This is a genomic window from Agrobacterium sp. LR_9 (assembly GCF_041954855.1).
In the GTDB taxonomy this organism is placed as follows: domain Bacteria; phylum Pseudomonadota; class Alphaproteobacteria; order Rhizobiales; family Rhizobiaceae; genus Agrobacterium; species Agrobacterium leguminum.
Window position 1 is genome coordinate 57,672 of the sequence record NZ_JAVAYA010000015.1, and the last position, 55,928, is coordinate 113,599.

General features: G+C 57.9%; 56 protein-coding genes and 4 pseudogenes (2 of these 60 cut by a window edge). 35 read left to right on the forward strand and 25 right to left on the reverse strand.

What is annotated here, in order from left to right; genetic code table 11:
* Together RAC79_RS17350 and RAC79_RS17355 are read right to left on the reverse strand one after the other, a co-directional pair.
* On the reverse strand, positions 1-645 hold the 5' portion of the coding sequence (locus RAC79_RS17350; RefSeq protein ID WP_374997413.1) for an SMP-30/gluconolactonase/LRE family protein. The gene continues 276 nt to the left of window position 1, outside the view; the window shows 645 of its 921 coding nt (coding positions 1-645); its start codon is at positions 643-645; its stop codon lies beyond the left edge, outside the window.
* Entirely contained in the window at positions 642-1,691 is a 1,050-nt protein-coding gene (locus tag RAC79_RS17355; RefSeq protein WP_374997349.1) for an amidohydrolase family protein, read from the reverse strand. Before RAC79_RS17355 ends, RAC79_RS17350 begins: the two co-directional genes overlap by 4 nt.
* 126 nt (positions 1,692-1,817) lie before the next feature.
* On the opposite strand from RAC79_RS17355, the gene RAC79_RS17360 reads away from it, so the two are divergent.
* The 5 genes from RAC79_RS17360 to RAC79_RS17380 all read left to right on the forward strand — a co-directional run bounded on the left by RAC79_RS17360 (position 1,818) and on the right by RAC79_RS17380 (position 7,306).
* Positions 1,818-2,828 (forward strand): ABC transporter substrate-binding protein, encoded by a 1,011-nt coding sequence (locus RAC79_RS17360; RefSeq protein WP_374997350.1) that lies wholly within the window; start codon positions 1,818-1,820, stop codon positions 2,826-2,828.
* 233 nt (positions 2,829-3,061) lie between these two features.
* A complete protein-coding gene (locus RAC79_RS17365; protein WP_374997351.1) occupies positions 3,062-4,024 on the forward strand; it encodes a tripartite tricarboxylate transporter substrate binding protein in 963 nt (320 codons plus the stop codon).
* Complete coding sequence (locus RAC79_RS17370; protein WP_374997352.1) at positions 4,021-4,482, forward strand: tripartite tricarboxylate transporter TctB family protein; 462 nt, start codon at positions 4,021-4,023, stop codon at positions 4,480-4,482. Before RAC79_RS17365 ends, RAC79_RS17370 begins: the two co-directional genes overlap by 4 nt.
* A 30-nt stretch (positions 4,483-4,512) precedes the next feature.
* Positions 4,513-6,021 (forward strand): tripartite tricarboxylate transporter permease, encoded by a 1,509-nt coding sequence (locus RAC79_RS17375; RefSeq protein ID WP_374997353.1) that lies wholly within the window; start codon positions 4,513-4,515, stop codon positions 6,019-6,021.
* A gap of 82 nt (positions 6,022-6,103) precedes the next feature.
* The gene (locus tag RAC79_RS17380; protein WP_374997354.1) at positions 6,104-7,306 is read left to right on the forward strand and encodes an alpha-hydroxy acid oxidase; all 1,203 of its coding nucleotides are present in this window, start codon (positions 6,104-6,106) and stop codon (positions 7,304-7,306) included.
* Between the two features lie 314 nt (positions 7,307-7,620).
* Here the strand turns inward: RAC79_RS17380 and RAC79_RS17385 are convergent, their stop codons facing one another.
* A complete protein-coding gene (locus tag RAC79_RS17385) occupies positions 7,621-8,415 on the reverse strand; it encodes an alpha/beta fold hydrolase (RefSeq protein ID WP_374997355.1) in 795 nt (264 codons plus the stop codon).
* 143 nt (positions 8,416-8,558) lie between these two features.
* Here RAC79_RS17385 and RAC79_RS17390 point away from each other — a divergent pair, with 143 nt between their 5' ends.
* Positions 8,559-9,020: a MarR family winged helix-turn-helix transcriptional regulator gene (locus tag RAC79_RS17390; RefSeq protein WP_374997356.1), complete on the forward strand. Its 462-nt coding sequence runs from the start codon at positions 8,559-8,561 to the stop codon at positions 9,018-9,020.
* 50 nt (positions 9,021-9,070) lie between these two features.
* On the opposite strand, the gene RAC79_RS17395 is transcribed toward RAC79_RS17390, so the two are convergent.
* Positions 9,071-9,850, reverse strand: a complete 780-nt coding sequence (locus RAC79_RS17395) for an SDR family oxidoreductase (RefSeq protein WP_374997357.1) — start codon at positions 9,848-9,850, stop codon at positions 9,071-9,073.
* The gene (locus RAC79_RS17400; RefSeq protein WP_374997358.1) at positions 9,847-10,176 is read right to left on the reverse strand and encodes a nuclear transport factor 2 family protein; all 330 of its coding nucleotides are present in this window, start codon (positions 10,174-10,176) and stop codon (positions 9,847-9,849) included. The genes RAC79_RS17395 and RAC79_RS17400 overlap by 4 nt, the downstream gene beginning before the upstream one ends.
* Positions 10,177-10,327: 151 nt before the next feature.
* On the opposite strand from RAC79_RS17400, the gene RAC79_RS17405 reads away from it, so the two are divergent.
* Positions 10,328-11,227 carry a LysR family transcriptional regulator gene (locus RAC79_RS17405; protein ID WP_374997359.1) on the forward strand — a complete coding sequence of 300 codons (900 nt, stop codon included), beginning with the start codon at positions 10,328-10,330 and terminating at the stop codon, positions 11,225-11,227.
* Between the two features lie 642 nt (positions 11,228-11,869).
* Positions 11,870-12,667, forward strand: a complete 798-nt coding sequence (locus tag RAC79_RS17410) for a creatininase family protein (RefSeq protein WP_374997360.1) — start codon at positions 11,870-11,872, stop codon at positions 12,665-12,667.
* Here RAC79_RS17410 and RAC79_RS17415 read toward each other — a convergent pair.
* Positions 12,655-13,626, reverse strand: a complete 972-nt coding sequence (locus RAC79_RS17415) for a LysR family transcriptional regulator (RefSeq protein ID WP_374997414.1) — start codon at positions 13,624-13,626, stop codon at positions 12,655-12,657. The two genes, RAC79_RS17410 and RAC79_RS17415, sit on opposite strands and share 13 nt — an antisense overlap.
* A 184-nt stretch (positions 13,627-13,810) precedes the next feature.
* Between RAC79_RS17415 and RAC79_RS17420 the strand changes: the two genes are divergently transcribed.
* The 6 genes from RAC79_RS17420 to RAC79_RS17445 all read left to right on the forward strand — a co-directional run bounded on the left by RAC79_RS17420 (position 13,811) and on the right by RAC79_RS17445 (position 19,860).
* Complete coding sequence (locus tag RAC79_RS17420) at positions 13,811-14,827, forward strand: ABC transporter substrate-binding protein (protein WP_374997361.1); 1,017 nt, start codon at positions 13,811-13,813, stop codon at positions 14,825-14,827.
* Between the two features lie 98 nt (positions 14,828-14,925).
* Entirely contained in the window at positions 14,926-15,753 is an 828-nt protein-coding gene (locus RAC79_RS17425; protein WP_374997415.1) for an ABC transporter ATP-binding protein, read from the forward strand.
* Positions 15,750-16,544, forward strand: coding sequence for an ABC transporter permease (locus RAC79_RS17430; RefSeq protein WP_374997362.1), 795 nt, complete (start codon positions 15,750-15,752; stop codon positions 16,542-16,544). Before RAC79_RS17425 ends, RAC79_RS17430 begins: the two co-directional genes overlap by 4 nt.
* Positions 16,544-17,860 carry a cytosine deaminase gene (locus RAC79_RS17435; protein ID WP_374997363.1) on the forward strand — a complete coding sequence of 439 codons (1,317 nt, stop codon included), beginning with the start codon at positions 16,544-16,546 and terminating at the stop codon, positions 17,858-17,860. Before RAC79_RS17430 ends, RAC79_RS17435 begins: the two co-directional genes overlap by 1 nt.
* 3 nt (positions 17,861-17,863) lie before the next feature.
* The gene (locus RAC79_RS17440; RefSeq protein ID WP_374997364.1) at positions 17,864-19,270 is read left to right on the forward strand and encodes an FAD-binding oxidoreductase; all 1,407 of its coding nucleotides are present in this window, start codon (positions 17,864-17,866) and stop codon (positions 19,268-19,270) included.
* A complete protein-coding gene (locus RAC79_RS17445) occupies positions 19,270-19,860 on the forward strand; it encodes an NAD(P)H-dependent oxidoreductase (RefSeq protein WP_374997365.1) in 591 nt (196 codons plus the stop codon). The genes RAC79_RS17440 and RAC79_RS17445 overlap by 1 nt, the downstream gene beginning before the upstream one ends.
* Before the next feature lie 36 nt (positions 19,861-19,896).
* On the opposite strand, the gene RAC79_RS17450 is transcribed toward RAC79_RS17445, so the two are convergent.
* Entirely contained in the window at positions 19,897-20,283 is a 387-nt protein-coding gene (locus RAC79_RS17450; protein ID WP_060726621.1) for a RidA family protein, read from the reverse strand.
* A gap of 469 nt (positions 20,284-20,752) precedes the next feature.
* Here RAC79_RS17450 and RAC79_RS17455 point away from each other — a divergent pair, with 469 nt between their 5' ends.
* The 5 genes from RAC79_RS17455 to RAC79_RS17475 all read left to right on the forward strand — a co-directional run bounded on the left by RAC79_RS17455 (position 20,753) and on the right by RAC79_RS17475 (position 23,136).
* Positions 20,753-21,226, forward strand: coding sequence for a nucleotidyl transferase AbiEii/AbiGii toxin family protein (locus tag RAC79_RS17455; RefSeq protein WP_374997416.1), 474 nt, complete (start codon positions 20,753-20,755; stop codon positions 21,224-21,226).
* Between the two features lie 29 nt (positions 21,227-21,255).
* On the forward strand, positions 21,256-21,414 hold the full coding sequence (locus RAC79_RS17460) for a hypothetical protein (protein ID WP_374997366.1): 159 nt from the start codon (positions 21,256-21,258) through the stop codon (positions 21,412-21,414).
* Positions 21,415-21,607: 193 nt separating this feature from the next.
* Positions 21,608-22,087, forward strand: a complete 480-nt coding sequence (locus RAC79_RS17465; protein WP_374997367.1) for a hypothetical protein — start codon at positions 21,608-21,610, stop codon at positions 22,085-22,087.
* Between the two features lie 48 nt (positions 22,088-22,135).
* Positions 22,136-22,654, forward strand: a complete 519-nt coding sequence (locus tag RAC79_RS17470; RefSeq protein WP_374997368.1) for a MarR family winged helix-turn-helix transcriptional regulator — start codon at positions 22,136-22,138, stop codon at positions 22,652-22,654.
* Positions 22,655-22,788: 134 nt separating this feature from the next.
* On the forward strand, positions 22,789-23,136 hold the full coding sequence (locus tag RAC79_RS17475; protein WP_374997417.1) for a c-type cytochrome: 348 nt from the start codon (positions 22,789-22,791) through the stop codon (positions 23,134-23,136).
* Between the two features lie 119 nt (positions 23,137-23,255).
* Here the strand turns inward: RAC79_RS17475 and RAC79_RS17480 are convergent, their stop codons facing one another.
* Both RAC79_RS17480 and RAC79_RS17485 read right to left on the reverse strand, forming a co-directional pair.
* Positions 23,256-24,281 carry an alpha/beta fold hydrolase gene (locus tag RAC79_RS17480; RefSeq protein ID WP_374997369.1) on the reverse strand — a complete coding sequence of 342 codons (1,026 nt, stop codon included), beginning with the start codon at positions 24,279-24,281 and terminating at the stop codon, positions 23,256-23,258.
* Between the two features lie 132 nt (positions 24,282-24,413).
* Positions 24,414-25,043: a GNAT family N-acetyltransferase gene (locus tag RAC79_RS17485; RefSeq protein ID WP_374997370.1), complete on the reverse strand. Its 630-nt coding sequence runs from the start codon at positions 25,041-25,043 to the stop codon at positions 24,414-24,416.
* Between the two features lie 46 nt (positions 25,044-25,089).
* On the opposite strand from RAC79_RS17485, the gene RAC79_RS17490 reads away from it, so the two are divergent.
* On the forward strand, positions 25,090-26,295 hold the full coding sequence (locus RAC79_RS17490; protein ID WP_374997371.1) for an MFS transporter: 1,206 nt from the start codon (positions 25,090-25,092) through the stop codon (positions 26,293-26,295).
* Positions 26,296-26,422: 127 nt separating this feature from the next.
* Entirely contained in the window at positions 26,423-27,682 is a 1,260-nt protein-coding gene (locus RAC79_RS17495; RefSeq protein ID WP_374997372.1) for an MFS transporter, read from the forward strand.
* Positions 27,683-27,762: 80 nt separating this feature from the next.
* On the opposite strand, the gene ftrA is transcribed toward RAC79_RS17495, so the two are convergent.
* Positions 27,763-28,749 carry a transcriptional regulator FtrA gene (gene ftrA, locus RAC79_RS17500; protein ID WP_374997373.1) on the reverse strand — a complete coding sequence of 329 codons (987 nt, stop codon included), beginning with the start codon at positions 28,747-28,749 and terminating at the stop codon, positions 27,763-27,765.
* 93 nt (positions 28,750-28,842) lie between these two features.
* Here ftrA and RAC79_RS17505 point away from each other — a divergent pair, with 93 nt between their 5' ends.
* Together RAC79_RS17505 and RAC79_RS17510 are read left to right on the forward strand one after the other, a co-directional pair.
* Positions 28,843-29,226 (forward strand): nuclear transport factor 2 family protein, encoded by a 384-nt coding sequence (locus RAC79_RS17505; protein ID WP_374997374.1) that lies wholly within the window; start codon positions 28,843-28,845, stop codon positions 29,224-29,226.
* 28 nt (positions 29,227-29,254) lie between these two features.
* Positions 29,255-29,854, forward strand: a complete 600-nt coding sequence (locus RAC79_RS17510; protein WP_374997375.1) for a gamma carbonic anhydrase family protein — start codon at positions 29,255-29,257, stop codon at positions 29,852-29,854.
* 348 nt (positions 29,855-30,202) lie between these two features.
* Here the strand turns inward: RAC79_RS17510 and gstA are convergent, their stop codons facing one another.
* Entirely contained in the window at positions 30,203-30,835 is a 633-nt protein-coding gene (gstA, locus tag RAC79_RS17515) for a glutathione transferase GstA (RefSeq protein ID WP_374997376.1), read from the reverse strand.
* Between the two features lie 99 nt (positions 30,836-30,934).
* Between gstA and RAC79_RS17520 the strand changes: the two genes are divergently transcribed.
* Entirely contained in the window at positions 30,935-31,792 is an 858-nt protein-coding gene (locus tag RAC79_RS17520) for a LysR family transcriptional regulator (RefSeq protein WP_374997377.1), read from the forward strand.
* A gap of 206 nt (positions 31,793-31,998) precedes the next feature.
* On the opposite strand, the pseudogene RAC79_RS17525 reads toward RAC79_RS17520, so the two are convergent.
* The 3 genes and pseudogenes from RAC79_RS17525 to RAC79_RS17535 all read right to left on the reverse strand — a co-directional run.
* Positions 31,999-32,221, reverse strand: a pseudogene (locus RAC79_RS17525) (type II toxin-antitoxin system RelE/ParE family toxin); the annotation flags it as partial.
* A gap of 225 nt (positions 32,222-32,446) precedes the next feature.
* The gene (locus RAC79_RS17530) at positions 32,447-34,390 is read right to left on the reverse strand and encodes a methyl-accepting chemotaxis protein (protein WP_374997378.1); all 1,944 of its coding nucleotides are present in this window, start codon (positions 34,388-34,390) and stop codon (positions 32,447-32,449) included.
* 495 nt (positions 34,391-34,885) lie between these two features.
* The gene (locus RAC79_RS17535) at positions 34,886-35,341 is read right to left on the reverse strand and encodes a ParB N-terminal domain-containing protein (protein WP_374997379.1); all 456 of its coding nucleotides are present in this window, start codon (positions 35,339-35,341) and stop codon (positions 34,886-34,888) included.
* A 924-nt stretch (positions 35,342-36,265) separates the two neighbouring features.
* On the opposite strand from RAC79_RS17535, the gene RAC79_RS17540 reads away from it, so the two are divergent.
* The 9 genes from RAC79_RS17540 to arsH all read left to right on the forward strand — a co-directional run bounded on the left by RAC79_RS17540 (position 36,266) and on the right by arsH (position 41,090).
* Positions 36,266-36,526 (forward strand): hypothetical protein, encoded by a 261-nt coding sequence (locus tag RAC79_RS17540; protein WP_374997380.1) that lies wholly within the window; start codon positions 36,266-36,268, stop codon positions 36,524-36,526.
* Between the two features lie 220 nt (positions 36,527-36,746).
* On the forward strand, positions 36,747-36,905 hold the full coding sequence (locus tag RAC79_RS17545) for a hypothetical protein (RefSeq protein WP_374997381.1): 159 nt from the start codon (positions 36,747-36,749) through the stop codon (positions 36,903-36,905).
* Between the two features lie 146 nt (positions 36,906-37,051).
* On the forward strand, positions 37,052-37,330 hold the full coding sequence (locus RAC79_RS17550) for a hypothetical protein (protein WP_374997382.1): 279 nt from the start codon (positions 37,052-37,054) through the stop codon (positions 37,328-37,330).
* A 241-nt stretch (positions 37,331-37,571) separates the two neighbouring features.
* Positions 37,572-37,925, forward strand: a complete 354-nt coding sequence (locus RAC79_RS17555; RefSeq protein WP_374997383.1) for an ArsR/SmtB family transcription factor — start codon at positions 37,572-37,574, stop codon at positions 37,923-37,925.
* On the forward strand, positions 37,919-38,356 hold the full coding sequence (arsN2, locus tag RAC79_RS17560) for an arsenic resistance N-acetyltransferase ArsN2 (protein WP_374997384.1): 438 nt from the start codon (positions 37,919-37,921) through the stop codon (positions 38,354-38,356). The genes RAC79_RS17555 and arsN2 overlap by 7 nt, the downstream gene beginning before the upstream one ends.
* Before the next feature lie 15 nt (positions 38,357-38,371).
* Positions 38,372-38,899 carry an arsenate reductase ArsC gene (locus tag RAC79_RS17565; protein ID WP_374997385.1) on the forward strand — a complete coding sequence of 176 codons (528 nt, stop codon included), beginning with the start codon at positions 38,372-38,374 and terminating at the stop codon, positions 38,897-38,899.
* 1 nt (position 38,900) lies between these two features.
* A complete protein-coding gene (arsB, locus tag RAC79_RS17570) occupies positions 38,901-39,959 on the forward strand; it encodes an ACR3 family arsenite efflux transporter (RefSeq protein ID WP_374997386.1) in 1,059 nt (352 codons plus the stop codon).
* A 2-nt stretch (positions 39,960-39,961) separates the two neighbouring features.
* On the forward strand, positions 39,962-40,387 hold the full coding sequence (gene arsC, locus RAC79_RS17575) for an arsenate reductase (glutaredoxin) (RefSeq protein WP_374997387.1): 426 nt from the start codon (positions 39,962-39,964) through the stop codon (positions 40,385-40,387).
* Positions 40,314-41,090 carry an arsenical resistance protein ArsH gene (gene arsH / locus RAC79_RS17580; protein WP_374997388.1) on the forward strand — a complete coding sequence of 259 codons (777 nt, stop codon included), beginning with the start codon at positions 40,314-40,316 and terminating at the stop codon, positions 41,088-41,090. The genes arsC and arsH overlap by 74 nt, the downstream gene beginning before the upstream one ends.
* A 4-nt stretch (positions 41,091-41,094) precedes the next feature.
* On the opposite strand, the gene arsK is transcribed toward arsH, so the two are convergent.
* The 9 genes and pseudogenes from arsK to RAC79_RS17625 all read right to left on the reverse strand — a co-directional run bounded on the left by arsK (position 41,095) and on the right by RAC79_RS17625 (position 50,149).
* A complete protein-coding gene (gene arsK, locus RAC79_RS17585) occupies positions 41,095-42,303 on the reverse strand; it encodes an arsenite efflux MFS transporter ArsK (protein WP_374997389.1) in 1,209 nt (402 codons plus the stop codon).
* Positions 42,296-42,652 (reverse strand): ArsR/SmtB family transcription factor, encoded by a 357-nt coding sequence (locus RAC79_RS17590; RefSeq protein WP_374997390.1) that lies wholly within the window; start codon positions 42,650-42,652, stop codon positions 42,296-42,298. Before RAC79_RS17590 ends, arsK begins: the two co-directional genes overlap by 8 nt.
* Before the next feature lie 516 nt (positions 42,653-43,168).
* Positions 43,169-44,239, reverse strand: coding sequence for an LLM class flavin-dependent oxidoreductase (locus RAC79_RS17595; protein ID WP_374997418.1), 1,071 nt, complete (start codon positions 44,237-44,239; stop codon positions 43,169-43,171).
* A gap of 71 nt (positions 44,240-44,310) precedes the next feature.
* Positions 44,311-44,706, reverse strand: coding sequence for a DUF1622 domain-containing protein (locus tag RAC79_RS17600; RefSeq protein ID WP_374997391.1), 396 nt, complete (start codon positions 44,704-44,706; stop codon positions 44,311-44,313).
* Positions 44,707-44,728: 22 nt separating this feature from the next.
* A complete protein-coding gene (locus RAC79_RS17605; protein ID WP_374997392.1) occupies positions 44,729-45,409 on the reverse strand; it encodes a YoaK family protein in 681 nt (226 codons plus the stop codon).
* Positions 45,410-45,599: 190 nt separating this feature from the next.
* A pseudogene (locus tag RAC79_RS17610) lies at positions 45,600-45,860 on the reverse strand (MFS transporter); the annotation flags it as partial.
* Positions 45,861-46,107: 247 nt separating this feature from the next.
* Positions 46,108-46,341 (reverse strand): annotated as a pseudogene (locus RAC79_RS17615) (hypothetical protein).
* A 606-nt stretch (positions 46,342-46,947) separates the two neighbouring features.
* Positions 46,948-49,089 carry a putative bifunctional diguanylate cyclase/phosphodiesterase gene (locus RAC79_RS17620; protein WP_374997393.1) on the reverse strand — a complete coding sequence of 714 codons (2,142 nt, stop codon included), beginning with the start codon at positions 49,087-49,089 and terminating at the stop codon, positions 46,948-46,950.
* A 754-nt stretch (positions 49,090-49,843) separates the two neighbouring features.
* Positions 49,844-50,149, reverse strand: a complete 306-nt coding sequence (locus RAC79_RS17625) for a hypothetical protein (RefSeq protein ID WP_374997394.1) — start codon at positions 50,147-50,149, stop codon at positions 49,844-49,846.
* 716 nt (positions 50,150-50,865) lie between these two features.
* On the opposite strand from RAC79_RS17625, the pseudogene RAC79_RS17630 reads away from it, so the two are divergent.
* Together RAC79_RS17630 and RAC79_RS17635 are read left to right on the forward strand one after the other, a co-directional pair.
* Positions 50,866-51,638: pseudogene (locus tag RAC79_RS17630) on the forward strand (IS5 family transposase).
* Between the two features lie 179 nt (positions 51,639-51,817).
* On the forward strand, positions 51,818-52,276 hold the full coding sequence (locus RAC79_RS17635; protein ID WP_374997395.1) for a hypothetical protein: 459 nt from the start codon (positions 51,818-51,820) through the stop codon (positions 52,274-52,276).
* 787 nt (positions 52,277-53,063) lie between these two features.
* Here the strand turns inward: RAC79_RS17635 and paoC are convergent.
* Together paoC and RAC79_RS17645 are read right to left on the reverse strand one after the other, a co-directional pair.
* Positions 53,064-55,268: an aldehyde oxidoreductase molybdenum-binding subunit PaoC gene (gene paoC, locus RAC79_RS17640; protein ID WP_374997396.1), complete on the reverse strand. Its 2,205-nt coding sequence runs from the start codon at positions 55,266-55,268 to the stop codon at positions 53,064-53,066.
* Between the two features lie 5 nt (positions 55,269-55,273).
* On the reverse strand, positions 55,274-55,928 hold the 3' portion of the coding sequence (locus RAC79_RS17645) for an FAD binding domain-containing protein (protein WP_374997397.1). 296 nt of this gene lie beyond the right edge of the window; 655 of the gene's 951 nt are visible here — the last part of the coding sequence; the start codon falls outside the window, past its right edge; the stop codon is at positions 55,274-55,276.

Genomic DNA, 55,928 nt, shown 5'->3' on the forward strand with positions numbered 1-55,928 from the left:
CAGAAAAACGCCCACCTTGGTTGCGATGCCGTCATGCAGAGGAGCGCGCCAGATCTGCTGTGCACGCGTGACTGCAACGAGCAGATAACCCATGTCTCTGGCGATGACGATTCCGTTCGGACTGGGGATACCGGACAGGACGCAGTCCAGCTTCCCCGCCGAAGACCAGCGGAAAACCCGACCGGTTGGCGAATGCAGGCCACTCTGCCCCTGATCGGTGAAATAGAGATCACCATTGGCAGCAAAGACCAGATCGTTGACGCCCTTGAAGCCCTCTGAAAAATACTCTTCAATGACTGGTGATACTCCACCTGTTGCGACGTCGAGCTGAAGAATTCCGCGTTTGTAATCTGTGATATAGATCGTGTTTTCACTATGAAACTTCATGCCGTTCGGCCAACCATCGTATTCGCTGACCAGATCCCACTCTCCGTCGGGCGCGATCCGGAATATCCGCCCAAACGGAATGTCGGTGACGTACAGATTGCCTTCGCTATCGAAACATGGCCCCTCGAGGAATGAATCAATCGCCATGCCGGAACGGTTGACGTCAGCCCAGCGCGTCTCGCGCGGTTGCCGGAAGCGATCCGGCATTCGTGAAAAGATTTCCGTATTAATGGTTGGAGGGGGTGCAAAGAACATCAGAACTCTCCTTCCGGTTCGATGGCAAGATCGTAGACCCGGGCAGCCGTCGAAAAGAAGAGATCCTGCTTTTCGGACGCGCTAAAATCTTGGGACAAGCGCTTGAAGGCGTTCCACAGCGACCGGCAGGAAACCATGCCCTTGTCTACCGGGAAATTGCTCTCGAACATGCAGCGTTTTGTGCCGAAGCGTTCGATCGCGAAGGAAATATACGGGTCCCAAGCCGCCACGAGCAGTTCGGAGGACGGCGGCCGCTCGGAAAGATGGAAGTCGAATCCGCCAGCTCCCATTGCCAGGCCGCCCAGCTTGACGCAAACGTTCGGCAGATCCGCGATCCTCTCCATGGAAGCGCACCAGTCGGCCAGCACTTCGGCGCGCTGTCCTTTGTAGGGTCCCGCACCGAGCGGCCCGCCAAGGTGGTCGAGGATGATCGTCGTATCCGGGCAGGAGCGCGCCAGATTCTCGAATTCTGCGAGCTGGGTATGATAGGCCCAGACATCCAATGTCAGACCCCGCACTCCAAGACGTCGAGCGCCGTCGCGAAAAGCCGGGTCCAAAAGAAGGCCTTTCACCGGTGGAACAGGATTAGTCGCAATCGCCGGATCCCCGTGCCAGGCCGTCTGATTGCGGATGCCTCGAAAACGCTTTCCGGCAACAGCCGTCATGCGATCAAGAACCGCCTCGATCCGGTCACCGGCCATCAGATCGCACGACCCGACGATCCCCGCGCAAGCCCTGAATGATCCATAGAGACCCGAAGCGGACCGCGCGGCCACGCCGTTGGCAAACTCGACTTCGCCCACAGGTTTCAGAAGATCATCCTTTTGGTCGACATTGTACATGGACCTGCTCTGAACAAAAACCGTTGCCTGGATGCGATGGCCCTGCCGGGCATCGGCAAGCAGTTCGTCAAACAGATATCGCTGACCGGGCCTGTCCCAAAGATGATGATGCGGATCGACGATCGGCATCTCCGGGAAAAGAACTTCTTCCTGTTCCAGTGAGAGCCAGTCCTCACGCACGGCAATGTGGGGTGAATGTCCAGCCATCGTTCCTCCTCGAATTCAATAGCGGCTGCTGCAATCGTTAGTGATGTGAAAAAGCGGTTGACAGCGCAGTCGAGATGACTTCATTATTTTTGCAACGCCGTTTCAAAAAGCACTTCGGGAGGAAGTATGCAACAGAAACTTCATCGGCGAGCAGCTCTGGCTGCCATCGCCGCGTTGTCGATCTTCACAGTTTTACCCAATGTCTCGAGAGCCGCGGAAGAAAAACCGATCTCGATTGCGATCCAGTATGGCTACGCCTATTTGCCTGTTGTCGTCGCGGATCAAAAGGGCTTCTTCTCGAAGCAGTTGGCTGCCAAAGGCATCAACACAAGCGTGCAAATCAAAAAAATCAGCGGGGCGCCGGCGATCAATGACGCGTTGATCAGCGGCACCATCGACATCGGCGCCTACGGTCTGCCCGGCATGCTGATCGCTGCTGAAAAGACCAAGACGTCAATCAAGATTCGCGGACTTGCAGCTCTCGTCGCAGGTGACAACGGCTTTTACACCAACAAGTCCGAAATCAAGGATCTGAAGGATCTCGGGGCCAATGACCGGATCGCCGTCACATCGACGACCGGCCAGCAGGGTCTGCTCGTGCGAATGGCAGCAAAGAAGGCATTCGGGGACGCAAAGCACTTCGATACGATGATGGTGCAGTTGCCACATCCGGATGCAACCAGCGGCCTTCTCGCCGGTGGAACCATCAGCGCCTATGTTGCCCCACATCCTTATAGCGATGCCCTTGAAGCCCACTCCAGGATCCACAAGCTTTTCAACTTCTCCGACTATCTCGGGCAGAAGGTTACGAGCGGATTGCTCGCAACCACAGGCAAGTTCATCGACGAGCGCAAGGATGCATCACTCGCCATCGTCGCAGCGATCGAAGAGGCCGACAACTTCATCCGCGAGAACCCGAAGGAAGCAGCCGACATATTTCTCGGTTCGGAAAAATCGCCTCTGAATGCCGATCAGATCCAAAAAATGCTGGAGACGGTAAAAGACGAGTGGGGTGTCCACCCTAAAGGTGTGATGATTTTCGCAGACTTCATGACTGAAACAGGCCTGTTGAAGTCGAAACTGGCTCGGTGGCAAGACGTGTTCTTTGAACCTGTCGCAACGGGCCAGGGCACGTGAGATTGGACCAGCGACAACGCATAACGCGAAGTCTCGGCACATAGCTTCAACTGATCGACGCGACGTCTGAGAAACTCTCAAAAATATCGGCGCCGGATGTACGTGCTCACGCGCAAGGCGCCCGTTCCTTTGTTCAACCACTACCAAAGCAGCTCTTGACCGGTCGCCAGGCGCCCGCAGGCGAAACACGCCTTCGCACCAATTGGCGGCCACCATCCAAAGGAGGACTGGATATGAAACGAAACCTGTTCGCTGTCTCGCTCGCCGTTGCGGCGCTTAGCGCCTCGGTCCAACTCGCCCACGCCGAATGGCCCAAGGATCGTCCAATCCAGATGATCGTGGCCTTCGCACCCGGCGGCAGCACCGATGTCATGGCGCGCGCGATGCAGCCGTTCCTCGAAAAGGAACTTGGCGCCGATATCGTCATTGAAAACCGTCCGGGTGCATCTGGTGAAATCGCATATACGGCGCTCGCGAAGGCAAAGCCTGACGGGTACACCTTCTCCTACATCAATACGCCCGGCTTCCTTTCCATGCAGGTACAGAGAAAGCTCGGCTATGACCCAAAGACGATCAAGCCCGTCGCGCGTATCGTTGACGATCCGGCAGCAATCGTCGTGCCGGCAGCCTCCGAAATCAAAACGCTTGCTGATTACATAGCTGCTGCCAGGGCAAAGCCCGGCGCTGTATCCTATGGCTCCTCCGGTATCGGTACCGACGACCACCTGGCGATAATCCTTCTTGGCGCGGAGTCCGGCACAACGGTCACACATGTTCCGTTCAATGGAGCTGGCGAAACGCGCACGGCGATCCTCGGATCTCAAGTGACTGGCGGCGGCCTGAACGTCAGCGAGTTTGCTGGCAACGACACGTCGGGCCTGCGCATGACCAACACTTTCGGCAAAGAACGTTCGCCGCAGCTTCCTGACGTGCCGACGGCCATCGAATCCGGCCTCAACGTTGAGATGACATCCGAACGCGGCATTGCTGCACCCCGCGAGGTTCCGGCTGAAATCGCCGATCGCTTTGCTGCGGCGGTCAAGGCAACTCTCGACAATCCCGAGTTCCAGAAGCAGGCCAAGCAAATGGCACTGCCGTTGGCTTACCTGAGCGGCCCGGAGTGGGAAAAGGAAATGCCAAACCGCCTCGCCCGCTTCCAGGAAATCTGGAACAAGACCCCATGGGTGCAGCAATGAGCATGAAGCCTGCAACCAATAGCCGGGACTTTCCCGATATTCTTGCCGGTTGTGTGATGATGTTTCTGGGAGCGCTTGGCCTTTGGGCCGGGCGTGACCTGTCATACGGCACACCGGCGATGATGGGGCCGGGCTTTCTGCCAAGGTCGCTCTGCATCATAATCGCACTGATCGGGACGATTGTTCTCATCAAGGCTTTGATGAAGCCCCACGAAGCGCTCGACGCCGTCAACCCCAAGCCGCTCATCATTCTGGTCGTGGGCATCGCGGGATTTGCTTTCGCTGCTGAAGTCCTTGGCTTCGTCGTCGCAACCGTCTGGCTTCTTGTCGTCGGAAGTCTTGCTGACCCTGAATCACGATGGCGGGAAATCTTTGTCTCGACCGCGATCCTGACCACGCTCGGCGCGCTTCTCTTCATCTACGGACTTGGCGTTCAGATGCCTATCTGGCCTCTGTGATCGCCGTCCTGTTCTGATCGGATTAATTCGATGGCATTTCTCGACGTCTTGATGCTCGGCTTTTCCGAAGCACTGACACCTACAAATTTGATGTTTTGCTTCATCGGGACGCTTCTTGGCACCCTGATCGGCGTGTTGCCTGGCATTGGCCCGACGGCCACCGTCGCGATTCTTCTGCCCGTCACATTCTTCCTGCCGCCACTTGGCGCGCTGATCATGCTGGCTGGTATCTTTTATGGTGCGCAGTATGGTGGCTCGACAACAGCGATCCTCGTCAACCTTCCCGGCGAAGCCTCGGCTGTCGTCACCGCGATCGATGGATACCAGATGGCCCGAAAAGGCAGGGCTGGTGCGGCACTGGCGATTGCGGCATTAGGTTCGTTCTTTGCGGGAACTGTCTCGACGATTGCGCTGGCCGTTGCGGGTCCTACACTCTCATCCTTTGCTCTGTCGTTCGGGCCTGCGGAATATGTAGCGCTGTGTATCTTCGGCCTGCTTGCGGCAACGATTCTCGCGCATGGCTCCGTTGTCAAGGCGATTGGCATGGTCTGCCTTGGCCTCGTGCTTGGCATGGTCGGTATAGACGTCAATAGTGGCTCGCCCCGCATGACGTTCGGATCGACGGATCTTTACGACGGTATTGAATTCGTGGTCATTGCCGTCGGTCTCTTCGGCATTGCGGAGATCGCAACCAATCTCGAATCGAAAGAGGTTCGGGGCGTTCTCCAAAGCAAGATCGGTCGCCTTTGGCCGACGCGTGAGGAGTTCAGGGAGAGCTGGGGCACCGTTCTTCGCGGGACGGGCGTCGGCACCATCCTTGGCGTACTGCCGGGCGGCGGCGCAACACTGAGCGCGTTCAGTGCCTATTCGGTCGAAAAACGCATGTCCAAAACGCCGGAGAAGTTTGGTCACGGTGCAATTGCCGGTGTTGCAGGACCCGAGGCGGCGAACAATGCTGGTGCGCAGTCTTCGTTCATACCTCTTCTTACACTGGGAATTCCCTCCAACTCCATCATGGCCATGATGCTCGGTGCGATGACGATACACGGTATCACACCCGGACCGTCCGTTATTCAGAACCAGCCGGGACTGTTTTGGGGTCTGGTTGCCTCGATGTGGATCGGCAATGCGATGCTTCTCATTATCAACCTGCCACTGATTGGTGTATGGGTGAAGCTGCTGCAAATCCCATACCGCATTATGTATCCAGCCATCCTGCTGTTCTGCTGCGTTGGTGTCTACAGCGTCAGCAACCGCGGCTTCGATGTTGCGCTGGTCATCCTGTTCGGGATCTTGGGTTACGTCTTGCGCAAGGCCAAGTGCGAACCGGGGCCTCTCCTCCTGGGATTTGTTCTTGGGCCTTTGCTTGAGACGAATCTACGCCGCGCCATGCTGCTTTCGCAGGGCGATTGGCTGGTATTCTTCGAACGTCCGATCAGCGCCGTGCTTCTGGCAGTCACAGTCCTTATGTTGTTGACCCTGATTTTGCCAACGATCCGTAAAAACAGAAAAGCCGCTTTCGAGGCAAGCGAAGACTAAAGCAGGGGCGCCGTGAGGCGCCCTTGTCCTTTCAGAAAAGTCTGAGGAGCACCTGCTTCTCTAAAATCCTGGGATACGGCAAATGGCATACCCGATGTTTCCGACACTTTCCGCTCGTCGGCTCAAAGGCGTCCTTTGCCTTGATGATTTTGAAGCTCTGGCGAAGCGCCACCTTCCAAAGCCGTTGTTCGGCTATATCGCGGGTGCCAGTGAAAGAAATGCCTCGCTTCAAATGAACGCAGATTCATTCAAAGCGATGGGCTTTAGGCCTCGCGTTCTCAGAAACGTCGCAGCCCGTACAACTGCAACCACCCTGTTTGGAGAAGAGTGGAAAGCGCCATTCGGTATTGCGCCGATGGGAATCAGCGCTTTGATGGCCTATCGCGGTGACCTGATTCTTGCAGAAGCGGCGAAGGAAGCCGACATTCCGATGATCATGAGCGGCTCTTCGCTTATCCCTTTGGAAGATGTGGCGGCCGCCGCTCCCCACTCCTGGTTCCAGGCCTATCTGCCGGGCGAACAGGGCAAAATCGATCCACTCATCCAGCGCGTTGCCAAGGCAGGGTTCAAAACACTGGTCCTGACTGTGGACACCGCCGTATTGGCTAATCGCGAAAACAATGTCAGGGCGGGGTTCTCGACGCCGCTACGCCCGAGCCTTAATCTCGCCTGGGAAGGAATAAGCCACCCGACATGGATGATCGGGACCTTTATGCGAACCATCCTCATGCATGGCATTCCGCATTTCGAGAATTCTTATGCGACGCGCGGCGCGCCTATCATTGCCTCGAACGTCATGCGTGATTTCGGCAAGAAGGAACATCTTGACTGGGAGCATGTGAAGCGAATTCGCGCGACATGGGGAGGAAACCTCGTCGTAAAGGGTATCCTGCATCCGGAAGACGCAAAAATAGCGGTCGAGCAAGCGGTGGATGGCATTATTGTCTCCAACCATGGTGGACGCCAGTTGGATGGCGCCATAGCACCGCTTGTGGCCTTGCCCGATATCGTCGAGGCAGTGCAAGGCGCCGTGCCAGTGATGTTGGACGGCGGAGTGAGACGGGGAACCGATATAGTCAAAGCGCTAGCCTTGGGCGCGAAGTTCGTTTTCGTCGGACGGCCGTTCCTCTACGCAGCCGCCGTGGATGGTAAGGCGGGCGTGGCAAAAGCGGTCGCGATCTTGCAGGATGAACTTCGACGCGACATGGGCTTGCTTGGGATGACCTCAATCCAAGGAATTGTCGATGAACAACCTATAAGGCATCTTTTCTCCGCGGTCGGATAACTTCACGTCTAATCCTATAGCCAATGAGTTCACAATGCTTGAGGACCTTTAGCGAAGGTCTTGCAGAGAACCCAACGCTGTCGGGCCGTTCGGCTTTCGTTTCTATGCCGGCGCTCCGGTTCACGATCCGCACGGCTTCATGCTCGGTTCCATGTTATCGACGTGAAGCCGCGAACATTGAACGAGGCAGAGCGCGAGGCGATGACGACCATCGCTGATGCCACATCAAATTTAGTACGTATCAGAAGCCTTGGACGACAGTAGTAAGACACCTTGGCAGGACCGGATGTTTCCTGCCAAGGCTCCTGATTGGCTCATTTCGTTTCGGCAGAGACGGCTTTTGCTGCCTGATCGATGGTATCGGCAATGACCGCCGGCTGCGTCATAAACAGGGCATGGCTTGCCGACACCTTGGTGATCCTGGCGTTGATCCGCTCGGCCATATGGATCAACATGGACTGGTCGAAAGCCTTGTCTTCGGTTGCGATGACAGCCCAACTGGGCTTGGTGCGCCAGGCTGCATGTTCGAGCTTCGTACCGAACGCCGACATGTTGATCGGAACCTGGGTATCCCGCATGAATGCCACATCCGCATCACTGACGTCGTGCGCAAAGCCAGCCTTGAACTTTTCCGGGCTGACATAGCCGAAACCATCCTTCGTGATCTCGATAACGAACTCCGACGCGGGCGCAAATCCCTCGTATTGCTGAGCGGTCGTCTCGCCAGCATCGGGAGAAAGCGCCGAGACATAGACGAGGCCCGCAACCTTGGGATCGATGCCGGCTTCCGTGATTACGGTTCCGCCCCAGGAATGCCCGACGAGAATGGCCGGACCGTCTTGCCGCTCGAGCGCACGCTTTGTAGCGGCAACATCGTCTGCCAGCGACGTCAGGGGGTTCTGCACGATCGTAACGCGATAACCGCGCTTTGTGAGGTTGTCGTAAACACCCTTCCAGCCGGACCCGTCCGCAAATGCGCCATGAACCAGAACGACGTTTCTGACGGTTTGGTCCTGTGGCAGCGCGTCAACGGCGATTGCGGGCAAGGCGGCGGACAGGGAGGCTGCAGCTGCGATCGCGGTAATGGTTATGGTTTTTTTGCCTGTCATGGCACACTCCTTTAATTTTCGCGGAAATAATTATTGCGATAACATTAAGCTTCCATATTTACCGGTGCTCGTCAACGTTTTTATTATCGCGATATTGGTTTTTGCAATAATCTAACTTATAAGGGTCCTCACAGGAGTTCGAAATGTCCCACAATGATCCCCCGCCCCTGCGCGACCAGCTGTGCTACGCGATTTACACAGCGGGCATTGCAATCCAGCGCGCCTACAAGCCGCTCCTCGACGAGCTTGGGTTGACATACCCGCAATATCTCGTCTTGAACGTCCTTTGGGCGCAAGACGATCAGACGGTCGTGTCGATCGCCGACCGGCTTGCTCTGGACTCCAGCACCTTGACGCCTCTTTTGAAGCGTCTCGAAGCCGCTGGGCTTGTGCGCCGGACCCGCAATCCGAGCAACGAACGTCAGGTTCTGGTGGCATTGACAGACCAGGGTCGGGCCTTGCGGCACAAGGCGGGCTGCCTCAGCGATACCTTGCTTGCAGCCTCGACCCAAACGCCCCCGCAACTCGCTGCCTTGAACCACGACGTACGGTCTCTGCGCGACGCGATCTATTCGCAGATCGGCGGGTGGGAACCACCCGCCTGATCCGCAATGGTCTACTTCAGCGAGACCACCGTCCAGAACACCGCATCCCCTTACGCTGTCGGGACAGTGCCGCCGTCGATCACATGCTCGGTTCCCGTAATCGATGACGCTCGGTCCGAGGCCAGGAAGGCGATCAGGTCAGCGACTTCCCCAGGCCTGGCCGGTCGTCCGAGCGGTATGCCGCCCAGCGAGTTCATGATCGTCTGCACAGCGTCGTCATAGCTGATGCCGGCTTCCTCCGCGATCCGTAGTGCGAGACCGTTGGAGCCCGAATCGGCGATCCAGCCGGGAGAAACCCTCACCACCCGCACGCCCTTGGGAGAAACCTCTTTGGAAAGGCTCTTGCTGTAGGTGTTGAGCGCGCCCTTGGCTGATGCATAGCCGGTAGTCGCCTGGTGCAGCGGAAGAACCCGCTGGATCGACGTCACGTGAATGACGACCCCACTTCCCTGCGCGATCATGCCGGGGACGAGAGCACGATCGAGTCGGACAGCCGGGAAGAAGTTGAGGTTGAATTCCTTCTCCCATTCCTCTTCGGTCAATGCCGCAAAGCCGCCGGAAGGTGCCGAAGAGCCGCCTAGCACGTTCACGAGGATATCGAGCCCGCCAAGCTCCTGGTGAACAGCATCGACGACTGTCTGCACACCATCCACGGTGGTCAGGTCGGCTTCGACGAACGCCGCGCCGGAGAAGTCTGCCGGTTTCTTGCGAGCGGTCGCAAGTACGCGCGCGCCAAACTCCTTGAACAGCGCCACGGTTGCTGCGCCAGCACCCGCGGTGCCGCCAGTGACGAGAGTACGACGGCTCTCCAAATTAAGAAACGCGCTCATACGGTGATCTCCAGTTCAGCAACCTTGTCGCCCGCGAGGGCGAAGATAAAACGCAAGTCGATCGGGCTGCCCGGGAAGTCGCCAGCAGTGTGCGCCGTGACCTGGGTCTTGCCGTTCTCCGTGGTGATCAGGAAAGGCTCGACCGTGTAGCTGTACTGCTGGGCCTCATCAGCCATCCATTCACGGATGGCGTCGCGTCCGCGGTGCGTCTTGCCCTTGTCCTTCACGATACCGTTCTCGGTAAAGGTGGCAGCAATCGTATCCGGACTGCCTGTCCGGTCTGCCTCGAAATAGGCTTCGATGGCCTTCGGTAGTTTGATCATCATTCGATTCTCCAGTCCTTTTCGCGGCCTCATTGGCGACCGTTCGACCTCCGCCTGAGATCGACTGAGTGAAAGGTAGACCATCATCATTGACAGGATAATCCGGATAAATGAGGATGAGGAATTACGAAAAGAGGGACAATGGCGTGACACCATGACCAGATCCGTTCTTGCTGACCTTGATGCCGTTCTTAGTATCGCCCGCCTCGGATCGTTTCGGGCGGCCGCGCTCGATCTCGGCATCTCCACAACGGCCTTGAGCAATGCCATCGCCAAGCTCGAACAGCGTCTCGGCATCCGCCTGTTCAACCGGACGACACGGAGCGTCTCGCTCACCGATGCGGGAAAAACCTTCGTCGAACGGGTCGGTCCGGCGGTAACGGACATCCACGATGCGATGCTGGCCGCTCAATCTCTTCAGGAGGTCCCGACCGGCACGCTACGCATCAACGCCTTTGCCACGGCAGCGCGCGAGGTGATGGAGCCGCTCATCCTTTCGTTCATACAGCGCTATCCCCAGGTCCATATCGACCTGGTCACCGAGGGACGGATCGTCGATATCGTCGCAGCCGGCTTCGACCTCGGCCTCAGGCCGGCCGATCTCGTCCCGGCCGATATGATCGCCGTACCTCTGGGCTTGACGCGCAGCAATGCGGTCGTCGCATCGCCGGAATTCCTGCAAACGCATGGAAGGCCGGCTGTTCCGGCTGACCTCTACCGGTTTCGATGCATCCGCGCGCGCCTTCCAAATAACGCGCTGTTCCGATGGAAATTCGAGAGGGATGGGAAAGCCGTCCAAATTGACGTGCAGGGCTCGATCACCCTTGACGAGTCGAGTTTGGTCAGGATCGCGGCGCAGAACGGCGTAGGTCTCGGATACGTCATGGAGGCGGACGTGCGTGAAGATATTGCAGCCGGGCGGCTGGTCCGGGTTCTGGAGGACTGGACACCCGCGTTGGCCCCGCTGGCGCTGTATTACCCGGGCAGAAAAAACCCGCCGGCCGCCTTCACCTCGTTCATCCAAGCTGCTCGCGAATTCGCAAAGGGCTTCTAGTTCGGCAGATCGCGTTATCTATCGGCTGCTCGAGTTCTTGAACAGATATGTACCCAAGAACCGTAATTAGAGATTGGCGCTCGCTAAAAATTCCCAGGCATCAGCTTCTCGCTGGAGTTGCCGCTGTGCCAACTTAATGAGTTCATCATGATCGCCTCCCGGCATGGCAGCTGGGCCAAACTTCCCATATCGGTAGACACTGCCGCTGGATGGCGTCGTTTGCTTCCACCCGGCCTGGATTCCTGAATGGCTCCTGATGGCCTGTACGTTATCTGCAGGCAAAATGAGCATTCCAGGCGACATAAAAAAGCACCCCAGGTCGCGTGCAAACGCGTAGTGGGTGGCTAACCCGCCTACTGCCACACCGAGATTGGGGTGTCAGTTTTTGCTGCTGAGCTCCCTTGGGGGAGACGAGGCCCAACTATCCAAGCTGAAAGATGCGTGGCTGCAGGAGCGGGGCGCCAAGAAGAAATACGCGAAACTACTTTTATCACGCCGGTCGAAAACCGAAACCTCCAGATTTCCGACAGGTCAGAGTATCTGCGCACACAAAAAGGCATCAGGGCAGACTGAAATTAATGCTTTTCGAGCCTCCGTGCATCTCTTACGCCTGTGTCGGAAAAGACGAAAGCAGGGACGAGAATGGCAAAGCCGTTTTACTGGAATGAACTGAATACGCTCGATTTTGCGAGCCTGTCCGAAGACCGAACGATCGCGGTATTGCCAATCGCCTCGACCGAGCAACACGGCCCTCATCTGCCAGTGGCCACCGATGTTGCAATCGCCAACGGCATGTTGGCGGAACTGAAGGCTCTACGACCGGATGATATCGATTTCCTTGTCTTGCCGACGCAGGAAATCGGCAAGGCCAACGAGCATGTCTATGGTCCCGGCACACTGTCTCTAGGCCCAGAAATCCTCATTCAGGCCTGGACGGCGATTGGTACGAAAGTTGCTGAGGCGGGTGTTCGCAAGATGGTGATCGTCAATTCCCATGGCGGCAATGTCGATGTCATGAGCATTGTTGCCCGCGAATTGCGTGTTAAACATCGCATGGCGGTCGTTAGCACTCAGTGGGGCCGCTTCGGCAATCCCGAAGGCATGATCTCTGAGCATGAGCAGAAATTCGGCATTCACGGTGGAGATGTCGAGACATCGTTGATGCTTCATTTTCGACCTGATCTCGTGCGGATGGAACACTCCCAGAATTTCACGTCGAAGGCCGAATGGATGAAAGAACAGTCGCGGCTGCTGCAGCCACTACCGCCCCATTCCCTGGCGTGGATCGCGCATGATCTCAATCCGCACGGCGTAGTCGGAAATGCGGCAGCAGGCACCGCAGCCAAGGGCGCGGCCATCTGCCGCCATCAGGTCACAGGTTTCATCGAATTGTTGCGCGACCTGTCCGACTATCCGCTGGACAACCTCTATGTGATGTGACTGCCCTCGGCTTTGTCCGGTTGGCGCTGTGGCGGCACGTGACCCCTGGCTTCAAGTTCCGCCACAAGTTCTACCAGTCGCGACAATATAAACTCCACAAAAAGACTTGTAACCGTGTCGAGCGAAGTGCGAGAGCGTGCGAAGAGTTTCATCGGTTGATGCCGGGAATGGGAGCCGGCCAATGGCCGGAAAACAAGTTCCCCGCGCTCGCACTCTGCCTGAACATCGAGCGGATTAAGCAGCGTCAGCCCACTTCCGAGCTTGACCAGCCGCTTGAGCATATCGGACGCGTTGCTTTCCACGACGGGCTGGACAGCGACGGAAAGCGGGGCGAATGCGAGATTGATGACGTTACGAAGACTCGTGCCCGATTGTGCAAGAACTAAAGGCTCCTGGGCGACATCGGCAAGATCGATCGGCCCCTCTCCGGCAAGGCGGTGCCCTGGCGGCATAACGACTCCAATCGGTATATCGAAATTGGCGAGCGTACGAATACCGGGAGTAGCAGGAATGTTGAAGCCGAGGCCGATATCTACTTCACCAGCCAATACCGGTGAAATCGTGGTCGACGGGCCGTCATTACGCAGATGGACATGCACCCGCGGATGTTGCGCGATAAAACTCGCGATGATCTCCGGAAGCGGCCCAGCCGAAAGTCCAACCGTCGCAACCATCGAGACCTTGCCAGCTTGCGGTGTCTTGAGTCCGCGAATGCGTGCTTCCATCCGCTCATAGGTTTTGAGCACTTCGCGGATATGCTCGATGCACAATTCTCCCGCTGCTGTTAGCCTCAATCCTCGCGGCATGCGTTCGAAGATGGGCGCGCCCAACTCCTCCTCCAACGCCAGAATTTGCCGGTTTATGGCGGATGACGCGACGTTCAATCTGGCAGCGGCCTTGCGGATCGACCCGCATCTGGCGATCTCATCAATGTAACGCAGTTTTCTCGAATGAAGCACGTCGACCGTCCTTTGCTCAATTCTAAGGCGCGCTGCCATTTTCAGCGGCCCAATTGGCGAGCGATGCCGTAAAGGCATCAATGTGCACGAATTTTGATGCTTTTCAAAGATCATGGCAACCGCTCAAATGAAAGAAAGAGAGCTGGCACGCCTACAATGCCGGTTAACAGGGGAACGGATCGAAATGTTCAGATTCACAGATACAAAGAGCTATCTGGTCGCATTGGGCCTGGGTGCTGCAATTTTATACGCACAGCCGGCATCGGCGCTTGACGAAGTCAGCTACGGTACCAATTGGCTGGCGCAGGCTGAACATGGCGGCTTCTATCAGGCGGTTGCCGATGGCACCTATGAACGGCATGGTCTCAAGGTGACGATTGTGCAAGGTGGCCCCAACGCCGCCAATCGCGCTCTACTGTTCGCCGGAAAGGTCGATTTCTACATGAGCGGCCAATTGGGCGATATGGATGCACGAAAGGAAGGCATTCCCGTCGTTAGTGTCGCCTCCCTCTTCCAGAAGGACCCACAAGTCCTGATGGCTCACCCCGATACTGGCGTGGAGACGTTCGGGGATATGAGCAAGCTCACCACTGTGTTCATGGGCAAGGAAGGGTTTGCCACCTATTTCGAGTGGATGAAGAAGAATTACCCGGGATTCAAAGAAGAGCAGTACAAGCCCTACACCTTCAATCCCGCGCCGTTCATTGCCGACAAGCAATCCGCGCAGCAGGGTTACCTGACATCGGAGCCCTATGAAATCGAAAAGCAGACGGGCTGGAAGCCCAAGGTCTTTCTGCTCGCCGACTCGGGATATGCACCTTATTCGACAATGATCACTGCGATGCAAAAGACGGTCGATGAAAAACCCGACATGGTCCAGCGCTTTGTCGATGCCACGCTGGAGGGCTGGTACAACTACCTCTATGGTGACAACAAGGCCGCCAATGATCTAATCAAAAAAGACAATCCGGAGATGACGGACGGCCAGATCGCATACTCTATCGCAAAGATGAAAGAATACGGCATCCTCGAGTCCGGCGAAGCAGCCACGAAGGGTATCGGCTGCATGACGGACGAACGATACAAGGCGTTCTTTGATCAGATGGTGGCGATTGGCGTCGAACCGGCCGACCTCGACTACAAGCAGGCCTATACGACGAAGTTCGTGTGCAAGGGCGTTGGGATGGCTCTCAAGAAATGACATGAAGCCATTGGATCACGTGTCTCACCCATTTGGGTGAGCCGTGGTCATCCTGTTTGTCCGTAATTCGAGACGCCCCTGTTTGCCAAGGCCATGCAATGACATTACCGCCAGTTTCGAAAATGCCCGCCAGTAAAGAAGGCCGCAAGCGGCCGCTGGTCAGCATGCAGGACGTATCAAAACAATTTTCGAACGGAACGCTGGCGCTGTCAGGCGTGTCAATGACCATTGAGAATGGCGAGTTCGTCAGCCTGCTTGGACCTTCCGGCTGTGGAAAGTCTACGGCCTTGCGGATCATCGCAGGTCTCGGAAGCGCCACATCAGGCACGATCGATTGGCCGAGTTCGCGCATCAATTCCAAAGGCCTGCCGGATGGCGACATCTCATTCGTCTTCCAGGAACCGACACTGATGCCTTGGCAGACGGTGTTCGGCAACGTCCATCTGCCATTGAAGTTGAAAGGCATTTCCAAAAATGCTGCCAAGGACGACGTAGCCAAAGCGCTTGAAACCGTTGGGCTGAGCGATTTTGCAGATGCTTACCCACGCGAATTGTCCGGCGGCATGAAGATGCGTACTTCGATCGCGCGCGCGCTCGTCACGAAACCAAAATTGTTGCTGATGGACGAACCATTCGCCGCGCTTGATGAGATCACGCGGCAAAAGCTGAATGACGACGTGCTACGCCTGTGGAAGCAGACCGGGATAGCCGTCGTCTTCGTTACCCATTCGGTTTTTGAAAGCGCTTACCTTTCCAATCGGATCGTAATCATGCGGCCAAGACCGGGCCGCGTTCATGCGGACTTTCCACTCGTCACAAGTCTGGAAAGAGACGCCCATTATCGCACCTCGGAAGAGTATCGGCAGGCTTGCGAAAAGGTGTCCAACATGCTGATCGAAGCCATGGACGGTGGAGGACACTCATGATTATCAACCGCGATATGGCTTTACGTCTCACAATACCCGTCGCCGTGGTAATCGTGATGATCCTGATATGGCAAGCCATCATCAGCGCCTATGCAATTCCGCAATACATTCTGCCCGGCCCGATTGCTGTGGGAAAATCGCTTTATAACGACTGGGGAACTCTGTCCCCCGCCTTGCTGGTGACTACCAAGATTACTCTTCAGGCGCTGGCACTGGCACTGATCGGCGGCGTGGGAATCGCGATCATTCTCGTGCAGTCGAAATGGATCGAGATCGCGCTTTATCCGATCACGGTCATTCTTCAGGTCACACCCGTCGTGGCCATCGCACCCCTGATCCTCATTTACACGCCGACGACCCAGATCGCTCTGCTGATCTGCGCCTTTCTCGTCGCGTTCTTTCCGATCCTGTCGAACATGGCGCAGGGTCTGAAAAGTGTTGATCATAATCTCTTGAACCTGTTCGACCTCTACGGCGCCTCACGCTGGCAAACGTTGATCCACCTCAAACTGCCGTCAGCGCTGCCCTACTTCATGACCGGTCTGCGAATTGGCGGCGGCCTTGCGCTGATCGCAGCTGTCGTCGCCGAATTCGCAGCGGGTTCGGCAGGCGCCGGGTCTGGCCTCGCGTTCCGCCTTCTGGAGGCGCAATATCGGCTGAACATTCCAAGACTGTTCGCTGCACTGGTGCTGTTATCGCTGCTCGGCGTCGTCATCTTCTGCATAACCTCTTCTATTTCCTGGTTTTTCCTGCACCGGTGGCACGAGAGCAGCCTGAAAAGAGAAAATTGATGACAAATGCATTTATGGCGCTGCCGCAAGCGGATCGTTTTGCACTCAGGAATGCCACATTACCTTCGGTGACGGTCGAAGGGTTTCAAGGTAAGGCGAAGGATGGCCTTGTTTGCGCAGACATCGTGATCGCCGACGGCAAGATCGAGGTAGTTTTACCGGCGGGCGACACTCCCTCTGACATGCCGCAGGCCGACCTTCGCGGCGGCATGGTCTTCCCGTGTTTTGTCGACATGCACACCCATTTGGACAAGGGACATGTTTGGGATCGCAGGCCAAACCCCGATGGTACGTTCATGGGCGCCCTCGACAATGTGCGCGCCGACCGCGTGGTTCACTGGTCGCACGACGATATTCGTGCGCGCATGGAGTTTTCACTGAAGGCAGCTTACTCGCACGGCACGAAGCTGATCCGAACGCATCTGGACAGCATTCCCCCGCAGACGGATATCTCCTTTCCCCTGTTCGCTGAGGTTCGACAGGAATGGAAAGATCGCATCGCCCTGCAGGCAGTCGCCTTGTTGCCACTGGAGAGCGTGCTAGACAAACCGGTTTTCGACGGCGTCGTCGCCACCACCAGAAAATACGGTGGTCTGCTGGGCGGCGCGACGCGCCTCCTGCCGGATTTCGATAAAATCCTCGACATCCTGTTTCGCAGTGCTGCCGATAATGGCCTCGATATCGATCTGCATGTCGATGAGACAGAGGATCGCGAGGTCCTGACGCTGGAGGGCATTGCCGACGCTAAACTTCGTCTCGGCTTTGAGGGTTCCGTCGTCGTCGGTCATTGCTGCTCGCTGGCGCGCCAAGATGATGACACGGTAAAGCGTGTCATCGACAAGGTCGCCAAGGCGAACATCTCGGTCGTGTCATTGCCCATGTGCAATATGTATCTCCAGGACCGCCATGCGGGCCGCACCCCGCGCTGGCGTGGCACGACTTTGTTCAAAGAACTCGCAAGCGCCGGCGTGGCCATTGCCGTCGCCTCCGATAACACTCGCGATCCATTCTATGCCTATGGCGACCTCGACTGCGTCGAGGTGCTGCGAGAAGCGGTGCGCATTCTCCATCTCGACCATCCGATCGATGGCGTTGCGCGCGTCGTGACCACGACACCTGCCGACATCCTGGGTCGACGGGATGTTGGCCGCATTGGTGCTGGCCTTCCCGCCGATCTGGTCCTGTTTACGGCTCGCCGTTGGAGCGAATTTCTATCCCGTCCGCAGGGAGACCGCATCGTGATGCGCAATGGCAAGAGCATCGACAGCCGCCTACCGGACTACCGAGACCTAGATCCCATTCTTATGAAAGAGTGACATATGGCCGACTATGCGCAGATCAAGAAAGAACTCGAAGGCATTGCAACGGAAGACAATCCTGCCCTCGTACGCCAGAAAAGTCGGGATTTTTACTGGTATTCCCCCGTTCTGAAACGGCAGCTCGACAATGTTACCGCCGACCTGATCGTTTCACCGAAATCGGTCGAGGAGATCATCCAGACCCTCAAGGTTGCCTACGCCCATTCCGTACCCGTGACGCCGCGCGGCGCCGGTACCGGCAATTACGGCCAGGCCATGCCGCTTTCAGGTGGTATCGTCCTCAATCTCATTAATATGAATGCGATCAAGGAAATCCATCGCGGCCGCGTCATCGCAGAACCTGGCATTGTCATCGCTGAGCTGGATCGCCAGACAAGAGCGCATTCCAATCAGGAACTGCGCTTCCACCCGTCCACTGCCCAATCAGCGACGATCGGTGGCTTTATCGCTGGAGGTTCCGGCGGTGTCGGCTCCATCCATTGGGGTGGGTTACGTGACCTGGGTAACATCCTTCGCTTGCGCGTCGTCACCATGGAAGCCGAGCCCCGCGTACTTGATCTTACGGCTTGGGACCTCCAAAAAGTGACCCATGCCTATGGCACAAACGGGATTATCGTCGAAGTGGAGATGCCGTTGGCCCCGGCCTATGACTGGGTGGACGTTCTCGTCGGCTACGACGACTACATGGACGCGGTTCGGCTTGGCGATGCTGTTGCCCATAAAAACGGTATTCTGGTCAAGGAAATTGCGCCGATTGCGGCACCCATCCCCTATGATTATTTTCCGCGACACAAACCATTCATTCGCCATCGGGGCCAGTCGATTTGCGTGTTCATGGTCGCACCCCAATCCATGGATGCCTTTGCCGCTTTCACCGAACGGCAACGCGGCGAAATACTGTTCCGTTCCGACAAGGTTGAAAGCATGAAAGGCATCCCTCATGCCTATGAACTCGCTTGGAACCACACAACGCTGCGCGCTCTGAAGGTTGACCCGAGCTTCACTTATCTTCAGGTGCAATATCCGGGTCCCGATCACGTTGCCAAAGTTCAAAAGATGACCGGGATTTTCGGCGATGAAGTTCCGGGGCACCTGGAGTTCCTCAAATTCGACGGTCGCATCCAATGCTCCGGCCTACCGCTCGTGCGCTTCACCACGGAGGAGCGGCTGGAGGAGATAATAAGGATCCATCAGGACAATGGCTGCCCGATTTTCAATCCACACCGCTACACGCTGGAGGAAGGCGGGATGAAGCAGACGGACACGGTTCAGCTCGCCTTCAAAAAGGAAACCGATCCTAACGGCCTGCTCAACCCTGGCAAGATGATCGCTTGGGAAAATCCCGACTTCGACTTCAAAAGCGGCAAGAACTATCTCTTCCCCGGTTTGGCAGAAGCGGGTGGTTGATGAAGATTTTGCTGCTCCACTCTCACCCGGTTGAATCAAGCTTCGGCTCGGCCTTGCATGTCGAGGCCCTTCACACTCTGCGCCAAGCGGGACATGAGGTGGACGATTGTGATCTTTACGCGGAAAACTTTGACCCCGTGCTGACACGCGATGAGCGCCTTGGCTACCACACGGTGCCAACGAATATCGAGCCGGTGCGCTCATATGTCGAACGGTTGCGCGCCGCCGATGCGCTGGTGATTGTGACACCCGTCTGGAACTTCGGATGGCCAGCTATTCTCAAAGGCTATTTTGATCGCGTCTGGCTGCCGGGTGTCACCTTCGATATGGATGAAGGCGACCGGGGTAAACTCACCCGCAAGCTGACCAACATCAAGAAAATCGTTGTGGTGACGACCTATGGGGGAAATCGCTGGCGTGCTTTACTTGCTGGCGACCCGCCTCGCAAGATGGCGACGCGCGTGCTGCGCGCGGTCGCCAGACCGGCAAGGGGCGTCACCTATCTCGCGCATTATGACATGAATAACTGCACTGTTCAGAGCCGCACCAGATTTTTGGCAAAAGTCCGTGCGGAAATGCGGCGTCTCTAGAAAATGCGTTAAAAATTATGACCTTTTGAACATCCCCTAAACCTTGGCGGCAGTAACCTCTACCTCAACAAGGAATTCCTCGCGGGTGAAACCGCCTACCACAAGCAAGGTCGAAACCGGCTTAGGATCAAGGGTAAAACGATCACGAACAGCCATATAGGCTGGAAAGTCCTCGCGCTTGGTAACGAAACCGGAGATGCGTATAACATCCGCATATGTCATGCCCGCCTCCTCCAAAATGGCGCCAATCGCCTTGAAGCACAGTTCTGCTTGTGAAGAGACGTCTGGTGGGACCCTTTCATCCGGGCCAATCCCCAGTTGCCCGGATGTGACAAGCAGACTCGCACCGGGCTCCACCAGCAATCCGTGATTATAAGCGCCGAATGGTTGGCGCACGCAGGGAGGATTGAAAACACGCTTCATGTTGCACTTCTTTTGATGATGGTGAGACAAAGCCAGCTCGGCTTATCCCATACTTCAATCCACGTCAGTCGGACGGAAGCTATAATACTCAATTGGTCGAGTTTGCTATCGAACTGCGGTCGATCGCTTGCGAAAAACAAATATGCATGGCGGATCGTCTTGGCAACATCATATCGACCGACGAGGTAATTTAAGGCGCACGCTCTTGATAAGATCAGAACCACCGACCCTATCGTTAATCTGCCACGGTTGGCAGGCCTATTTGAATGACCATTTCTAATCGCCGGCCGCCGGAGATCGACGAATGATCCCGCAGGACTACATCACCGCCTGGAATGATGTGGTGCCGTGGGCGAGTTAACGGCAAGTCGAGCAGGATCTCATTATCAGCCGTGCGATTGTCCCCATCTTCTCCGATCCGTTCCTGCGGGACGAACTGCGCCTCCGTGGCGGCACTGCGCTCAACAAGCTGCACTTCCCCAAGCCACTGCGCTATTCGGAAGACATTGACCTTGTGAGGACGACTGCCGGTCCTATCCGCCCGTTACTGGAGCATCTGCAGGACGTTCTCGATCCGTGGCTGGGCAAGCCGCGTTTCGATCAAAGCCCGGTTGCGCCCAAACTTAAATACGCTGTCGAAGCCGAAGACAAGGCTTCTCCCGGTCCGATAAAAGTCAAGATCGAAATCAACACGCGCGTGCGTGAAGCTTACGATCCACCTATCGAGATTCCTTTTGGTGTCGAAAATCCATGGTTCACCGGAAAGGCCGCAATCCCGACCTTCTCTCGGGAAGAAATGCTGGCGACCAAGCTGCGTGCCTTGCTTCAACGCAACAGGGGCCGCGATCTGTTCGACCTCGACTACGCGCTCAGAGTGTTCGAGGGGCTGAACTCGGCCAGGATCGTCGAGTGTTTTCTGCTCTACCTTGAAAAGGAGAGGTAGCGATTTCCAGAGCCGAAGCGCAACAGCGCATGTTCCAGAAACTCGTCAATCCGGGCTTCTTCACCGACATGGGCCCGCTGCTTCCGACAGATCTCGCCAAGGCTCTGACCGAAGAAACGCTTAAGGCCGCATTGTCCAGGCAAGCGCCAGCCGCAAATTCGGCGCGATGGCAACGACGGCAATTGTGAGAAGCACTCTGGAAGTAAAGGTCGGGTGTCAGGTTTCGCGCAGCACACCTTGAAGCCGGAGCACCCTATAATTCACTTTCTGAAAAGATTCTTGACATCAAGATATATGCATGATTGAAGGCATCGAAAGTTTTCTGAAGGGCAACATCAAAAAAGAGCGTTGGCCGAGTATGAACCAACGGACCAAATCAGCATGCTTTTGAAGACCCTTGCATATTGCGTCCCTGCGACCCTGTGTGTCGTCACTGGAGTAACCGCTACCGAACTGCCAAAGCGGCAATCGGGCCTGTGGGCGTTCGAATCTCCGGACAATCCGTTCATCAACGGTTCTCTTTGCGTTGACGATACAAACACCCACTTTATAGACACCGATTTCTGGAAGGGATTTGAGCAGGAGTGCAAAACAACCGACAGCGAAACGGACCGCGCAGCCGGGGAATTGCGAGCGACCTGCCACTCCCCCGCGACGGGCGAAACAAAGCTCACCGTGATGTATGACGGTGATTTTCAGAAACACTACCGGTACGCATTCGTTGTTTTGTTCACGGGACTTGATGGTAAAGAGGACAGCTTTTCCTCAATTGTCGAAGCAACGTTCCTGGGGCAATGCCCTCACGACATGAAGCCGGGCTCACGAAAGCCGGGCTTGCGACCCGCGCGAGCACAACGTTAATACATGCTACTCTCTTTCCAACAGGCTTCTTGAATTCGAGATACGTTAATGAGTCATACCATCAACAATCTGGACGCTGCCTCCGCAGCAGCCGAGCAATGGCGGAAAGAGCGTCCGGATATTGATCCCTTTCCGATGGAATTACTCGGGCGCCTGGGCGAAATCACGCTGCTCATCATGCGTGATCGCCTCACTCCGTTTTTTATGGAGCATGGCTTGCAAAGCGGCGAGTTTGACGTTCTGGCAACGCTGCGTCGCTCAGGTGCGCCGTACGAACTTACCCCTACCCGGCTTTATGAATCCGCCATGCTGTCCTCCGGAGGGATGACGGCTCGCATTGACCGACTCGAGCGGGAAGGTCTGGTGGAGCGGCGACGCCATCCGACCGATCGACGCGGCGTACTGGTGGCGCTGACGCCGAAAGGCATCTCGTTGATCGATACCATGCTTGCAAAACATGTCGAAAACGAGCGTCTCGCTTTGGTGGGGTTAACGGTGGCGGAGCAGCAGCAACTCAATGCCCTGTCGATCAAGCTGCTTGCGGGCTTGAGGTTGAAAACATCGTAGTCACTTCATCCGGCCACCGCGCCCAAGTCATACACGCTGCTCCTGACGGGAATCACACGAAGCAAGGACAGTCCACATTGTCTGCATTTAACCGATCCCGCTTTCTCGAATTATATGTCGCTTCGGGAGTTGCCTTGACACTCTTCCTTTACGGGGGATCATCCGCTTCTGCCGACGGTGGAAACGGTAAGCGGCTCTATTCTGAAAGATGCGCCATATGCCACGGAACAGATGCCAAAGGTACGGGACCGCTGGCAGACAAAAGTGTTCCACCTACGCCAGACCTCACCACTGCCACGTTCAGGAAGCGCCTGTTCGACTACCCGGGTGTCATTGTATCATCGGTAATCCTCCGCCCGAACGGAGATCTGATTCCTGACACCCTGCGAGCCAACGGTATAAAACTACCGTCCCATGCGTGGACGGTTAACGATTTTCGGGACCTGAACGAGTATCTGACCAGGGTGATCTTCGAGCACTGATTTCTTTCATCGATAGATTCCCATGCCGCCAGCAGTGCAAAAACCGGAAGATGTTTAACTGACATGCTGTCCTCGCCCTTTCGTCTGAAAAGGTGAGCCCCCAACAGGACAACTGACCATCAACGCAGATCGTCCACACGGATGTTTTCCAGCCGCACGATGTTCACGACATCGAGAATGGCGGCAACCACCACATCGGGCCGAGCGAACTGGATGTAGTGTCCGGAATCCGCCAGCAGCTGGTGCCGGCTGCGCGTTGACCAGGAAGACTCGTCTTCATGCAGCTTCCTCCAAACTGCACGACGACGTGTGTCGTCATGCCGCGACATGTTCCCTGCTTTTAGAGCGTCATTGCTGAGCGGCGCCATTGCCGTGAGCACGACCAACGGACGATCACCCAGCGTGCGGAGACTGCCGGCCTCCTCCAGACTCCGATCGACATTCAAATTCTCGGACACCACGGCCGCCAGCGATGTACTGATAAAGGCCTTCGCCTTCTCCGCAACGTGTGCCGGCACATCCTGTGCTTCGTCAGCCGTCGCCATGAGGCGGATGATCCCGGTCCATGCGAGGCCCGCTGCGACCTGCATGGCTCTGCCGGTGGAGTCCAGTGCGGCGTTTGCGTCTTCAGGGAATCGGGCGACCTGATCCGGATGCGAGGCGTCGACAAACACCAGGCCCGCCACTTGATCGCCGAATTTCCGGGTGTAGGCCATGCTGTAAGGTCCACCGATCGAATGACCGACCAGAATGAAAGGTCCCTTTTCCCCGGCCTTAACCAGAACGGCCTGAAGATCATCTGCCACGGCATCGGCATGTTGCGGCGAGGACTTCGGCTCGCTCCACATAATTCCGGCGCGATCATAGGCACAAGCGCGGGTTACGCGGGCGACGCTGTCGTGTACCTTTGCCCACGAAAGCGTCCCATAACTGTCCAGTCCCGCCTCGAAAATGACGGCTGGCGACCCCTGTCCACGGCAATCGAGATGGACATTGCGTCCTCCGACGTCAATCAGTCTGCCCGGGGGCGGGTATTTTGCCTCGGCCCAATGCCGCGACACGACCTCGTAGGTGCTGCCCACCGCGACCGGCAAAACCACCAGCGCAACCAGGCCCAAGGAAAAGAGCTTGAGCGAGAGCTTCATACAGACCGGCGGAATGGTCGAGCGAGTTTCAGTGCCATGATACGGCTCCGTGACAGAGGACATAATATTGCGAAGAAGTTCAGAGCTCAGGTCTCGGAACACGGTGGCATCGGCATAGGCTGGAATGGGAGCTTATAGGGGTTTGACCATGCGAATAGATTCGGCCACGAAACCCTCACGCTCGTAAAAGTGGATAGCGCGCTTATTGTCGGCAAATACATCCAGGCTGAGAAACCTGTATCCCTGCCGGCGCGCCCACATCTGTGCTTCATTGATCAGTCGACAAGCTGCACCTGTTCCCTCGGCTTCCTCAACAACGCCGATGATGGCGACGTGGCCGCAGGCTTCGTCGGTTACCCCATCGCGGCCTGGGATTAGATGGACGTATCCAAGTGCTCGATCCTCAGTGGTTACAGCAAGGAGGGTCAGAGAGCCCGGAGCGGCCTCCTCCAAGGTCGAGGCCATAAATCTTTCCTGGAAGTCTTTCATTGTGTCGAGCGTGTGCCAGGAGGGACGTGGCACGCTATAGAGACGAGGCGCAAGACCAAACAGAAATGCTCTATCGCCTGCGGTCGCTTGTCTGATTGTGACGGTGTGGAACAACTCCGGATCCTCACTTACTTTCGGGCAAGCTGGTGAGGGCTGGACGTTTCCCGGGCGCCCCAGCAACTCCATCGGAAACGGGTCGATATCGGGACGCTCCCGTCTCCACTGCGATGCCGCGGAGGCTGCCCGATCCAAGTCCTTGAAATCTTCTGCCATATGAGATATCTCGATATTAAGATTCTTTCTGTTGAGATAATATCATATGCACAATTCAGACATCGATCAACCACACATCGCTCAGCGGGTTTTCACCTCGAACACCCTTGCAATTATCGCCGTTGTCGCCGTCGCCCTGAACTTGCGGCCAGCTCTCGCCGCATTGGGTCCAGTCCTTGACCGGATTGAAGCAGCATCGGGCCTTACATCGACCGGCGCGGGCGCGCTAACGACCCTTCCGGTTTTTCTGATGGGCTTGGGCGCACTCGCCGGCTCTTCCCTGCAGCGATGGGTAGGAGAAGGACGCGGCATTGCTTTCGGGGTGGCGATCATCGCGCTTGCCTGCGTAGCCCGGCTCTTCTGGTTTTCCAGCGCCGGGCTTCTTGCCAGTGCGGCGGCAAGCGGTCTGGGCATTGCTGCCGTTCAAGCGTTGATGCCTGGGTTCATCAAGCGGGTCTTCCCGCTCGATGCAGGCCGCATCATGGGATTGTACTCAACCGGCATCATGGGGGGCGCAACCCTGGCAGCCGCGACAGCCGCCGGGTTGTCCCGTTTCGTGGGCTGGGAAGCAATGCTGGGACTGTGGGGACTGCCTGCGCTCCTTGCCCTTGTTCTGTGGCAAGGGACATCGTCTTCGTATACCTCCGTGCGACGGACGGTATTCCGTCAAGCCGTTGGTCGACCACCGTCACGAAGCGGCAGAGCCTGGCTTCTGCTCGTTTTTTTTGGTGTAGGCACGGGCGCCTATACGCTTGTCCTGGCATGGCTGCCACCCTTCTATGTTCAACTGGGGCGCAGCGAAGATGTCGCCGGCTATGTGCTCGCGGGTCTTACGCTGATGGAGGTTATAGCCGGTCTTGCTGTATCGGCATTCATCAACCGCTTTCCTGATCGGCGGGGACCGCTGGCCGCCGCTCTCTGCTCCATCCTCGGGGGCCTGATCTGCCTTATCATCATGCCACTGACTTTGGCCCTTCCGGCGATGATCCTGCTTGGGCTGGGGATCGGCGCGCTGTTTCCTCTGTCGTTGATCGTGACACTCGACCACGCCGACGAACCGGCAAGTGCCGGTCGGCTCTCGGCCTTCGTCCAGGGAGGCGGCTACATGATCGCAAGCATCATGCCCTTTGCAGCCGGTTGGTTGCGCGGTCGTTCAGATGATTTGTCACAAGCCTGGGTCATGATGGCTGTCGGGGTCGGTCTGCTCATCCTGCTCGCGACCCGATTCTCTCCCGAGGAGCGCATTATTTGACCGCATTCGCGACAAACCAGACCACAACGCTTTGCGTTGCAAAAGTCCCCCTTTCATTTGATCCAAGAGACCGGAAGTTTCAAGAATGCGGTTATGCCGCCCCGACAACAATATTGATGAGGGTGCAATGAAGCAGGAGAAACAACGACTGAACTACGTCCTGTTTCTGGTTGCAGGATCAGGACTGGTGACCATTGCACGCGCAATGACGCTCTCGTTCCTGGCCATCAAACTGCAACAGTCGTTCGGGCTCGGTCCTGCCGTTATCGGTGCACTGCTTGGTATTGGTCCGCTGTTGGGGGCTGTCGCGGCTCCTTTCGCTGGTTCCCTGTCGGACAGGGTCGGTCGCAGGACTATGCTGACGCTCACCCTTTTTTCGATGGCGTTTGCGCTGATCGGTATGGGATTGGCTGAAACCGTCGTCGCCTTTTGCTTGGCCCAGGTCGTTGCCGCAGTCGCGCTCGCGATCTATGAGCCGATATCGCGCGCGCTGATGAGCGACGTGTGCCCGCAGCCGCTGCGCCTCAAATATTTCTCATGGCGCTACACCGCGACGAATGCCGGCTGGGCCATCGGCCCGCTGATCGGCATTGCCGCGGGTGCGGCCTCCACCACTCTTTTCATCATAGCAGGCGCAGTCTATGTCGCTTTCGCCGTCGCCTTGCACCTGTTGCACGTACCGATCTATCAACGTGATGACGTTCCTCAGGCAACCGCACCCGTCCCATTGCTGGAGAGCCTGAGGGCTGCGATCCGCGATCCACGGCTGGCCTTCTTTGTCGGTGGAGGCACCCTGCTAATGGCGGTTTATGGCCAATGGTCAGCGACGCTCGCTCCATACTTAACCAGCCATGTCGCTGGAGGCATGGAGATTTATGCCTTTCTCGTTTCGATCAATGGCACAGTAGTCCTGATCGGGAATCCATTTGCCCGCAGGTTCATCGAACGCGCAGGCGCTCTCGACGGCCTCGTGATCGGCTGCATCTTGTTTGCCTTGGGTGAAATCGGCTTCATGAGCACCGCCGGGTTTTGGGGGCTGGCGATCTCGATGGTTGTCTTCACAATTGGAGAGATTCTGGTTGTGCCCTGCGAATACATGCTGGTCGACGGAATTGCGGACAACCGAAACAGAGGCAGCTATTTTGGTGCTCATTCGTTCTCGACCGTCGGCAACTTCATCGGACCGACCCTCGGCGGCGCCATGATTGGCACCTTTGGCGGAGCTGGCATGTTCCTGCTGTTTGCCGGTTTTGCGGGGCTCAGCGCCATCTTGTTTGCCGTTGGCACCCACATGCCACCGCCGAAAGTGGCAGCACGGCAATCCCCGCCGGGTTCGCCGGGCGCTACCGCCGAACCACATGTTCGCACCACGTTTCTTGTCGCATGAATTGTGCGGTCGCGGGGATGGTATTCACTTCAATCAAGCTGGAGAAATTTGATTGGCACGCTTGTGGCGCGTCTGCTCACTTACCGGCGTTGGGCAAAACGATTACGGTAAATCACGGGGCTGACCCCATAATATCGACCAAACTGAAGTCTCAGGTTTTCGGCGCTTCCAAGTCCGGTCACCCTGGCAAGCTCATCGGGTGCGGTAGCGCCGGTTTCAAGCAGGATGCGGGCTTGCTCGAGCCGCTCCCTAAGGATCCACTTGAGCGGGGATAAACCGGTCAGGGACTGAAAGCGGCGCTGAAAAGTACGCTCGCTCATACCGACGTGGCGGGCAAGAGAACTGATTGTGTGCGGATCTTGAAGGTTGGCCAGAATATGATCAAGGATCGACGACAGCCGATCGGCCTCTCGCCTCAATGGCACGGGCCGCTCGATGAACTGGGACTGGCCGCCCTGGCGATGGCTGTACATTACCAGGCGACGCGCCACGCTGTTGGCGAGCTCCGCCCCGAAATCCGCCCGGACGATATGCAAGCAAAGATCGATGCCTGCCGAACTGCCCGCCGAGGTCAGGATGTCGCCTTCATCGACATAGAGACAGTTCGCGTCGATCTTGATAGCAGGATAGCGGCGGGCAAGGTGCTCGGCGAAACGCCAATGCGTTGCGGCACGGCGGCCATCGAGCAAGCCGGCGGCTGCGAGCACGTAAGCGCCTCCACAAATAGAGATAATCCGGGCGCCACCCCGATGAGCGCGGACCAGGGCATCGCAGATCTGGTCGGGCACACGCGCATCGGGCCCGCGCCAACCGGGAACGATGATCGTTCCGGCCTGATGCAGATCGGCTTCAGTGCCTGTCGCAGTAACCGCCAGACCACCGCAGGCATGAAGAACCTGACCCTCCAGCGAGACCGATTTGAACTGGTACCAGTCGGGTCCTGCCTCCGGACGACTCAGTCCAAAAACCTCGGCCGTAATGCCGAACTCAAAGGTACAGAGGCCATCATAGACGAGGCTCGCCACACGCTTGTTTGCAGGAAAGGACTGGATCTCGTTTTTTGGCATGAATGCCGTCTTATCTGGCAATCCTGCCACTGGCAACTCGCGTTGTCGGCGTGCGACACGATCACTCGCCAACAAACCCACGGAGGAAGCGCAATGAACCGCAATACCGAGCTGCTAGCCGCTATACAAACCTATTTCGATGCCCTCTACGCCTGCGATCTTATGCTTTTTGACAAAATCTTTCATCCCGCCTGCAGCCTGTTCGACGCGGACGAAGGTACAATTGCGGTCGACCCGATCGCCGACTATCGCCAGGTGATCGCAAAGCGTGAATCTCCCGCAAGCCGCTCGCAGGATCGCGAAGACGAGATCATCCTGATTGACTGGCTTTCGCCGGCTGCGGCCACCGTAAAGGTGAGGTTGCGGATTCACGCGAATGTCTTTGTCGATCATCTTTGCTTCGTGAGGGACATTGACGGCTGGCGGATCGTTGCCAAGGTATGGCATCTCGAAAGCATACGGGCATCGTCCCGGTAACCAGGATAGAAGCGGGAGATCAAAAACAATGATTGTGTCTTACGAAGAACAGTCGCCATCAATCGATCCGGAGGCCTGGATTGCTGAGGACGCAACGGTCTGTGGTGATGTTGCCATCGGTGCAGGTAGCAGGATCATGCATGGCGCTCGCCTGGTGGCAGAAGCCGGGGGGGCCATCCGCATCGGACGCAATTGCATCGTGTTCGAGAACGCGGTTATCCGCGCCACCAGTCGCCATGACTGCTCCGTAGGGGATCACTGCATCGTTGGTCCGAACAGCCATGTGGTCGGCGCCCAAATTGATGCCGAAGTTTTCGTCGCCACCGGAGCGGCCGTGTTCCACGGGGCGCAAATCGGACATGGATCGGAAGTCCGCATCAACGGAACCGTGCATCTGCGAACGCGGCTGGAACCGGGCTCCACCGTTCCGATCGGATGGGTGGCTGTCGGGGACCCCGCGCAGATTCTGTCACCGGATCAGCACGAAGCAATCTGGGCAATCCAGAAGACACTGGATTTTCCTGGCTTCGTCTATGGCGTCGATAGAAGCGCGCCCGACGTGATGAAAACGATTACGTCACGCTTGTCCGATGCTCTTGGAATTCATCGAAGCGAAAGCGGTTGTTGAAGTCGCGGTTCCCGACCGGTTAGTGCTCGTTTTGGCTCATAGCTACCATCGTGGCTCAGTCGGGTCGACATGTCTCTTGGCTGGCAGGTGACGCTGCCGCCATAACAGGCTGCTCTGGCGGGGTGCCGGTTCCATCCGATGGGTTGGCGCTCAATGCATAACGCGGACCCGGTTCGCGCAGGCCAGTAGAGCTGGCATCAACCGCCCGCCCGCTCTGATGCAATCTGAAAAACGCGCCGCCCCGGCGGTCCCGGCTCAAGCTCTGGAACGAGCCCTCCCGGATCACGGCCGCGCTTTCCAGTCCTCACCACAGGGCGGCGCGGCGCACGTCCCGGTCCCTCGCCTGTTCTAACAGACAGTTGCGCGCGTCATAAACGGGACTGCGGCTTCCCGTTCCAGCGCCGCCGCGACCGAAGGGCGAGCCTCAATCCGGCGCATGTAAGCTGCGACTTTCGGCCAGCGGCTGAGGTCGATGCCAAAGCCCTTCATCCAGCCGAGGACCGTGAAGAGGTAAGCGTCCGCGACCGTGAAGCAGTCACCCATCAGATACTCCTGCGTCGCAAGGCCGGTTTCGATGAGATCGAAGCGCCGGGTCAACCTTACCCCGAAGAGGTCACGTACCGTCTCCGGCAGGTCTCTGTTGAACAGCGGACTCGATCCAGCATGGATCTCGCTGGTGACGAAGTTGAGCCATTCCTGGAGCCGGGCGCGCTCCAGGGTGCCATTGGCTGGAGCCAGACCCAAATCCGGATTCAGGTCCGCCAGATACTGGAGGATCGCCGGCCCCTCGGTCAGAACGTCCCCGGTGTCGAGCGCGAGCGCCGCCACGTAGCCTTTCGGATTGATGGTCAGGAAATCGCCAGGCTCTGACATGAGCTTTGTCTGGTTGTCGACCCGGACGAGATTGTAGGGAAGCCCCAATTCCTGCAGCACGATGTGGGGAGCGAACGAGCAGGTGGCACTGGCGAAATAGAGTTTCATGGGAGGGTTCCATTTTAATTCGGCTGTTGGCGGATATTGACAGATCCCCTGGAACAAGAAAAATTACTGCCTAAGATTTCAGATATAAGCTTTGCTACTATGAACCTGACCCAAATCCGTAGTCTGATTGCGGTCGCCGAGGCGGGAAGCTTTACCGCGGCAGCGACGAATGTAGGCGTCACGCAGTCCGGCATGAGCCAGGCGCTGGCGATGCTGGAGGAAAGCTTGGGCGTGAAGTTGTTGGCGCGTCACCGGCATGGTGTCGAACTCACGGCTTTTGGAGAGCGAGCGCTAGACCATGCCCGCGCTGCCTTGGCGCATCTGGACGCCATCGGAAAGGAAGCTGCCGAGGCCGCCGGCGAGGAAGTCGGCTCAGTCCGGATCGCGGCCTTTCCAAGTGTTTTTGCCACTGTGTTGCCGCCTCTCCTGCGACGCTTCCGCTCCCTCCATCCAGGCATTGAACTGATTGCACTTGAAACGGATGATCGGGAGGTCGAGGCCTGGCTTGAGGCCGGATCCATCGACCTCGGCGTCGTCCTTAATCCGCAACCGGACAGCGATGCCGTAGTGATTGGACAGGATGCCTGGGTCGCTGTTCTACCAACGGCGCATCGCCTTGGACGACGTGAAACCATCTCGCTTGGTGACTTGGCCGCGGAACCCTTCGTGCTCGCTACCGGTGGGTGCCACGTCCATGCTCGCACCCTCGCCGAAGCGGCGGGCCTGTCGCTCGCAGATGTGCGAATGGAGGTGCGGGACTGGACCAGTGCGGTCGCGCTGGTAAGGGAAGGTGTGGGCGTCAGCCTTGTCCCGGAATCGACCCTACCCGAGAAACGGAAAGGCCTGCGGACGGCACGGCTCGATCCGTCATTGTGTCGCCGCTTTGGCTTGGCAGCCTCTCCCAGGCGCAAGCTTGGGCGGGCGGCAAGCCAGCTGATCGAACTGGCCCGCGGATGAGGGCCTTCCAACTGGTGTGGCTATCTTCAAGTCCACGCCAGCCCCGTTGAGATCATCGTCATTACATGTCGAAGATTGCCAGGGTACCCTAACACGCAAATAAAATACTCGCTGTTGAAGGGAACAGAACTGCCCCCCGTTTTTGGCCACACGATAACAACGATTTGTCGGTCTTGCGCTCAGGTAATCCCGCCTCCATCCAAACATCATTCGATCAGACGATCAACCAAACGCTTCATGAGATCCATTCGTTCATGAAGAATCGCCACGATGAGGGCGGGCCATCCTCTCGAGGCAGACAAAAGACGTAGTGGTGCATCGCACCATTCGTAACGCCGGATAAAGCGCACTCATATCCCTGAAAGAACCTTTGCCCTCGGCAAGGGTTGCGGTATTTCGCTCCAAACCCGAGACGGAACGGCGTACCTGGCAGCACCTCATTGCGCACGGCGCGGGCACGAACTTCAGGAGAGAATTTGTTCGTCGCCTTGCTTGTCATAGACCCTGCTTCTCACGAGTTGAGGTCTCCGGCAAACTCGGGGCGGTTCACATCGCTCATCCAACCGCCCAAAATCATGATCGCTATATGGATCGTGACCGGGGTGGTTAGCCCGGTCACGATCAGGTGATACTTTCCGGCGTACTTCCCGAACGTCAGAATTCTTCCCAGCGATCAGCGGCGGCCGCTGCACCGCCACCACGGCCGACAGCTCCGGCAACTTTCGCAAGCATGCGGCGGGCGGGAGAAATGACGGGCTTGTGTTCGGCTCTTACCACCGTTGGTCTACCGGGTTCCACACCTTCTTCGGAGCCGACGCGGAAATCAGATATGATCTCGCGCAAGCGCTGCACTTCGCTGGCAAGAGCAGCACTGGCTGCCGTCGATTCCTCGACCATGGCTGCGTTTTGCTGTGTTACCTGGTCCATCTGGTTTACGGCTGTATTGACCTCGGCGAGACCGATCGACTGCTCTTTTGCCGACGTTGATATGGCGTCGAGCTGCGTGTTGATCGAAACAACCTGCTCCTCGATCACCTTGAGCGCCTGGCCTGTTTCCTGAACCAGCATTACACCCGTGCTGACTTCATCCACGGAGTTTCGGATGAGCTCCTTTATCTCCTTGGCTGCCTGAGCCGACCGCTGGGCGAGTTCGCGCACCTCCTGGGCGACCACCGCAAAACCCTTACCCGCTTCCCCGGCCCGCGCCGCCTCGACACCGGCATTCAGAGCCAGCAGGTTGGTTTGGAAGGCGATCTCATCGATGACGCCGATAATGCTGGAGATCTGGTTCGACGACTGTTCGATGCGCTGCATGGCGATTACGGCATTCGAAACCACTTCGCCCGAGCGGCGCGCCGACTTGTTGGCCTCGATTGCCACATGACGCGCTTCCTCTGTGCGCCTGGATGAGTTCGCAACGTTGGTGGTGATCTGGTCGAGAGCGGCTGCCGTTTCCTCAAGCGACGCGGCCTGCTGCTCCGTCCGTTTGGAGAGGTCTTCGGCACTCTGGCTGATTTCACGCGCGCCACTGTCGATTGATCCCGTGGCGTTCGCCACCGACCGCAGGCTGTCCGCCAGCTGGCCAACGGCTGCGTTGAAGTCGGACCGCAATGCTTCGAAGTCACTGGCAAATGGTTCGTTCAACCGGAACGTCAGGTTCCCGCTCGACAGGTGCTTCAGGCCTTCCGCAAGGCCCGACGTCGCCTGTGCCATCTGCTGGGCCCGCTCACGCTCACGTTCCGCGATCCGCAGTTGCTCTGCCTGGGTGGCGGAGCGCGTCGCAACGGCTTCCTGTTCAAGTTCCCTTGCCCGCAAACCGTTTTCCTTGAACACCTGAACCGCTCTCGCCATGCCTCCGACTTCGTCACGGCGATCCGTGCCGCCGACGTCAGCGCTGAGATCCCCATTGGCGAGCACGTTCATGATCGCGGACATCCGCTGAATTGGGCGCACCAGCCAGGAACGGACAGCAAGGAAGCCGACGCCGAGAACGACGATCAAGCCAAGGATGACAGCTGTCATGGTCGTGGCAACGGTGCTGCTGGCGTGTGCGGACAGCTCCTCACCCGTCTTCGCAGCAGCATCAACGATTTCATTCGTTTCAGCTGTAAATTTTGGAGTCAGCGCACTGAAAGCCGGCTGACACTGGCTCAGGAACAGTTGCTGTGACGCGGCAATGTCTTGCTCCGTCGTCGCGTTTCGCGCTGCCACAATGGTCGGGCCACACACCTCTTTCATGATCTTGAGGCCTTCGGCCTTGAGAAGAGCAACCTCAGCGCGCTGCGGGACAGCGCCAGCAACGGTGTCCATGTATTTCACAAAACCGGCTTCAGCATCCTTGATATCCTTTTCCGCCCGCTCGTTCAGGCCTGCCGAGCGCGACATCAACAGTTCCCCGATGGACGCTCGTGCTGCCTGGAGGTTGCGGTTGGAGCGAGCCAAATACAAGGCGGCGGTTGATTCGCCTTCCATCAGGCCAGCATAGTCTTCGTCAACTCTGGCAATCTGGATTCCGGAATAAAGGGCGACCCCGAGAGAGAACAAGCCGAAGCATGCCATAATAATAAGAAATTTCCCGACGATAGAAATGTGTTTCATGTGCCGCTCTCGCAATAATTAACGTTTATCAGGAGGAACCACGAGCAATTCATTCGCCGGGTGTACCGATGGTGGCATACGCACGAAGAAGATTTCCGAATATACGAGAATTTACTCCAAGACGTAATACCTGCTGAAGGCGATCAAGATTACCGTTTCATTTTCAGCGTTACGAAATATAGGATAATAATATTTTATATTCGTTAAGAATCACATTCACTGACGATCACCTGCTGCCCCCCTAGGCCCAGTGATGCGCTTCAGCGCGGCGACGGTTGCGAGGTCGGGCGCCTCTGAAGCGGTCGGCGGGAGAGCGGCTCGGCTTCTTGCTCAATCTGCCAATCGTGGTTCTTGCGGTCGAGTTGAGCTGCGGATCTCATTCGGTAACGTTGCTCACGTGGCGACAATCTGATTGTCACCTTGGGTCTGTCTGGCAGAAGGCGATCATACAATGCTCGAACGAACTATTCGCACTTGACGTGTTTCCCGACCGGGCTAGCGACCGTCCGAACGGCACAAACTGTCGCGGTCTTGCACTTGAAAGGACGTGAACGCTCGACATGCGACAAGAGTGCGAGCCAGAGCGCCAAGCCTTTGCCAGTCCTGCCATTTATGGCTAGTGGCTACGTTACCCCGACGCACATGCGAGCTCGCCTCGCGAACAGAGTTCTCGACCAACGAACGCATGGCGCCGTTATCGTGGGCGGCATCCACGACGAGGATTTCGACTTCTTCCAGGCTGGCGGCGATTGCGAGGCGCACGCGGCGATGGCCGGCGTCGATGACGTAACCGTTTCCGCCATCCTTTTCCGGTGCGACTACCGGCGGCTGGACTATGCCGACGGCCTTGATCGTCGCCAACATCAGCGCGTCGGCCTGCAGCAACGACTCGACTGACGCATCCGGTCGGGATTTTCCTTGAGCGCGCGCGTCAACCTTGATGATCTGCATGGGATTTGTCCTTGTCCAGAGGTTCCTGACCGGCGCCTTGACGGCCCCTGTTATCTTCATCTTTTCTCGAAGGGACCGCCGAGCGGCCGGGCTGTCGCAACTGCGGCCGAGCATCCCTGCCGTGCGGGACCAGCGGAGTACAGCCCTGCGAAGGGCAAGCAGCTGGGATCGCGCAGGCGGCAGTTGAGCGAGAGCGTCGGCGGGAGGACCGATCTGCGACCGGTTCATCCTTCCTGCTTTTTCAATCCTCTCTTCTCAATGCGAGCCGACGATCGAATATGATAGTGCTGGTGGCAGCGGTGCCTGAAGGACGGGGCTAGGTCCGACGCCGCAGAAGGGCCAGCGCGTCAGCCATCATACGCTTCAAGATGAGAGTTCTGTTTTCCGGTGAGTCGAAGGCAGCTTCCGGGACAGCAACAGCAGCAGGCGAGAGATTGATGCTGTCAGAGGGCGGGGTTGGAAGGGGCTCTTCGACCACCGCAGGGACGACGATGTGCGTGATCGTTGTTTCATCGGATTTAACCGAAACGGCGACCTGTGCTCCGGAGCGGAGACGGTCGACCCCCGTTTGGGCGGCATCTCGCTCATCCTCAGCTTCGACCAGCGATGTCTGCGTTACGAGAAAAAAAGGCATGTGTTCCCACAGAGTGTTTTGATTGAGGTCTCGTCTGCAAAGCGGCTTCGGTCAAGGTGCAGGACCACGTTTGCGGTCGCCTCCGAAACAAAAAGGCGCTCGACCCGTGAGGGGAGCGCCTCCTTTTGTATCCCGGGACAACATCAAACGCCGCTGCGATTGCAGCGAGCAGGACGTCGTCTCATCGGGAAGTGATGTACAGATATTGTTGACGAAGAGTAATTTCAAGTCGCGATCTGGATTACCCCCTGTTAGATTTTCCTGTCCTTCTAAATGTCAGGCGAGGCAGTATGAGCACAGATTCCGAAACCCGCAGAGCCAACGCGCAGCGTGCGATTGATCGCGCGGCAGCGCGTGGTATGCCGATCGACACGGATCCTGCCTTCGTTGCCTTGCTGGAGGAATGGACCCGCGGAGATATCGACATGAAGGCCATGCGCGAACGGTACCTTGATATAATCGCTCTTCAAGCTGCCCGACGGCGGGGCCTGCGCAAAAGCCGCCTCGGCATAAACTCCCCGGAATCGTCGGATGAGGCGAACAAAGAATAAAAAGATGGGCCTGCGGAAACCGCGGCCCATGAAGTGTGGAGATCTAAAACCTCCAGAGAGGAACAGCTGCTGCGACGGAACTGAGAGGTGACCGTCATGTGCATCAGCTGAAGGCGCTATGCCTGAATTTTGACCGGCAGGAAAACATTTATTGTGCAACGCAGCCATGCAGACGCCGCTACGGTCTCGTCGTCCGGATTTGCCGCCATTTGAGCCTCGATTGCGGCCAGCTTCAGCCGCTTTCCTCAAGCTCGTCTTCGAACGCGAAAGCGCCTCCGTCTCGGGAACGGCAGGAGACCAATCGCTCGGCGTCTTCAAGTCGGAGGCGATAATTGTACTGTTCGTCGCCGAAGCCTTCAAGAGCGTGCTGCAGCCGTGAGACGGCACCGAGCAGCGTAACCGTGATGGCCCGATCGATCTCATAATCTGCACCGGTGCGCTGGAGCACGGCCTCGTAGCGATAACCATCATCCTTGCCGAACCGCTCGCCCTGTAAACGAGATCAAAGCCACTGATTGTCGCGAGATGGATCTCACCCTCTTGCTGCAGTTGGAACAGGGTCAAAATCTCCTTCGCCGGCATCCGACCGGCTTCCTTGCGTTCGGTGTGCTTCTCACCGGGCACCGTCATCGAGAAGACGTCGCCGCCAGCCGGCCGCAGCCGAGCGGGCGAAGCTTTACCCTTGACGCGACCGGCGGGCATGCGGCAGACCTCCTCTTCCTGCCCTCGGTTTCCTTTCCTTCTTTCTTCTTCCCGCGCTCTCAGCGCGTCATTCCAGTGTTCGGCCGGCGGTCTCAGTGGTAACCGGTCGCAGCCCACCTCCACGGCAATGTCGCCCAGGCGGTCGGCAAAGGTCAATGAGCCAGCCAAGGATGGAATTCATGCTTATGCGGAGGTGAGTATAAGCAAGAAGAGCCAAGGGGACTTATGGTCACCTCAGGCTCGATCGCCCTGCTTTGGGGGCATCCCCCGACTTTCAGCTGCACATGATTGGCCTCAGACCGGAAGCAGTTGACTTCTCCAATATATCCATTATTCTGGATGCATGGAAAACAATAGCGCAATAACGGTCCTTGCGGCCTTGGCACAGAACACCCGCCTCGAGACATTTCGGTTGCTCGTCCGGCACGAACCCGACGGTATTGCGGCAGGTGAGCTGGCGCGACTACTCGACGCTCCCCAAAATACCATGTCAGCGCATCTTGCGACGCTATCCCGTGCCGGGTTGGTGAAGAGCGAGCGCCAGAGCCGATCAATCATCTACCGGGCCGATCTCGACGGCCTGCGCGACCTGACACTATTCTTGCTGAAGGACTGTTGTGGCGGTTCGTCGGAGCTTTGCGCTCCACTGATCGCAGAACTGACGCCATGCTGCGCGCCGGAGGCGAAGCCATGTTGAGCGCGATAGCATTGCACGAAGTGGCCGGTAGCAACGTCCGTCTCCGCGAAGCGCTCCGCGCCGCGGATCTTCCGACCGATGATATCGAATATGCAGACCGTGCCTTCTTCGAAGCCGTTGCGGGTGGCGACGGGATTGTCGGCTATGCCGGCCTCGAACGGTGCAGCGGCGATTACCTGCTGCGATCCGTTGTCGTACTTCCGGCGTATCGGGGTCATGGTCTGGGACGAGCGATCGTCGAGGAAACGCTGCAAGGAGTTCGCGGCAATGTCTTCCTCGCAACCACGAGCGCTGCCCCCTTCTTCTCGACCATCGGTTTTTTCGAGGTGCAGCGAGCCGAAGTGCCGGCCGCCGTACTTGCGACCCGCCAACTTTCCTCCCTCTGCCCCTCGTCGGCGACCATCATGAAGCTCAAAAGGCCTCCGACCTAACCACGGACCACGACCATGACTGACAAGACCTATAACGTGCTGTTCCTCTGCACGGGCAATTCCGCTCGCTCTATTCTTGCCGAGTCCATCCTCAACAAGGAGGGCGGCGGCCGGTTCAAAGCCTATTCCGCCGGCAGCCAGCCGAAGGGCGAAGTCAACCCACACGCGCTGAAGGAACTGGATGTGCTCGGTTATCCGTCTACGGGTTTCTCGTCGAAGAGCTGGGACGTCTTCGCCGAGGCGGGTAGCCCAGAGATGGATTTCATTTTCACCGTCTGCGACAGCGCTGCGGGCGAAGCGTGCCCGGTCTGGATCGGCCATCCGATGACTGCCCACTGGGGCGTCGAGGATCCGGCAGCCGTCGTCGGGACTGAAGTCGAGATCCAGCGGGCTTTCGCTCAAGCTGCACGGTTCCTGAAGAACCGGATCATCGCCTTCATCAACCTGCCCATAGCCTCGATCGACCGCCTGGCTCTCGAACAGCACGTTCGCCAGATCGGTTTGCTGGAAGGCGCATCGGTCAAATCCGCGAAGGCCGAGTAGCATGTCGACATTTGAACGATACCTGACCGTTTGGGTCTTCCTCTGCATCATCATCGGTATTGCCTTGGGGCATCTGCTACCAGGCGCGTTCCAGGTGGTTGGAGCCGCCGAGATTGCCAAGGTCAACATCCCCGTCGCGATCCTGATCTGGCTGATGATCATCCCGATGCTCCTGAAGATCGATTTCCGGTCGCTGGCGCAAGTCGGCTCCTACTGGCGTGGGATCGGCGTCACGCTGATCATCAACTGGGCGATCAAACCCTTTTCCATGGCGTTGCTGGGATGGCTGTTCGTCGGCTGGCTCTTTCGGCCATATCTGCCGGCAGACCAGATCGACTCCTATATCGCAGGTCTCATCATCCTCGCCGCGGCACCTTGCACTGCGATGGTCTTTGTCTGGAGCAATCTGACACGAGGCGAACCGCTATTTACTCTCTCACAGGTCGCCTTGAACGACGCGATCATGGTCGTTGCCTTCGCGCCGATCGTCGGCCTGCTACTCGGTCTCTCGGCCATCACCGTGCCGTGGGCGACGCTTGTCCTGTCGGTTGCGCTTTATATTGTCGTGCCTGTGATCATCGCCCAAGCGCTGCGTAGCCGCCTGACCTCCGATGGTACGACGCGTGCGCTCGATAGCCTGCTCGCGAAGCTTCAGCCGATGTCGCTCGTCGCGCTCCTCGCAACCCTCGTCCTGCTGTTTGCATTTCAGGGTGAGCGGATCATTGCGCGGCCGACGATCATCGCCTTGCTGGCCATACCGATCCTGATTCAGGTCTACCTGAACTCCGGACTGGCCTACCTTCTGAACCGCATGGCAGGTGAGCGTCATTGCATTGCCGGGCCGTCAGCGCTCATCGGTGCCAGCAATTTCTTCGAACTTGCGGTTGCCGCCGCCATCAGCCTGTTCGGATTTCAGTCTGGCGCGGCACTGGCCACTGTCGTCGGAGTTCTGATCGAGGTTCCGGTGATGCTGTCCGTCGTCTGGATCGTGAACCGCTCGAAGGGCTGGTACGAAGCATCGCCCGCTGTCGCCCGCAACACCATCACTGAAAGGATCTGACTATGGACGTCACCATCTATCACAACCCGGCCTGCGGCACGTCGCGGAACACGCTCGAGCTCATCCAGCATGCCGGGATAGAGCCTACCGTCATCGAATACCTGAGGAGTCCTCCGAGCCGGGAGCAACTCGTTGGGATGATTGCGGACGCCGGCCTGACAGTGCGTCAAGCGATCCGCGAGAAGGGTACGCCCTTCGCCGAACTCGGCCTCGACGCCCCTGATCTAACCGATGACCAGTTGCTGGATGTGATGGTTCAGACCCCGATCCTGATCAACCGACCGTTCGTTATCACCCCATTGGGCACGCGGTTGTCGCGTCCCTCTGAGGTGGTGCTGGACATCCTGCCGGCCGATGCCTTCAAAGGACCGTTCACCAAGGAAGACGGCGAACAGGTCCTCGACCAGGAAGGAAAGCGCATTGTCTGAGACATTTCCCGCACTGCACAACGACCACCTTCAGCCGATCGCGCCAGAACCGCTGCGGCCAGAATTCTCGACGCACAAGCCGAGAATCCTGATCCTTTATGGATCGCTCCGGGAAGTGTCTTATAGCCGCCTCCTTGCCTTTGAAGTCCGTCGGCTGCTCGAACGCCTCGGATGCGAGGTGCGGATATTCGATCCGGCCGGATTGCCGCTCCCGGACGAGGCACCCGTCAGCCATCCCAAGGTTCAGCAACTCCGCGACCTCTCTCAATGGTCGGAAGGCCAGGTCTGGATCAGCCCGGAGCGCCACGGCGCGATGACCGGCATCATGAAGTCGCAGATCGACTGGATCCCGTTGTCGCTCGGCTCCGTCCGCCCCACCCAGGGCAAGACGCTGGCGGTGATGGAGGTTTCGGGCGGGAGCCAGTCCTTCAACGCTGTGAACCAGTTGCGCATCCTCGGCCGCTGGATGCGGATGATCACCATCCCCAATCAGAGCAGCGTGGCGAAGGCGTTTCAGGAATTCGACACCGATGGCCGGATGAAGCCCTCGTCCTACTACGACCGGGTCGTCGACGTCTGCGAGGAGCTGGTGAAGTTCACCATTCTCACCCGTGATGCATCGTCCTACCTGACCGACCGCTATAGCGAGCGGAAGGAAGAGGCGGCCGCGCTGGAGAAGCGGGTCTCGCTGAAGTCGACCTGACTGCCTAGACCGTTGCGATGGCTGGCCGCCTACAGGATGCAGCCACCGCAACGAATGCCGCGATGCTGACAGCACCGAGACATGCGTTTCCAATTAGTGACAGGCTCAGGCCCAGGTTCTCCATGGCGGCCGCGAACGCGAAGGGTGCACCGGCTCCGAGCGCCAGTCGAGCCGCCGCCATCTTGCCCGTGATCGCGCCATATCCATCCGATCCGAACAGATAGAGCGGCAGGCTTCCCTGCGCGATGCTGTTGATGCCGGAACCGAGCCCGAGGCAGATGGCGAAGGCGACAGCCCCCGGCAGCCAGTCTCCCGTTGCCAGCAGGATCAGGATGCCGAACACGATCAGCACTGCGGACACCACCGCGAGTACCGGCGGCGACAGGTTCTTTCCGAAGACCATGTTGATCAGGCGGCTCGCGACCTGTGCCGGACCGAACAGAGATCCGATAACTACGGCCGCGGCATCCAGCCCGATGGAACCGAGCATCGGCACCATATGCGCGAGGATCGCGGCAAGCGTAAACCCGAGAAGCGCGAAGGCGAACGACACCATGATCATGCTTCGGCGGCGGGCATCGTGGGGGATTGCTCCGATTATGGTTTCGCGAGGCCGGGCGGCTGCTTCCGCATTCGATCCCGTCTTGCCGACGCGCATGACCCAGACATGCAGGGGCATGCAGAGGAACAGGTTCAGCGCTGCAAAGACCAGATAGATCTCACGCCACGACATCCATCCGGAAAGCGCGGCCGAGATCGGCCAGAAGATTGTCGATGCGAATCCGCCGATCAGCGTCAAATAGGTGATGCTCCGGGATGCGGTGCGGGGATCGCTCTCAACGAATGCCGCGAATGCCGCCTGATACTGCACCATCCCCGATGAGACCTCGAGTAGAATGATGGCGATGGCGAACACCGCGACCGAGGGCGACCAGGCGCATAAGGTGAGCGTCAGGGCGGCAAGAACCGAGCCGATCGTCATGATGGTGGCCGCGCCGACCCGATCCATCTGCTTGCCGAGACAGGTGGCTGACAGGCCGCCTATGAACAGCGAGACGGAGAAGACCCCAAATACCTGGGAAAGCGACAGGCCAAGATCGGCCGCCATGCCGGGAGCGAGGATGCTGAAGCTGTAATAGAGAGTGCCGTAGCCGATGATCTGCGTGATACCGAGGGCGGAGACGATGCCCGCGAGAACCTGTCGACTATGCACCTGCTACCTCACCAGCCGGATTGCAGCATCCGTCGCCCTTCTCGACACTCTCCCGGATCGCAGGGTGCCCGGCGCAGCAATCCTCCATCAGGAACTTCACCAGATCGGCAAGGCTCTCGTAGCTGGCGCTGTAGATGATCGAGCGAGACTCCCTTCGCTGAGAGATCAAACCCGACCGCTCCAGTTCTTTCAGATGGAATGAGACATTCGTTGCGGAAACGCCCATGCGCTCGGCGATCACCCCTGCGGCCAGTCCTTCAGGCCCAGCGACGACCAGCGCCCGGACGATGGCAAGGCGCGTCTCCTGGGACAGTGCTGCGAATGACGAAAGGGCTTGACGCTCATCCATATTTCAATAATCCTTGAACTATTGTATGTAGGGATACCCCAAATGAACGCGATCGACAAGACACTTTCGACAGATATCAGTCTCGGCAATCTCCTCGATGTGCTTGCGGTGGTGTTGGTTACCACGCAGAACTGATGAGCCGGTTATGGAGTAAGCCCCCCGGGCTGGTCCAGCGATGCGCTTCGAACTAAGCCGCCTGCTGGGCGAGTTGGGTTTCAAATTCTGTTGGCGATCTGCCGTTCAGGAAGAGACAGGTCGAAGCCCCGTCCTCTCGATGAACTTGATATGAGCGCCCTTTTCATCGATCTCGAGAATGGCCGTCGGGCCGCTGGGTGCCACGTTGCTGAGAGAAAACGATGGCCGGCCGTCATCGTCGGAGCTTGAGCAAGGCGGCACCAGCGCCGTCGGGCTTCAGAAGCTCGACCGATGGCGTTCCCTCAATCGCCGACAACTGTATCCTGGCCTTATCCTCTGAATCGACGATCTGCAGCGGTCTGGATCTTCCGCGAAAATTCCTCAGACATGTTCGTTCCCGGGCGATGCCTGGACTTCAGGCCGAGAGAGCAGCGAACGGACCATCGGAATGACCTTTGTACCGTAGAGTTCGATACTGTTCATCAGCTTCTCGTGCTCCATCGGGCCAGCTGAATATTTCATCTGGAAGCGCGAAATCCCGAGCGTTCCCACAAGCTGCGCAATCTTCCTCGCAACCGTCTCCGGGGAGCCGGCGTAAAGCGATCCATGTTCGATCTCGTTTTGGAAATCCTTTTCCGTGACAGGCGGCCAACCACGCTCCTGGCCAAGGCGGTCACGAACCTTCTTGAAATGCGGAAAGAGGTCACGGCGGGCCTGCTGGTCGCTCTCGGCAACATAGCCGGGCGAGTGCACGCCGATCTCGCGGGCGGGGCGGCCCGCCTGCTCCGACGCCTTCCGATAAAGCTCGACATAAGGCGCGAAGCGGCGCGGATCGCCGCCGATGATGGCCAGCATCAGTCGCATGTCGTGCCTGACGGCCCGAAGCACGGATTCCGGGCTGCCGCCGACGCCGATCCAGGTCTTCAGCTGCCCGCCTGCGACCGGAGGATAGACGATCTGATCCTCCAGCGGCGGGCGCCAATCACCGTCGTAATTGATCACATCCTTGGTCGCGAGCTCGGAGAAGAGGTCGAGCTTATCCTCGAACAGCTCTTCGTATTTCGACAGATCGTAGCCGAAGAGCGGGAAGGATTCGATGAACGAACCGCGCCCGAGAATGACCTCGGCGCGCCCGTTCGACAGCGCGTCGAGCGTCGAGAAACGCTGGAACACGCGGATCGGATCATCGGAGCTCAGCACCGTGACCGCTGATCCCAATCTTATGCGCCCGGTTCTGGCGGCGATGGCTGAGAGCACGACCTCCGGAGCCGATACGGCGAAATCCTTGCGATGGTGTTCGCCGATCCCGAAGAAGTCGATGCTATACCGGTCGGCCAGAACGGCCTCCTCGACCACGTTGCGAATGACCTGCGGCTGGGCAAGAAGCTGCCCGTCCCCTCCGGTGGTGACATCCCCGAACGTGTCGAGGCCGAATTCGAGAGTTACCGTCATCGGGTGACCTGTCTGATCTGTGCATTTCGTTAAGTGTGAGATGGATATGCGATGGGGCTGTGTGAAAGACGTCAGCCGCCCTTGGCGCCGCGCCGTGCGTTGCGCGACCACGGCCACTGGCCGTCGATCTCGGCTTCGAGCGAGAAGCTGAGGAAGGTGCGGATCAGGACGATCAATCCGAGAAGACCGACGCTTTCCCAGGTGAGCGGCGCGATGATCGTGGCGATGATATCGGCCCCGATCAGGATTTCGAGGCCGAGCAGGATCCCGCGTCCGAGATTGGCGCGATAGCGATCATAAGCCTCTCGCCTGTCATCGGTCGCAAGATCCCTGACATAGCCCACGGTGGCGACGGCCACGCCGATGAGGATGACACCGACGCCGAAGAATTCGAGGCCCGATGCGAGCGGCTTCAGGATGGGGGCGATCAGACTGGCCAGACCACCGGTTTCGCTTCCGATATCCATTGCACTGTTCCCTCTGGTTGACCTAGTTAGCTTCGGCGCCGGCCGTGCTGGCGAAGAGAGCGGCGACGGCGATGATGACGGGCAGGCTGAAGGCGGCGGCGGGCGCGAAAATGTAACCCGCAGCGCCAACACCACAGCCCAGCGCAAAGGTGACGACCGCGCCGGCCATCTTTTTGATCCGCGCCTTGGCGGCGACGACTTCCTCAGCCTTCGGGTCTGCCAGAAGATCCGCGAGATCAAGCATGATCTGGGTCGTGGTTCCGGTCATCAGGGTCGAGGGCGGTGCCTTGGCCAGGTGGGACTTGTGGAGACCGTTCTGAATTGCCATCGCCGAAACCAGCGCCATGCCGACGAAGAGGGTGACCGTGCTTTCCTCGGCATGAAACGGCCCGTGATAAAGCGCGTAGATCGCCACGCCTGTAAACAGGGCGAGCTTCACCAGAAGCATCGGCCGGATCGGCGAGCGACCAGCGCCCTGAAGCTTCAGGCAGATGAGGCGCGAGAGGAAGACGACGAGGCAGAACACCGGAAGCGCCAGCAGCTTGGACAGCGCGCCGCCAAGACCGAGCGCCGCCGTGGCGCCCAGCGTGACGAAATTTCCCGTCACATGGGCGGTGAAGAGGCCCGACAGGGCCAGGAAGCCGAGCGTGTCGACATAGCCGCCGTTGAAACTCAGGAGCATCGGAAGGGAGGGGAATTTCATGGGGATCTCTCTCGATTTTTGCAGCAGGTGATGAGCTCGACATCAGCCTCGGTATCGTCGGCGACCTGATGTCCATCGGATGACGTGATATTCGCTTGAAAGACCCGACCCAACAATTGCATCAATAATTTCGATATAATTGCCACAAATGAAACAATGGACGACCATGAGGTCGCCCGTTGCGGATTGATTACGCCTTTCCCGGACGGTTGATTGTGAGGAAGTGCCGCACCACCGGCTTTTCCAGCCCGGAATGATAAGCCAGCACCTTGCCCTGCAAATCCGCATCTGCATGGGAAACCCGCTTGTGCTGGCGCAGATGCTCGGCCCAAGATTCCACCATGAACCATTCGACGATCTTCTGCGGATCGGCGGAGTCCTCCGTCACGCCCCAGCCATAGGCGCCATCGCGGCGACGTTCCTGCGAAAGCTCGTCCAGCGCATGCAGGAAGGGCAGCCATTGCCGTTCGAGGCACACTCGAAGCACTTGTGATCCATCTTCCCAGAGAGCACCTGTCAGAACTTGCAGATTACACGAGAGGACCTCCCGTTGACGATTTGGCGACCTGTAGAGGCATGGCCGACCCGACGGTGCGGGACATCGGCGCCGCCCTCCTCCCTCTCATCGAAATGGACCAGGCGGACAGCTCACTCATCAACCATATTGCACTTGCACTGAACGCCCACATTGCTCACCGCTATGGCCGTTCCCGCCGAACGCATTGAAGCGCCGCCCGGTGAAGCGACGCGGCGGCGGTTGGGTTTGGGCAATAGTGGCTCCAAACTTCAGAGCACCGTTTCACGGAAAATTGTGGCTCGGGAAAGAGGCGCTCAAGTGCATACTGCTTGATTGTCTTGCCCTGCAAAGCGGCCAGCAGCACCTTTAGGCTCTAATGTTGTTGATCCGTTATGTCGATCGTCAATCCGCTCATCTGACGTGCTCCTGAACCAGGAAAACCCGCATTACACTTATGTGGATATGTGGCCACGGCCGATACCTCTGATCCGATGTCGCTTGGAGGGATTTGCTATTTCTAAGAAGAAGACGCCCCCTATCTACCTCCGCTCGACCACAACCCCAGACCGGTCGCCAGGCTCAGGAACAGATATCCCCCGCCGGCGGCCGAAGCCGTCAGATCATTCCTGCTGCGGCGGTTTGGCCTGCACCTTGGGCTGCGGCAAAAGGATCTTCGCCAGTTACGCGTCTGCCCGCGCGGACATTATCCGACCTCGGAACGACGACTGAAGACATGATGTGTTGGTTTTACGCGGAACTGAGCCGGTTCAGTTCCGCGCGGAAACCAACAGCCATGGTTCTCTTGATGGACATCAGACCCCGCAACGCTGGCTAACAGATCTTGAGGCGAACGAAGCCATTTCGCCAGAAGCAGAACGTCTTTTGTCATATCAGTGCGGCGGACCCAAGCGGGGGGAGCAGACTCGTCTGGCTCCCCTCCTCTCCGCCCCGGCTCGGAGTGAGGGGCGAGGATTTGCAGGACGTGACCACCCCTGGCGATGCCACTAATTGCGCCAGTTGATCAAGGGCTTCCCGTATACTGCTGTCGGTCAGGCCGGAAATCCGCGTGACCTCGAAGTGTCCACGCGGGATCAGGGGCCGAGAGCAGCGCGCGAGTTGCATCCGGCGACAGAGGCCGTGAGAGCAGGAAGCCCTGAAGATGATGGCAACCCAGACCCTTTAAAGCATCACGCTGCTCCGTTGTCTCAACACCCTCGGCCGTAATCTGCAACCCCTTGGCCCGCGCGACATTGATCATCGCAACGACGAGAGCCCTGTTGTCGCTTCTGTGGATTTCCTCGATGAATGATCTGTCAATCTTGATGCGATCCACATCGATCTTCTGAACCCGCGAGAATGACGAGTATCCCGTTCCGAAATCGTCGATCGCAAATCTGACGCCGGCTGCGCGCAGGGCCGCAATATTCCGTTCCGATCGACCGTCCTCACCGGTGGCAGCGCTTTCCGTTATCTCGATTTCCAGACGGTTAGCCGATACCTGCCATTTTTCGAGCGCAGCAATTATGTTCAGAGGATAGGCGGGCGAACACAGCTCCATCAAGGATGCATTGAGCGCGATGTCGATTTCGGGAAACTGCGCCAGCATGGAACAGGCGTCTTCCAGCACAATGCCACCGATTTCGTGGATCAGGCCACACTCTTCGGCGAGCGGAATAAATTCTTCGGGACTTATGTATCCGAGTTCGGGATGGTTCCAGCGGGCCAGGGCCTCGAGGGAACTGAGCATCCCATCCCCTGCGGAGAAGACAGGCTGATAGAATATTTCTATCTCCGCGCGGCCGTTGACCGCTTTTCGCAGGTCGGCCTCCAGAGCCCTCCTCTTGCGAACCAACTCGTCCATGTGGTCGCCGAATATCGCGTAAGTATTCCTGCCAGCGGCTTTGGCGTGATAAAGTGCAATGTCAGCCTGACGTATCGCCTCATTTGCATCAAAGGCGCCGTGCTTGAGGGCCACTCCGACGCTCGCGCCAATTGCGACTTGCGCCCCCTCGATTTCGAAAGGCGCTCGCAGGTCGTCCACGATGGCTTTGGCAACATGCTCCGCCTGCAGCAATTCGTTCAGTGCGACAAGAACGGTAAATTCGTCCCCGCCGATCCGCGCAACAAGGCTGTCGGGCAAAAGACGCGTGAGCCGCGCTCCGACGAGTGATATCAATTTATCACCGGCGGGATGGCCAAGCGAATCGTTCACCGCCTTGAACCTGTCGAGATCGATGAACAGGACGGCATGCACCTCGCCTTCCCTCGCGTTTTGCGCGACCGTCGCAACTCTCGCGTTGAATTCCGTCCGATTGGCAAGGCCGGTGAGAGCGTCGTGTGCCGCCTGGTATTGCAACTGCTCCTGGTTCGCCTTTAACCGGTTTGACCGCCTCCAGAGTGCGTTTCCACCAACGCTTGCGGCACCGAATATAGCAAAGAGAGCAAATGCGATCGCGGGAATGGTGGCCTCAAGAACTTTCTGGCCGGGTCTGAATGGTTGCCATTCGAAGTAGCCAATGACCTGTCCGGATTTCGAACGCAACGCGAGATACGAAAAACGCGGGTCCGTCGGCTGATGAAGGGCAAAGCGGAGATTGTCGAACTGGTATTCCTGACCCACTGTTGCTGCGAGATCTCCGTCGAGAAAACGAACCGCAACATGCAGATTTTGCTGTCCCGGTTGTTGCTCGATATCTCCTGTGTCGGAAACGATTGGTTTAATGCTGAGGATCGCCGGGCGCGAACCAACGTAGACGATGTCCGCTTCGCCTATGGAGAGGACTTTGCTACTCGTTCCGTCCTGATCGCCTGCAACAAGGCGCTCCTTCAGCCTCGTTGCCAATGGAAGATAGGCGATCCGCAAACCATCGCTGACGGTAGTGTCATCGGGCTCGAGAAGAAATTGGTAGACCGGATTGAAATCCGCTGTCAGCACGATTGCTGCATCGTGTCCGAAATAGGTATTCATCCATACGCCAAGATTGGTGGCCATCCAGTCGCGATTTCGGGCAAGCGAATTCGTAACCGCGTCATCCCAGACAGTGGCACTTTCCTGATCATGAGCTATTGATGACTTCAGTTTTGATACCGTCAGGGCGACCACATCGCGCTGTCTTGCAACCGCGATAGCGTCGCTTGCGATCGCTGCCCAGTAGAGTGACAAGAGAAGCAGCCCACATATAGCGATCGATACCATGACGGGCAGGCTAAATCTCCAAAACCATTTCGACTGCAGAAGGGTTCGCATACTTTTTTATCCGCCTGTGTTTCATCCACACTACGTGAATAAAACTTAAGACGGCTGGAACCAATATAGTTAAGCGAGGCCGAAATCGCTTTCGTACGGTGCCGCACAAACCGGCTCTTCACGGTCGTACACCTGCAATGTTCCGCTCCGGAAACGACAACACCCGGTGCCTGCCCGCTTGCTAATTTGCGGTGAGCTAAGGACCTGATAGCTACCGTTCCCGAACAGGGTTTCAGAGGGAGTGCAGACGCGACGAAAACCGCAAGCCGTAATGCGACGTGTAGATCTTCGGGTGGATCGGCGGAATGCCATCGCTCTGCAGATCGCAGGGCTGCTCCAAAGGCATGATGAGGCCAATCCCCAAAATTCTTCGAAAAAATACCCGTCAGATCCACATCACCGAGCCCCATAGCTAAATGAAATCGGGAGCTAAAAGCCACAGTCTCAAAGGGGCGAAAGAGGCCGTTAAGCCGCGTCATCGCGTTTGACACAAACAATTGAAAGCCGGTCGGCACCTTAACAAAGTGCTCCTCGACAACATGTCCTTATAATCGGGGTCTGCATGAGGATTTTAAGGTTCTACGTCTGGATCGGCGGTTTTCGGATCGCATAGTGGCCTGAGTTCACCTTTGGCCACGAATTCGGGTTTGCATCCGGTGCCGCGTCAGCGTCATTCGTCGGACGGAGGATTCTCTGTGGCATTGCGGAACATGCCCACGAGCGTGCGACGCAGCTCCTGCCGCTGCTCAAACCGGGCGCTCATGCCCGCGTCTGCCACGGCGTCGCAGTTCCCGGGGAACGGGCTCTGCTCCAGCTCCTCCACGCAGCGGGCGGGCCAGCTCGCCGATGCCGCGACCGCTCGACGGTACTTATCGCGCGCTTTGGTGCACAGCGCTGGCGTGTCGTCGGTGCAGCCCATCGCATAGGCCAGATAGGCGATATAGTCGCGTTGCCATGCCGCGTCCGAAAGCCCCATGTCGTCAGCGGCAGGGGCCGGAACGCCAGATCGACCTGCGGCTTCGCTGTCAGACCATTGCGATAGATGATGCCCAGATATTTGCAGGCATAGGGGCCAATACCGGCATCATCGGAGTCGCAGACCAGAGTCATCCGATCCTTCGCGATGCCGTAGTTCCGATGGGCGGGATCGAGGAAATAGATTTTGCCGGCTTCGTAACAGCCACCCATCTGAAAACCGGCCGCGCAGGAGCGTTCATAGTTCGCCAGGGCAGCGGCAGCATCGTTCCGTTTTTCGGCCGCGACGCCGGCGCTCCAGCAACTGTCGACGTTGCTATCCTTGACGCAGGCTGGCGGGGACGGGTCTTGCACCGCAGGCTGCGCCTGGACAGCTCCGCGGCCTGAAGCGATTACCTCAACTATCACCATCACCGAAGCAAGCAGTAACGATCTCATTTTTCTCTCGGACGATGGCACGGTTTGATCGCCACTCTATCGGAATTATTGCCTGTGGTCGCTTTATACAGGAGCCGAACTGGCCAAATCACAAATCTCCCGGCGCTGTCGATCTTTGTATGGCCGATTTCAAAGAATGAGGCAACGGATGGAGAGTCGGCTGTCACACCCCAGCCGACGCAGAGATGGCGTCGGTAATTGTGCACCTAGGCTGTGTCCCCATAACGGGGTTCATGTTGATGACGTTGTGTGATTCAATTTCCTGGAAAGGAGATTGTTATGCGCCGTCACGAACTGACCGACGAGGAATGGGCGGTTATCGCGCCTTTGCTGCCGACCAACAGCCGTGGAGTTGAGCGCGTGGATGACCGCCGGGTGATCAATGGTATCCTATGGCGTTTCCGGACAGGTTCATCCTGGCGTGATGTACCGGAGCGCTATGGTCCGCGCACGACGCTCTACAATCGCTTCTCTCGCTGGCGCAAGGCAGGCGTCTGGGATCGCCTTCCCGGCGCTGTTTCAAGGCATTATGCCGGAGAGATCGTCATGATCGATTCTTCCTGCGTCCGCGTTCACCAGCATGGTGCAAACGCAAAAAAGGGGGATCTGCCGATCCTTGCATGGGACGTTCGCGTGGCGGCCTGACGACAAAGATCCACGCGCTCGTCGATGCTGATGGTTTGCCGGTTCGACTGGCATTGACCGCTGGTCAGGCCGCCGATGCTCCTATGGCCGAAAAGCTGCTGAGTGACATTCGGCCCGGAACGACACTGCTTGCCGACAAGGCCTATGACACCGACGCGATCCGTAACTTCGCCAAGCAACGCAAATGCTGGGCAAACATCCCCGCCAAGGCCAACCGAAAACAGACCTTCAGTTTCAGCCGTTGGGTCTATCGCCAGCGCAATCTGATCGAGCGTTTCTTCAACCGCATCAAACAGATGCGTGGTCTGGCAACACGATACGACAGACGTGCTGACAACTACCTTGCCGGGCTCAAACTGGCCGCGACGAGAATCTGGATCGCTTCAATTAACGAGTCCGCGTCCTAGTTAGATTGATAGCAGGTCAAAGATAAGGCCGGTGCACTCTGATCGATAGAAGGATTGCAAGGTCTACTCATCATCAGCACGCCAGTGCCAGACTTTGGCGTCGAATCGACGACGTCCAAAAGCTCCTATATAGGAGCTTGCCGCCGAGTACCCGCGGAATCAACAAGGTTGAGGTAACGATGGGATCGATCGAACAACTCCGAGATGAAATCGCTGCCAGCAAAGTTATGATCGGTCTGCAGATTGGCGACGGTTTTGTCTTCGGTACGGCGCGCTTTCTGGCAACTGGCGTTCATGTCAATGTCAACGTGGACCCTGAACTGGAAGACAGGTCGGGAATAGATTTCGGAGCGCTCGTCGCCGCCACCAAACGGGTTCTTGAGGTGAGCCCTCAAGTCTGGCGGCGGATCATCGATGGCATCGCTGAAGAGATCGAGGGCGCTATCGGTGGCGAGAATGTGATCGAGGCCACGGATCTGCGTGACAATTTGGCCATTCGTTCAGTGGTCGTTTTTGCTGACGCCACTCTCCTATCCTTTGTGGCCCCGATGCAGTTTCCTGACAGTTGGATCCGCGTGCAGTTGGACGAGGACTTCAAGGTGGAGGATGTCTCCATCGATCCGAAAGATGAGGATTAAGACCATTGAATCCGCTACGGAGCATCATCTGAGGCTACAGAGCCGGAGTTCTACTGAAACGTATTCAGCCCCACCTTGTCACTGGCGGAGCTGGCAAAAATTGTCTACCGATAACCTGTGCGAACCCAGCAAGAAGCAAGTGGGCACCCACTGGCGTTTAGTGTCCCTTGGACGCTTCGTCTTTCTTCGCCTGATCGTGATGCCACTTAATGGCATAGTACATGCCGATACCCAGCACTATGATCTTGAATGGGAAGAAGACATATGGGAACCAATCTACCCAAGAACCATCAGACATTTCGAGTGCTTTCATTCTGTTGATCAGAATTGTCTATCCGCAAGGATAGCACTCACTCGAAATGCTCCTCCAACGCCTTCATTGCAAGGTGTGTGGCCATGGTCTTATTGACGCAGGCCGCGACGCGCGCGGGATTGGGAAGGAGATGAGGCTGACTGTCTATCTCACGAGTTTCAAACGTCCGTCGACTAAGAGCGTCCCAAATGGAAACGGCACCCCAAGGTGCCGTTGGGTTTCTAACCCTTTCATACAAATTCGGTTTTAGAGCGACGTTTATCCACCGGGAGCGAATCCGAAGCGGTTGTCGTTCGCTGCGACTAGGCTACCCGCGTTGATGACGGTACCGCGCATCGCGGCTTCGTCGTTCAACCTCTCGAAAGCGGCGCGACCGTCTGGCGGCAACCACTTGTCCCGAACCATAGCCGGCTCCGTTCTGCGTGGAAACCAACAACCTTATTCCTGTCAAAGCCAGCCTGACTCAGAGCATGGTTACGCAAGGTCAGGCAGGCCGCCGATCAGCTTGTCCAGAGTCATCGGATAGTTCCGGAGGCGGATACCCGTCGCATTGTGGATCGCGTTCGCGATCGCTGCCGAGACGCCGCATAGTCCGAGTTCGCCAATGCCCTTCGCCTTCATCGGCGAGGAAATCGGATCGGTCTCATCCATAAACACGACGTCCTGGTGCGGGATGTCGGCATGCACCGGCACCTCGTAGCCAGCCAAGTCATGGTTGACGAAGAACCCCCGACGGGTATCAACCGCAAGTTCCTCCGACAACGCCAGACCAGCACCCATCGTCATCGCACCAATCACCTGGCTGCGCGCCGTGATCGGATTAAGGATGCGGCCGGCGGCACATACCGCAAGCATGCGACGGATTCGACTCTCGCCCGTAGCCGCATCGACACCCATCTCCACGAAATGTGCTCCGAAGGTCGACTGCTGATGGCTGTCCGAAAGTTTCTCCCACTCGACCTTGTCCTCGACCACCAGTCCTTCGGCGCCCGCCGCTTCGGCAAGAGGAACCGAGCGCGAACCGGAGCGGACCCGACCGCCCTCGAAGACGACGTCCTGTTCATTGAACCCGAGTTTCTGCACAATAGCGTCCCGAAGCTTGACACAGGCCGCATAGACACCCGAGGTCGAACAGTTCGCACCGAACTGCCCGCCGGAGCCTGCGGATACGGGAAAGCGAGAATCGCCAAGCTGGACCGCAACCTTGTCGATCGGTAACCCCATCATTTCCGCAGCTGTTTGGGCGAGGATCGTGTAACTGCCGGTTCCGATATCGGTCATGTCGGTCTCGACGGTGACGACCCCTTCCCTGTCCAGACGCACGCGTGCGCCCGATGGGACCAGGAGGTTGTTGCGGAATGCGGCCGCAACACCGAAACCGATCATCCAGTTGCCTTCGCGACGAGCACCAGGACGAGCTCGTCCATGCCAGCCGAAACGTTCCGCTCCAAGCTTGAGACAACCGACGAAATCGCGATGCGAAAACGGGCGCTCAGGCTTCTCCGGATCCACCTGCGTGTCGTTGAGTATACGGAACTGCACCGGATCGATGCCGAGCTTTTCGGCCATTTCGTCGATGGCAATCTCGAGCGCCATCAGTCCCGGCGCCTCGCCGGGCGCGCGCATGGCGTTGCCTTCGGGAAGGTGCAGCGTTGCCAGCCGCATTGCCGTCATGCGGTTCTCGCCCGCATAAAGAAGCCGCGTCTGCATGGCAGCCGTTTCCAGCTGGCCATCGGGCTGGTCGCCGGACCAGCTTTCATGGGCGATTGCTGTTATTTTTCCATCGCGAGCCGCACCAATGCGGATGCGCTGGATCGTCGCTGGACGATGCGTCGTGTTGTTGACGAGGAACGGCCTCGGTAGCGCGACCTTTACGGGCCGCTTTGCTGCTTTTGCACCGAACGCGGCCAGAACCGCGTCGGCGCGCAGGAACAGCTTGCCACCAAAGCCGCCGCCGATGAACGGCGACATGAGGTGGATTTTTTCCTTGTCGACACCAAGCGTTGTTGCGAGATCGGACCGCCACCAGTCGATCATCTGGCTGGACGTCCAAACCGTCAGCTCATCACCGTCCCAGGCAGCTATGGATGCATGCGGCTCCATCATCGAATGCGACTGATCCGGGGTCGTGTAGGTCTCGTCCAACGTCACTTCGGCGGACTTGAATGCACCTTCGAAATCTCCAACGGCGCTATCTGGTGGAGCACCGCCGGCGTCTTTCGGCTTGACCGCCGAATCTCTCGCATCGGCGAGATCATACGTACCCTGCTCTTCCGTGTAGTCGACCTTCATCAGGGCGGCGGCTGCTCGGGCCTGTTCAAACGTCTCGGCAACGATTACGGCGATTGCCTGGTGGTAGTGCTGGATCTCATCGCCACCGAAGAGTTTCGCGGTATTGAACTTGCCCTTTTCGCGTTTGCCGACGTCAAGCGTCGTTACCACGGCAAGCACGCCCGGCGCGCGTTTGGCAGCATCGACTTTTATCGAGATGATGCGGCCCCTGGCGATGGTCGATCCCACGGGATAACCGTAGGCGTAAGGCATGTTCGGATCATGCCACTCATAGGCGTAAATCGCCCGCCCAGTCGTCTTGAGCTCGCCGTCGATGCGGTGGACAGGCTGGCCGACCATCTTCAGCTGGTCGATCGGATTGGTAGTTGCTGGTGTATCGAACTTCATGGCGATCATCCTCTCGCTTCGGCGATCACGGCGCTGAGTGTGCGCTCAACGAGATCGATCTTGAACTTGTTCTGCTCGGTAGGATGAGCGTCGGCAAGGAGAGCCTTCGCTGAGACCTTTGCTCCCTTGGAGAGTTCCTCGTCCGCAGCTTCGAGGCGCCAAGGCTTGTGAGCGACGCCCCCAACTGCCACCCGCCCCGTGCCGTCCGGCTGAATGACTGCACCGACAGAGACCAGGGCAAACGCGTAGGAAGCACGGTCGCGGACCTTGCGGTAGATTTGTTTTCCTCCGATCGCCGGCGGTAGCACCACTGCGGTAATGAACTCGCTCCTCTCCAGGACCGTTTCGATCTCGGGCGTATCGCCGGGCAAGCGATAGAAGTCGGCGATCTGGATTGTTCGGCGGCTACCATCCGGCTTTACGGTCTCGACGACCGCATCGAGTGCACGCATGGCGATCGCCATGTCGCTCGGATGCGTGGCGATACAGGTGTCGCTCACCCCCACCACGGCGTGCTGGCGACTGAAGCCGCCAATGGCAGAGCAGCCACTTCCCGGTGACCGCTTGTTGCAGGGCTGTGCGGTGTCATAGAAGTATGGACAGCGCGTGCGCTGCAAGAGGTTACCCGCGGTCGTCGCCTTGTTGCGAAGCTGGCCCGAA

Excerpts from the sequence above, each read along its gene's own strand:
- RAC79_RS17355 (WP_374997349.1), bottom strand. The coding sequence starts at position 1,691 with ATGGCTGGACATTCACCCCACATTGCCGTGCGTGAGGACTGGCTCTCA.
- RAC79_RS17360 (WP_374997350.1), top strand. The coding sequence starts at position 1,818 with ATGCAACAGAAACTTCATCGGCGAGCAGCTCTGGCTGCCATCGCCGCG.
- RAC79_RS17365 (WP_374997351.1), top strand. The coding sequence starts at position 3,062 with ATGAAACGAAACCTGTTCGCTGTCTCGCTCGCCGTTGCGGCGCTTAGC.
- RAC79_RS17370 (WP_374997352.1), top strand. The coding sequence starts at position 4,021 with ATGAGCATGAAGCCTGCAACCAATAGCCGGGACTTTCCCGATATTCTT.
- RAC79_RS17375 (WP_374997353.1), top strand. The coding sequence starts at position 4,513 with ATGGCATTTCTCGACGTCTTGATGCTCGGCTTTTCCGAAGCACTGACA.
- RAC79_RS17380 (WP_374997354.1), top strand. The coding sequence starts at position 6,104 with ATGGCATACCCGATGTTTCCGACACTTTCCGCTCGTCGGCTCAAAGGC.
- RAC79_RS17385 (WP_374997355.1), bottom strand. The coding sequence starts at position 8,415 with ATGACAGGCAAAAAAACCATAACCATTACCGCGATCGCAGCTGCAGCC.
- RAC79_RS17390 (WP_374997356.1), top strand. The coding sequence starts at position 8,559 with ATGTCCCACAATGATCCCCCGCCCCTGCGCGACCAGCTGTGCTACGCG.
- RAC79_RS17395 (WP_374997357.1), bottom strand. The coding sequence starts at position 9,850 with ATGAGCGCGTTTCTTAATTTGGAGAGCCGTCGTACTCTCGTCACTGGC.
- RAC79_RS17400 (WP_374997358.1), bottom strand. The coding sequence starts at position 10,176 with ATGATGATCAAACTACCGAAGGCCATCGAAGCCTATTTCGAGGCAGAC.
- RAC79_RS17405 (WP_374997359.1), top strand. The coding sequence starts at position 10,328 with ATGACCAGATCCGTTCTTGCTGACCTTGATGCCGTTCTTAGTATCGCC.
- RAC79_RS17410 (WP_374997360.1), top strand. The coding sequence starts at position 11,870 with ATGGCAAAGCCGTTTTACTGGAATGAACTGAATACGCTCGATTTTGCG.
- RAC79_RS17420 (WP_374997361.1), top strand. The coding sequence starts at position 13,811 with ATGTTCAGATTCACAGATACAAAGAGCTATCTGGTCGCATTGGGCCTG.
- RAC79_RS17425 (WP_374997415.1), top strand. The coding sequence starts at position 14,926 with ATGACATTACCGCCAGTTTCGAAAATGCCCGCCAGTAAAGAAGGCCGC.
- RAC79_RS17430 (WP_374997362.1), top strand. The coding sequence starts at position 15,750 with ATGATTATCAACCGCGATATGGCTTTACGTCTCACAATACCCGTCGCC.
- RAC79_RS17435 (WP_374997363.1), top strand. The coding sequence starts at position 16,544 with ATGACAAATGCATTTATGGCGCTGCCGCAAGCGGATCGTTTTGCACTC.
- RAC79_RS17440 (WP_374997364.1), top strand. The coding sequence starts at position 17,864 with ATGGCCGACTATGCGCAGATCAAGAAAGAACTCGAAGGCATTGCAACG.
- RAC79_RS17445 (WP_374997365.1), top strand. The coding sequence starts at position 19,270 with ATGAAGATTTTGCTGCTCCACTCTCACCCGGTTGAATCAAGCTTCGGC.
- RAC79_RS17450 (WP_060726621.1), bottom strand. The coding sequence starts at position 20,283 with ATGAAGCGTGTTTTCAATCCTCCCTGCGTGCGCCAACCATTCGGCGCT.
- RAC79_RS17460 (WP_374997366.1), top strand. The coding sequence starts at position 21,256 with ATGTTCCAGAAACTCGTCAATCCGGGCTTCTTCACCGACATGGGCCCG.
- RAC79_RS17465 (WP_374997367.1), top strand. The coding sequence starts at position 21,608 with ATGCTTTTGAAGACCCTTGCATATTGCGTCCCTGCGACCCTGTGTGTC.
- RAC79_RS17470 (WP_374997368.1), top strand. The coding sequence starts at position 22,136 with ATGAGTCATACCATCAACAATCTGGACGCTGCCTCCGCAGCAGCCGAG.
- RAC79_RS17480 (WP_374997369.1), bottom strand. The coding sequence starts at position 24,281 with ATGAAGCTCTCGCTCAAGCTCTTTTCCTTGGGCCTGGTTGCGCTGGTG.
- RAC79_RS17485 (WP_374997370.1), bottom strand. The coding sequence starts at position 25,043 with ATGGCAGAAGATTTCAAGGACTTGGATCGGGCAGCCTCCGCGGCATCG.
- RAC79_RS17490 (WP_374997371.1), top strand. The coding sequence starts at position 25,090 with ATGCACAATTCAGACATCGATCAACCACACATCGCTCAGCGGGTTTTC.
- RAC79_RS17495 (WP_374997372.1), top strand. The coding sequence starts at position 26,423 with ATGAAGCAGGAGAAACAACGACTGAACTACGTCCTGTTTCTGGTTGCA.
- ftrA (WP_374997373.1), bottom strand. The coding sequence starts at position 28,749 with ATGCCAAAAAACGAGATCCAGTCCTTTCCTGCAAACAAGCGTGTGGCG.
- RAC79_RS17505 (WP_374997374.1), top strand. The coding sequence starts at position 28,843 with ATGAACCGCAATACCGAGCTGCTAGCCGCTATACAAACCTATTTCGAT.
- RAC79_RS17510 (WP_374997375.1), top strand. The coding sequence starts at position 29,255 with ATGATTGTGTCTTACGAAGAACAGTCGCCATCAATCGATCCGGAGGCC.
- gstA (WP_374997376.1), bottom strand. The coding sequence starts at position 30,835 with ATGAAACTCTATTTCGCCAGTGCCACCTGCTCGTTCGCTCCCCACATC.
- RAC79_RS17520 (WP_374997377.1), top strand. The coding sequence starts at position 30,935 with ATGAACCTGACCCAAATCCGTAGTCTGATTGCGGTCGCCGAGGCGGGA.
- RAC79_RS17530 (WP_374997378.1), bottom strand. The coding sequence starts at position 34,390 with ATGAAACACATTTCTATCGTCGGGAAATTTCTTATTATTATGGCATGC.
- RAC79_RS17535 (WP_374997379.1), bottom strand. The coding sequence starts at position 35,341 with ATGCAGATCATCAAGGTTGACGCGCGCGCTCAAGGAAAATCCCGACCG.
- RAC79_RS17540 (WP_374997380.1), top strand. The coding sequence starts at position 36,266 with ATGAGCACAGATTCCGAAACCCGCAGAGCCAACGCGCAGCGTGCGATT.
- RAC79_RS17550 (WP_374997382.1), top strand. The coding sequence starts at position 37,052 with ATGGATCTCACCCTCTTGCTGCAGTTGGAACAGGGTCAAAATCTCCTT.
- RAC79_RS17555 (WP_374997383.1), top strand. The coding sequence starts at position 37,572 with ATGGAAAACAATAGCGCAATAACGGTCCTTGCGGCCTTGGCACAGAAC.
- arsN2 (WP_374997384.1), top strand. The coding sequence starts at position 37,919 with ATGTTGAGCGCGATAGCATTGCACGAAGTGGCCGGTAGCAACGTCCGT.
- RAC79_RS17565 (WP_374997385.1), top strand. The coding sequence starts at position 38,372 with ATGACTGACAAGACCTATAACGTGCTGTTCCTCTGCACGGGCAATTCC.
- arsB (WP_374997386.1), top strand. The coding sequence starts at position 38,901 with ATGTCGACATTTGAACGATACCTGACCGTTTGGGTCTTCCTCTGCATC.
- arsC (WP_374997387.1), top strand. The coding sequence starts at position 39,962 with ATGGACGTCACCATCTATCACAACCCGGCCTGCGGCACGTCGCGGAAC.
- arsH (WP_374997388.1), top strand. The coding sequence starts at position 40,314 with ATGCCTTCAAAGGACCGTTCACCAAGGAAGACGGCGAACAGGTCCTCG.
- RAC79_RS17590 (WP_374997390.1), bottom strand. The coding sequence starts at position 42,652 with ATGGATGAGCGTCAAGCCCTTTCGTCATTCGCAGCACTGTCCCAGGAG.
- RAC79_RS17595 (WP_374997418.1), bottom strand. The coding sequence starts at position 44,239 with ATGACGGTAACTCTCGAATTCGGCCTCGACACGTTCGGGGATGTCACC.
- RAC79_RS17600 (WP_374997391.1), bottom strand. The coding sequence starts at position 44,706 with ATGGATATCGGAAGCGAAACCGGTGGTCTGGCCAGTCTGATCGCCCCC.
- RAC79_RS17605 (WP_374997392.1), bottom strand. The coding sequence starts at position 45,409 with ATGAAATTCCCCTCCCTTCCGATGCTCCTGAGTTTCAACGGCGGCTAT.
- RAC79_RS17625 (WP_374997394.1), bottom strand. The coding sequence starts at position 50,149 with ATGGGGCTTTCGGACGCGGCATGGCAACGCGACTATATCGCCTATCTG.
- RAC79_RS17635 (WP_374997395.1), top strand. The coding sequence starts at position 51,818 with ATGGGATCGATCGAACAACTCCGAGATGAAATCGCTGCCAGCAAAGTT.
- paoC (WP_374997396.1), bottom strand. The coding sequence starts at position 55,268 with ATGAAGTTCGATACACCAGCAACTACCAATCCGATCGACCAGCTGAAG.